Origin of the sequence: Actinobacillus minor NM305, assembly GCF_000175195.1 — a bacterium.
Lineage (GTDB): Bacteria > Pseudomonadota > Gammaproteobacteria > Enterobacterales > Pasteurellaceae > Haemophilus_A > Haemophilus_A minor.
Map to the genome: position 1 here is coordinate 1 of NZ_ACQL01000100.1, position 57671 is coordinate 57671.

Genomic DNA, 57671 nt, shown 5'->3' on the forward strand with positions numbered 1-57671 from the left:
CTCTTTTTTGATAAGAGAATTTAGGAAGATAAATCAATAGAGAATAAATTATGAGTATTCGAATTTTACCTGAAAACGAAATTAAACAAGCCGCACATTCCTTTGAAAATCCACCGCTTTTATTTGCAAACCCGAAAAATCTCTATTTTCGCCGAGCTAAACGCTTACGTGATTTAGCACAAAATAATCCCTTTGCTGATTATTTAGAGTTTGCCGCGAACTTGGTCGAAGTACAGCTTGATTTGCTTGAAAGCAAACCTATTGCAAATTACACGGAAAAATTAGCCGCTTGTATTGAACACTCTCAAGGCGAGAAGCCGTTAAATGCGAAAAATTTTAAACGCTCCGATGAATGGCGAGAACTTCTATTAGCATTACTGGCAAAATTTAGGCCCTACGCTAATGATAACGTCTTGCCTACTATAGAATGGCTAGAAAAAGCAGCAAATTCAGAGCTTGATAAGCTTGCAGACGATCTCTTAAACGAGCGCTACGAACTTGTTGGTGCAGATAAAGCGGTTTTCCTTTGGGCGGCATTATCTTTATATTGGACACAACTTGCCCAACAACTACCACGCAATACACGAACAGAAGTCGGCGAACGTCATACTTGCCCTGTTTGTGATTCTGCTCCGATCGCAAGTGTTATCCATTTCGGGAATACACAAGGATTACGCTATTTACATTGCTCACTCTGCGAAAGCGAATGGCATATGACCCGTTCACAATGTTCAAATTGCGATCAAAGCGGTAAGTTAGATTACTGGAGTTTAGAAAGTGTTGAAGCCCCTGTTAAAGCAGAAAGCTGTGGCGATTGTGGCAGTTATCTTAAAGTGATGTATCAAGAAAAAGATCCTCATGTTGAACCTATTGCTGATGATCTAGCAACACTTTTCCTTGATGCTGAAATGGAGCAAAAAGATTTTGCACGAAGTGGCATTAATCCATTCTTATTTCAAGTAGAATAAATGACAAAAGGTAGAAGTTTTTGCTTCTACCTTTCTTTTTCAGAAACTAATACAGCCCCGATTTCTCATACCAAATTTTATTGATAAACCACATCACTTTTCCAATGGGGGTTTCTACCGTGATCTCATCATCTTGCATTTTTCCAATCAATGCACGAGCAACGGGAGAATCAATCGAAATCCAATTCTTAGCAGGGTCAAATTCATCGCAGCCAACAATACGATATTGTGCCACTTCGCCTTCTTCATTTTCCAATTCAACCCACGCCCCAAAAAAGACCTTACCCTCTTGTTTAGGATGATAATCAACAATTTGCAACACTTCTAACCGTTTAGATAAAAAACGAACACGGCGATCAATCTCTCTTAAACGGCGTTTGCCATAGATATATTCCGCATTCTCACTACGGTCGCCTAAAGCTGCAGCGTCCGAAACGGCTTGAGTAACCTTAGGGCGTTCTTCTTTCCACAGAAATTTTAGTTCCTGATCTAACGCCTGCCAACCATCACGAGTAATATAGTTTGATTTTGCCATATTCTTGCCTATTTACTTAACAATAAGTTTGCAATGGTACGCATACCAATCCCTGTTGCGCCGGCTGCCCATAAATCGCTAGCCGATTTACGGAAGGTTGCCGAAGCATCAATATGCAACCAATTTTGTTGGTAATTCTCAACAAAATAAGAGAGAAATGCACAAGCTGTGCTTGCGCCAGCACCTACCGGAACCGAACCAATATTCGCAATATCCGCAAAACTTGAGCTAATTTGCGAGCGGTGAAACGCCTCAAACGGTAAACGCCAGAATGGTTCATTTTCTGCTTTAGCTGACTGGAAAAGTGACTCTACTAATTGCTCGTCCATTGATAACACACTATGGTAATCGTTACCAACCGCCACTTTGGCTGCTCCGGTTAGCGTAGCAACATCTAAAATAAATTGAGCGTTCTGTTTATCTGCTTCAATAAGCCCGTCTGCTAAAACAAGTCGCCCTTCTGCATCGGTATTAAGCACTTCCGCTGTTACCCCATTTCGATAGGTAATAATATCGCCTAATTTAAACGCATTATGGCTAACCATATTTTCCGCACAACATAAGAACAATTTGACTCGTTTTTTTAGCCCTCTTGCAATGGCAAAACCGAGGGAGCCGGTTAGTAATGCTGCGCCGCCCATATCCGTACGCATCGTACTCATTGAATCGCTTGGTTTAAGGCTATACCCCCCTGTATCAAAGGTAATCCCTTTACCAACGAGGCACGCTAATACCGGCTCATCATCTTTACCCGTTGGATTAAAATCCAAATGTAAAAATGCCGGTGGATTTTCTGAACCTTTACCAACAGTCCAAATCCCATGAAATCCTTTTTCTTTCAAGGCTTCCCCAGCAATTACTTCAACTGAAATAGCATTTTTCAAACCTTTTTTAACCGCTTGTTCTGTTAAAAAATGTTGTGCTTTTTTGACTAGTTCAAGCGGCGTCAGCTGATCTGAAGGCAAGTTGATTAAATGGCGAGTAAAAATACTACACTCTACTCGAGCCTCAAACTCTGCTTGCTCTTGAGCCAAATCGGGATATTGCACACTCCCAGCTTGTTTGACACTATTAAACCCTTGATGAAACGCCCAACAATTCTCTAAATCCCAACCGTCTCCAGCAAGACTTACATCTAAAATACCTTGATTTTTAATTTTACGAGCCGCTTTCTGAATCGTTTGTAATGAAGGCGCTTGAAGATGAATTGTCATACCTGATTCTGCTGCCGACAAAATCGCTTTTTCCCCCCATGCGCTCGGCGCCGGTTGTGTAGAGAGTTTAATTTGCATTGTCATAAATATTCCTTAACTATAAAAATCTGTAAGCGGTCTGATTCTAACAAGAATTTACGTTTTTTTCCTATTCATTTTTCTTTGATTTTAAGATAACCTCAATGCTCATTTTTCACACGGAGAGTTATTTAATGAATTACCTTTTAAAATTAACGAACTTCATCAGCAAAACCTTTGCAATTTGGGTTGTCGTTGCTGCTTTTATTGCTGCACAATTCCCTGAAACTTTTAAAATGTTTGTGCCTTGGATTCCGTATCTACTTGGTATTGTGATGCTTGGTATGGGCTTAACTCTTACATTTAAAGACTTTGCTGAAATTACCAAAAACCCGAAAGCTGTCATTATTGGGGTAATTGCCCAGTTTGTTGTTATGCCAAGCATCGCTTTTATGTTAGCAAAATTATTTAATTTGCCGCCCGATCTTGCGATTGGTGTTATTCTAGTCGGATCAGCTCCCGGTGGAACATCCTCAAATGTGATGACTTATTTGGCAAAAGGAAATACGGCTCTTTCAGTTGCTTGTACGACTGTTTCTACCTTACTCGCGCCGCTATTAACTCCGGCAGTATTCTATCTTTTCGCAAGCCAATGGTTAGAAATCGATGCAACAGGCATGCTCATTTCGGTACTACAAATGGTTTTATTACCTATTTTTATTGGTGTTGTGATTCGCTCTATCTTAAAACAAAAAATCGCTCAATTCAGCCAAACTATGCCGCTAATTTCGGTTATTGCAATTATGCTCATTGTGACTGCAGTTGTAGCCGTAAGCAAAGATCGTATTATTGAATCTGGTTTATTGATTTTTATGATCGTTGTTCTACATAATGGATTGGGTTACTTAATTGGTTATACTGTCAGCCGTTTATTTAAACTCCCTGTATATGATAGTAAAGCCATCGCTATCGAAGTTGGTATGCAAAATTCGGGATTAGGCGCAGCACTTGCGGCTCTTCACTTCAAAGCCAATCCGTTAATTGCCGTGCCAAGCGCAGTATTTAGCTTCTGGCATAATATTTCAGGACCAATCCTTGCAATGTTCTTTGCATCAATGAAGGATGAAAAAAATTCATCAGAGAACTAGTTTTGTACCTAGCACGCAAAATGCGTACTAGGTTATGTATAGTTGAGTGGCTTTGCCACTCTAATTCTCAGCCCTAAAAGGGCTGAATTATGCGTACCCCAATACGGATCTGCCGTGCTGGGATATAAAACAAACACCTCTTGATACTCTTATACCTTCGAAACATCCCCCTTAGTTTATAAGCGGTTAAATTTAAAAACAGGTTTGCAAATCCTTCAACAAATTTAACCGCTTGTTTCATCTTATAATCTCTATTTGCAATTTCAGAAAAGATGATTTACATTCTGTTCACAACTTCGTAGAAGATAAAGGAGACATCTATGAATCTACACGAATATCAAGCTAAGCAGATTTTTGCGCAATATCATCTTCCTGTCAGCCAAGGTATTGCTTGCCAATCTGCCGATGAAACCGTCAATGCACTAAAACGTTTAAATGGCGAGGTTTGGGCAGCAAAATGCCAAGTTCATGCTGGGGGGCGCGGTAAAGCCGGTGGCGTAAAATTAGTCCATAATGAGCAAGAAGCAAGAGCATTTGCAGACTATTGGCTAGGCAATCGCCTTGTAACCTTTCAAACCGATTCTCGTGGGCAGCCGGTTAATACCATATATATCGAAGAAACATGCCAAATCGCCCGTGAACTTTATCTAGGTGCAGTGATTGATCGCAGTTCCCAAAAAGTCATTTTTATGGCTTCCAGTGCTGGGGGAATGAACATTGAGGAAGTTGCTGAAAAAACGCCAGAGCTCATTCATAAAGTTGCCTTAGATCCCCTCGTGGGAGGACAGCCTTATCAAGGTCGAGAACTTGCCTTTAAATTAGGCTTGAAAAATGATGAAGTTAAACAATTTAGTCATATCTTTGTTCAATTATCTAAACTCTTTATCGAAAAAGATTTAGCTCTTCTCGAAGTGAACCCTCTCGTGGTTACTCAACAAGGACAACTCATTTGTTTAGATGCCAAAATGGTCATTGATAGCAATGCCCTTTATCGCCACCCTGAATTACAAGCACTTCAAGACCCAAGCCAAGAAGACCCAAGAGAAGCAGAGGCCGCCAAATGGCAACTGAATTACGTTGCACTGGAAGGCAATATTGGCTGTATGGTCAATGGTGCCGGGCTTGCGATGGGAACCATGGATATCGTTAAATTACATGGTGGACAACCTGCGAATTTCCTTGATGTTGGAGGTGGTGCAACCAAAGAACGAGTGGCAGAAGCCTTTAAACTGATTCTTTCTGATCACAATGTGAAAGCAGTATTAGTGAATATTTTTGGAGGCATTGTCCGTTGTGATTTAATCGCAGAAGGGATTATTGCGGCAGTAAATGAAGTGGGAGTTCAAGTGCCGGTTGTTGTTCGTTTAGAAGGAACCAATGCGGAGCTTGGTCGTGAAATTCTAGCCAAGAGCGGATTGAGTCTACTCGTTGCAAATACATTAAAAGAAGCAGCTGTTTTAGCTGTAAAAGCGGCTCAGGAAACGAATTAAGGAGAAAGAGATGGCAATTTTAATTGATAAAAATACCAAAGTGATTTGCCAAGGATTTACCGGTGCTCAAGGCACATTTCATAGTGAGCAAGCCTTAGCTTACGGTACGCAATTAGTTGGTGGTGTTTCGCCTAATAAAGGTGGAACAACTCATTTAGGTCTTCCTGTTTTTAATACGGTTCGAGAAGCCGTAGAAACCACACAAGCCACCGCAACCGTGATTTATGTTCCTGCCCCCGGCTGTAAAGATGCGATTCTAGAAGCAATTGATGCTGGTATTCAACTTATCGTTTGTATTACTGAGGGAATTCCTACCCTTGATATGCTTGAAATCAAGCAAAAGTTAAATCAAACAGGCGTACGAATGATCGGTCCAAACTGTCCTGGTGTCATTACGCCTGAAGAATGTAAAATCGGGATTATGCCGGCAAACATTCACAAAAAAGGCAAAATCGGCATTATCTCTCGTTCAGGAACTTTAACCTATGAAGCCGTAAAACAAACGACAGATGAAGGTTTTGGACAATCGACCTGTGTAGGTATTGGCGGCGATCCTATCCCTGGTTCCAACTTTATTGATATTTTAAGACTCTTTGAACAAGATCCCGAAACTGAAGCAATTGTGATGATTGGCGAAATCGGTGGTTCTGCCGAAGAAGAAGCTGCAGAGTTTATTCGTAAGCACGTAACAAAGCCTGTTGTGAGCTACATTGCTGGTGTTACTGCACCAAAAGGCAAACGAATGGGACACGCAGGTGCAATCATTAGCGGTGGAAAAGGCACTGCAGATGAGAAATTTGCAGCGTTAGAAGCTGCTGGAGTTACTACAGTGAGAAGTTTAGCCGATATTGGCTCTGCATTAAGAAAAGTAATGAAATCATAAAAAATCAGCCCCCTAGAGGTTATCTTTAGGGGGCTTACTACTTTATTGAAGAAGCTTAAGCATTTAACGCACGTAAAATATCATCCACACGTTCTTTCGCATCACCAAATAACATTTGAGTGTTTTCTTTGAAGAATAATGGGTTTTGTACGCCTGCGTAACCTACCGCCATTGAGCGTTTGAATACGATAACGTTTTGTGCTTTCCATACTTCAAGAACCGGCATACCTGCGATTGGGCTTGATGGATCGTCTAATGCCGCTGGGTTTACGGTATCGTTCGCACCGATAACCAATACTACATCAGTATCTTCGAAATCGTCATTGATTTCATCCATTTCTAATACCACATCGTAAGGTACTTTCGCTTCTGCAAGTAATACGTTCATATGTCCTGGTAAACGTCCTGCAACAGGGTGGATACCAAAGCGAACGTTAATGCCTTTCTCACGTAATTTTGCCGTAATTTCAGCTACCGGATATTGTGCTTGCGCTACCGCCATACCGTATCCCGGTGTGATGATCACAGAGCTTGCATTTTTAAGCATTTCCGCGACTTCTTCCGCTGTGGTTTCACGGTGTTCGCCGTATTCTTCATCGCCTTTGCTTGCTTGAACATCATTACCGAAGCCGCCTGCAATAACGCTGATGAATGAGCGGTTCATCGCTTTACACATAATGTAAGAAAGGATCGCACCTGAAGAACCTACAAGCGCACCGGTTACGATAAGCAAGTCGTTGCTTAACATAAAGCCTGCCGCTGCTGCTGCCCAACCTGAATAAGAGTTAAGCATAGAAACTACCACTGGCATATCCGCACCACCGATAGATGCCACTAAGTGCCAGCCGAATGCTAATGCAATAGCAGTCATTAACAAGACAGGGAAAATGTTGTGAGGGTTGTTTAAGAATGCCACCATTAACAAGGCTGAGACTACTAACGCTGCTAAGTTCCATTTGTGTTTGTGCGGTAAATTTAAAGCGCTTGATGACACTTTACGACCAAATAATTTGCCGCTTAATTTACCAAATGCCACTAATGAACCTGAGAAAGTTACCGCACCGATGAAGATACCTAAGAATACTTCAACATTGTGAATATTCGCTAAGGTTGCTTGCTCTGCGTGGAATGCTGCTAAAGCCACTTCATCTAAATTTGCCGGCGGAACGGCTTCAACGTGTAAGCCCCAGCTGTTGAAGCCCACTAAAACAGCCGCTAAACCTACGAAACTGTGAAGAATTGCCACTAATTCCGGCATTTCTGTCATTTCGACTTTTAAGGCTTTGCGTACACCAAGGTAGCCACCTACTGCCATCGCAATGAGGATCCAAAGTGTACCTTGTGATTGTGGTCCGAAAATGGTTGCGACTAAAGCAATACCCATCCCCACGATACCATACCAACAACCGGCTTTTGCCGTTTCGTGTTTAGACAGGCCAGCCAAGCTCATAATGAAAAGAATAGCAGCAATAATATATGCCGCTGTCACTAAACCAAAAGACATTGTTGCTCTCCTTAACCTTTTCTAAACATTGCCAACATACGTTGTGTCACTTTAAAGCCACCAAAGATGTTGATGCTCGCCACTAAAATTGCAATAAAGGCAAGAATATCAATAAATAGGTTGCCTGTTGGTTGGCGAATTTGTAATACCGCCCCGACAATGATAATACCTGAAATTGCATTCGTTACCGCCATTAAAGGGGTATGTAATGCGTGGCTCACGTTCCACACCACGTAATAACCCACCACACAAGCTAATACGAAGACGGTAAAGTGTGATAAGAATGCCGCTGGTGCGACTGAAGCGATCCAAAGGAACAACACGCTGGCAGCTGCCATTGCGCCATATTTTTTACGAGGATCTAGCGGTTTTTCTTCTTTCTTCTCAACAGGTGCTGCCGCTTGTTTTTGTTGCGGTTGCGCTGATACTTGAATTGGTGGTGCCGGCCAAGTAACTTCGCCATCACGAATAACCGTTACGCCACGAAGTACCACATCTTCAAAGTTAATATCGATCACACCATCTTTATTTGGTGCTAATAATTTCAATAAATTAACTAAGTTTGTACCGTATAATTGAGATGATTGTGTTGGTAAACGCGCTGGGAAGTCAGTATAACCAATGACTTTCACTTGGTTTTCAGTCACAACGACTTCGCCTGCTTTGGTATATTCGCAGTTACCACCGGTTGCCGCGGCTAAATCCACGATCACTGAACCCGGTTTCATTGAATCTACCATTTCTTTTGTGATTAAGCGCGGTGCCGATTTACCGGGGATTGCGGCTGTGGTAATAATAATATCCACTTCTTTTGCTTGTTCTGCGTAAAGTGCCATAGCACGGCGGTTAAATTCTTCCGACATCACTTTAGCATAACCATCGCCTGAGCCGCCTTCTTCTTCAAAGTCGATTTCTAAGAAATCAGCGCCCATGGATTTCACTTGCTCTTTTACTTCAGGGCGAGAGTCGAAAGCACGCACAATCGCACCTAAGCTATTTGCCGCACCAATCGCTGCTAAACCAGCTACGCCTGCACCAATCACAAGCACTTTCGCCGGTGGCACTTTACCTGCAGCGGTAATTTGACCGGTAAAGAAACTACCAAAAGCGTTCGCTGCTTCAATAACCGCACGATAACCTGAAATGTTTGCCATTGAAGACAAGGCGTCTAACGCTTGCGCACGAGAAATACGTGGTACGGCATCCATCGCTAACACATTGATTTTCTTCGCAGACAATTTTTCCATTAATTCCGAATTTTGCGCTGGCCAAATAAAGCTAACCAACGTCGCCCCTTCTTTAATTAATGCAATTTCTTGTTCAGTTGGCGCATTCACTTTGAAAATAATGTCTGCATTCCAAACTTCTTCTGTTGTGCCGACAACCGCACCTGATTTTACAAATGCATCGTCTTCAAAACTTGCTTTAAAGCCGGCATCGTGTTCAACAATGACCTCAAAGCCAAGTTTTTTGATCTGCTCAACGGTTTTTGGTGTTGCAGCAACACGTGTTTCCCCGCCTAGCAGTTCTCTTGGTACACCAATAAGCATAAAGACTCCTGTATTGGATAAGTGGATTGAATAGCTATAAAAATAGCCCAATAGTTTTGAAAAAAAACGTAAATACTCTACCACTAAATGAGAAGGATTTGTAAAAAAATTATTCCTATCAATTCAATTATTTTATGGCAAATAACAAATTCTCAGATGTAGTGATATCTGTTAGAATTTAGCATAATAAAAACGCAGTCAAATAGAACAAAAATGAATATCTTAGATCAAATTAAAATCGTTCTGATTGAAACCTCTCATTCTGGCAATATAGGCTCTACTGCTCGCGCAATGAAAACAATGGGACTTGCTCAACTTTGTCTTGTATCCCCAAAACAACCTATTGATGAACAAGCTGTTTCACTTGCCGCCGGTGCAAAAGATGTTTTGGATAATACGCAAACTTTTGCTTCTTTTGAAGAAGCGATTGCCGATTGCCAGCTGGTTATCGGCACTAGCGCAAGGCTTCGCCATTTGCAAAATACGCTGATTGAACCGAGAAAATGCGGCGAAATTGCCGTTCAACATACATTAAAAGGAAAAGTTGCTCTTGTTTTTGGACGAGAAAGAATTGGTTTAACCAATGAAGAACTATTGAAATGCCATTACCATTTAAATATCCCCACCAATCCTGAATACGGCTCACTCAATTTAGCAATGGCGGTTCAATTAGCATGTTATGAAATCCGTATGGCATGGCTAGCCCAACAAGATTTGCAAAAAAATAGCCAAATCGTACCGCTTACAGAGAGTTCTGACTACCCAAGCAACGAAGCTTTGGAATACTTTTTTGAGCATACCGAACGTTTATACAAAGAATTAGGCTTTATCCGCAATGATGCCGTAATGCTGAAATTAAGACGGCTTTACCAAAGAGCGAGATTAGAAACAAATGAGCTAAATTTACTGAGGGGAATGCTGACGGCAATAGAAAAATATCGAAGATAACCACTTTTTCATTTTGCTAAATTTACCGATATGATAAACCGCCATAGCCTCGAACTATTAGGCTTGATCAACAAATAAAGCCCTTGTCCGTCTGATAATGTAAAGTCTTTATCTTTTGGTTTGTTTTTTTCTACTTCGGTATTGGTTAATCGTTTTGTAGTACGAACCATAGAATAAATAGTTTATTTTTTAATCTTTTTAATGTAACTGTGTTTTGCGGTAATACTTTTAGATTTATCACTTATATAGGGTTGTTTTTAAATTTGGTGGTTTAAGTGAAGCAAGTTCACTTTTGCCCTCTAATTCTTGGAGTCCATAAAAAAGCCTAGCAAAACTCGGCTAGGCTTATTCCATACTATTTAGGGAATTACTTCCCTACTTTTTTGGAAATTACTTCCCTATTATTTTGGGAGCTTGCAATTAGGCAACTTTCTTCAAATGATACTGCGGTAAAGTGAACCCACTGATTTTTTATTTTTTCAGATTCAAGCGGTCGGATCTTGTGGATTTTTTGTAAAGAAAAAAGCTACCTCTCTAATTTGGGTAGCTTTTAAGGGGTATTTACTCATCTTGAATGCGCTCTTTAATCCACGTTTTAAAATGAGGGTTGTTTATTTGTAGTGTTTTGTCTATGTTTCGAGTGATCAACTCATTACGCTCTAGCTTTCTTAATTTCCCTTGAATGGTGCTAGAAGTTATATCCTCAATTCCCATAACCTCCGCCAACATTAAACGGGTTTCTTTGCTGTAAGGTGTGCTATTCCCGTTTGCAATAAGCCTTAATAGTTGTCGCTCTAATTCAGATAGGTGTTGCCATTGCTTCATAATTCCGCCTTGTTCGTCCATCTGTGATAGTCGATATTCCACCACCTCATCTAAAGTTAAGTCTGGGTTAATGATCATATCTTGGGTAATAGCTCGCATATATAACGGGGTAAAATGGAAGCGTTCAAAGGTTTGATAAAATGCCGTCTTATCAAGTTGTTTGCCGGTGCGTTGTTCGTAAATATCCGCCAAAAAATCAGTAAATGATTTATCTAAATGAGGGAAATTCAAGGCGTGCGCAAAGTGAAAGAAAGGTGCTTTGTTGTCATTAAACATCGCCTTTAATCCGTTTGTACTGCTCCCCGTAAAAATCACTTTAATTTTTGATTGATTAACATCAAGCCCTGTTCTTAATGAACGAATAAGCCCATCATTTCCTTTACTTCGTGCTAGCTCTTGGACTTCATCAAGTAACATCAATATAGGTTTCTCGCTTTTCTCTGCGATCTCATTTAATAGCCTACTAACGTTAATTTGAGCTTGCTCTTCTTGTTCGTTTAATTCTACGCCTACGCCCAAAATATCAAGGCTCTTAATGCTCTTAAGTGTGTCTATTAGCTTGCTTTTTCCTTGTGTAATTTTGTTTAAGAAATCAAGTAAGGCGTAAACAAAGGCTTGTTGCGTTTTGTTGTCGTCCGCCTGTTCCATAAAGCTAAAATAGAAAACATTAAAGCCCATTTCTTCCGCTTTAGGTTCAATGTCATTAAGTAAAAATTGGGTTTTCCCCATTCTTCGAGGGGCGAAAAGTGTTAATGCGTGCGTAATGCCATCTTTTAAGCTAGTCAAAAGACGTTGAGCAAGTTCACTTCTTGGGAAATATAAAGGGTCTGTTCTTTTCATTTTAGATAGAATTATATGATGAATGTATAATTATACATTCTATGTATAATTTTGTATAAATCAACATAAATCAACGTAATTCAACATCACAAAAAAGAAAAGCTACCTAAGTTTAAATAGATAGCTTCATGAAGTTTATTAGCTTTGCCACTTGTTCAGGGTTGCCATATGTTCTACCTAGCTTTAACGTGTTTTTAGGGATGCGTCCCCCCCAAAGAGACTTAAGGGTATAAAGTAAATTATGTACCCCAAAAATTGGCGGTTGTAAATGTATAAATACGAACGAATGCGAAAGAATAGAGAAATTAGAAAGTAGCTTAAAGCCTTGTGTAACAATGATTAAGCATATGAAAACGTAAGAAAAAATAAGAAATAAAAAAACCGCTAAAAAGCGGTCTATTTGAATAATGGTGCCAGTGGTCGGACTCGAACCGACACGCTTTATGGGCGGCGGATTTTGAATCCGCTGCGTCTACCGATTTCGCCACACTGGCTAGTGACATATTAGTAAAACTAATATAAAAATATGGAATGAATTATAAGGCTAATTATCGTCTCATGCAAGTAGGGAATGATATCCAATGGATTATTCGTCTTAAAAATCATCAACCTCATTTTTGAAGTTATGCACAAATTCTGTGGATAACTTCGTGAGTAACTTTCAAATAACCTGATCATCTCCTTGATTTATAAAGGTTATTTTCACAGAAAAACGCCTTGAATGAAAAAAATACAACCTATTTTAATTCCATCACTTCACTGATAATTTGCCCAGTCTCCAGTTGTGTAATTAACTTATCCCCAACAGCAACTTCTTTTGCATTGGTTAAAATATGTCCTTTTGAAGTTTGCGTAATGGAATATCCCCGTCCAAGAATTTTTAGAGGGCTTAAACCATCTAGGCGAGTACATAGCGCTTGGAAACTTTGATATTCTTTCAAATAACGTTTATCCATTGCATAACTGAGTTGTTGCGCTAAACGGGTAATATATTGCTGTTTTTTTTCTATTTGATAAGGTAATGACGTACTTTCAATCCGTTTTGTAAGGTTTTCCCAATCTTGCTTTTTTCGGGATAAATATTGCGACATTTGCTGATGTAAACGCACTTCTCTTTGGGCTAATTGTTCACATTGCATCGCTAATTTACGTTGAGGATGATGAGGCTGTAAACGTAAAAATACCTGTGTTAATTGGTTACGCCGAGCTGAAAGTAAGCTCTTAACCGATTTTTCCATTCGATAAGCCAGTTGTTCAAACCGGATTTTGAATACATGAAGGTACTTTGACGGATGTTGTGCATTTAAACGTAAATTCAATTGCTGAAAGCGAGTGAGTTTTTCATGCCAAATACGATCAAAAGCCAAATTAACCATATTGAAATGATGTTGAAGCTGTCGTATCAATTCTTGCTGATCCCGACTCACAAGTTCAGCCGCAGCAGAAGGAGTCGGGGCACGCAAATCTGCAACAAAATCGGCAATGGTAACATCCGTTTCATGCCCTACTGCACTAATAATGGGAATTTCTGAACGATAAATCGCATAAGCTACCGCTTCTTCATTAAAACACCACAAATCTTCTAATGAGCCGCCACCTCGACCGACAATTAAAACATCACATTCTTGACGGCGATTAGCTAAATCAATCGTTTGAACAATATCTTGTGTAGCCTCTTTACCTTGTACTAAAGTTGGATAAATGACTACCGCCAAACTTGGATCGCGGCGTTTTAAGATATTTAAAATATCTTGTAATGCCGCACCGCTTGATGACGTGATAATCCCCACTCGTTTCACAAAATCAGGTAACGCTTTTTTATGTTCTTGTGCAAATAACCCTTGAGCCGCAAGTTTCATTTTTAATTGCTCAAACTGCTGTTGTAGCAATCCTTCTCCAGCAGGCTGCATGCTTTCAATGATAAGTTGGTAATCGCCGCGTGGCTCATATAAACTCACACTGGCCCTAACAAGCACTTGCATACCATTCTGAGGATAAAAAGTTACTCGGCTATTTTTCATTTTGAACATAGCACAACGAACCTGTGCATTTTCGTCTTTTAACGTCAAATACCAATGCCCTGAAACCGGTTGGCTAAAATTAGAAATTTCGCCGGTTAGCCAAATTTGCCCTAATTCTGTTTCAAGTAAATGCCGAACAGAGTAATTTAGTTGTGTAACAGTGAGAATGTTGTTCATATCAAAATGCGATAAGGATAGATAAAGCGAGTTTAAAGATTAGAAAGCAAGACTGCAAGCGGTGAAATTTAAATCTTTTTACCTGTTTGCAGATAAAAGAAAACCCTCGATAATTTCGAGGGTTAAGAATCTGGTTGCGGGGGCCGGATTTGAACCAACGACCTTCGGGTTATGAGCCCGACGAGCTACCAAGCTGCTCCACCCCGCGTCTGATGTGATGTATAATACTCTTTCATGATTTAATTGCAAGTTTTATTTCAAGAAAATTATTTACATGCCGAATTTTAAAACAACATTGGCATAAAATTTCACAAAAAGAGGAAAATTAAAGCATAAAATTTTTTGTATCGTTTTGGTTTGTTTTTTGTTAATCTAGTATTTTATTTTCCTTATACTTTATTTAATAACAGGATTTCTATGAATTGGAAAGCATATAGCAAATGGGCAATTGTGTTAGGTTTCTCTGTGCTCGTTGTCGGATGTTCATCTAAAAAAGCTCCTCAACGTACCTCTGTTGCGGATATTTACGCTGAAAATGCAAAATTAGGAGCTATCTATAAAAACCGTCAGGTTATGCCGTCATACATGAATTTTGCTCGTGTACAAGCGGTTGAAAACAAACAAAATATTGTAAACGGACGTGATTTTATTTCTCAAATTAACCATGTTCGAGCTTACTCTAATCGCATATCTAATAGCTATGAAGGAATTTACAGCAAAGTGCAACGCTGGGTATCTTCTGGTGCAGATGTTGATGATCTCAGTAAATATGGCATCAACGCAAATCTTATGCGTGGGCAAGATGGCTATCAAAATGTGAATTTAACCGGTTATTATGCACCGGTATTACAGGCTCGCCGTACGCCACAAGGCGAATTCCAACATCCTTTATACCGTTTACCTGCGAATAAACGCTTTACTCGCGCGCAAATCTATGCTGGAGCATTAAAAGGACAAGGATTAGAGTTAGCATACTCAAATTCTATGGTAGATAACTTCTTTCTTGGTGTACAAGGGAGTGGATTTATTGATTTTGGCGAAGGACGCTTAAGCCATGTCGCTTATGCAGGACAAAATGGTTATAAATACTATGCTGTTGGACGCCTATTAGTTGAAGATGGTGAGATTCCAAAAGAAAAAATGTCCGCTCAAGCAATCAAAGATTGGACAAAACGTAATCCTAGCCGTACTCAAGAGTTATTAGAACGTAACCCATCTTATGTCTTCTTCAAATTTGATGAAACTCACGATGTAAAAGGCTCTGCGGGTGTGCCTCTTGTTGCATTAGCTTCTGTGGCTTCAGATAAAAGTCTTGTTCCATCAGGTAGCGTACTTTTAGTTGAAATGCCGTTAATCGATGATAACGGTAAATGGACAGGTAAACATGAAATGCGCCTCATGGTTGCTCTTGATGTAGGTGGTGCAGTTAAAGGACACCATTTTGATATTTATCAAGGCATTGAAAGTGTGAATAAAAAAGCCGCTCAAACAGCTGGCTTACTTAAACACTTTGGACGCGTTTGGGTGCTAAATTAATTTAAAAGATAAAGCGGTAAGATTTACAATATTTTTTGCATATCTTACCGCTTTAATTAAATACAACCACCACAAGACCCACAACGCCAATCTTCCTTATTTACAGCCTGATAAAAATACCTAAACAGATCTTCTTCTAACGGAATATTCTCTGCAATAAACACATCACTTAGCCAGTCAATATTTTCTACAATCCAATCATCTTCATCTAATCCTTCTAGATAAAGTTCATCTTCCGGATCGATATAATTATAAATCCCTTTTGTTCCCATATCTTTATCAGCCCGCTCTTTAGGCAATGTTAATACTTTCCCTTCATAAGAAATAATCCAATGCCCTAAACACATTACTTGTTGTTTACGAGTCCACTCTGCTTGAAACGGATTTGGCATAATAATCCTCACATCTCTGAATATCTAGATGTTATCAATTTTAGGTAGGGAAAAAGAGAAAGGATATACAAAGAAATTGGTAGATTTTAAGATATTTGAGGAAAATTTGATTTTATTCAAATGATGAAAATGTGCGAGTCAACGACCCGCACCTTAAATTTACGCATTTGCCAAAATAACAGCTCGCTTTGGTGCCGGTAAGCCTTCTATAGTTTTAGAATGGTCATTCGGATCTAAAAAATCCACCAAACTTTCATTTTCCAGCCAATCTGTTTTGCGTTGCTCTTCAAGGGTCGTTACCGCTTGATCCACACAACGCACATTTTTAAAGCCAACTTTTTCAAGCCAATTGATTAACGCAGGAACAGAAGGGATAAAATAGACATTTTTCATTTTGGCATAACGATCTGCCGGAACTAATACATCATTCACATCACCATCAATAACTAAGGTCTCAAGCACTAACTCGCCCCCTTTCACTAATTGCGCTTTAAGTTGTGAGAGATGATCGAGTGGCGATTTACGATGATATAAAACCCCCATTGAAAATACCGTATCAAAAGCTGCAAGCGGTTGCATTTGTTCAATACCTAGCGGAATTAAATTTGCACGGCGGTCGTTACCTAATAGTTTTCTCACGACTTCAAATTGGCATAAGAAAAGCTCGGTAGGGTCAATGCCAACAACCATACTAGCCCCTTCGCCAACCATACGCCACATATGGTAGCCACTTCCGCAACCGACATCTAATATCGTGCGATCTTTTAAAGGCGCAAGATGAGGTAGTACTCGATCCCATTTAAAATCAGACCGCCATTCGGTATCAATATGAATACCGTGTAGGTGGTAAGGACCTTTGCGCCAAGGCATGAGTTGTTTTAAATGATGAACAATTCTTTGCGTTTCTCCATTGGAAAGAGGTACTTCCGGCACGGCTTCTACCTTATCTTTTAAGTTAAGCGTTACCGCAACATCCGGCATATAATCCACGATTTTTGCCCATTTAGCATAATCGCCGTGAGTTGTTTTTTCCCACTGTTTTAATTGGAGAGGGAGCGTTTCAAGCCACACAGAAAGTTTTGTTGTTGCAATTTGTTGATAAAAAGGACGGAAATCAATCATTTTCTTCTTTAAAGTGATAAGGACGCTTATGGCGTCCTTAGAATTAACATTATTTAACTTGTTGTAATTTTTGGTATGCCGCTAACAATTTTTGATGAGCCGGCATATTTTCAAGGCTTTCATCAGAACCGCTTAAGCCGTGGAACGGATTACCGCCTTGTACCGCAGACCACGCAAAATCTACGGTTTCTTTACCATACATCTTGTTAAATACCATACGATATTGTTCTGCCTCGCGCGTCTCATCTAAGAACAACTCAATCGACTGAATTAAACAACGGTAGTAGTTGTTACGCTCTGCTGAGAAAACAGAAGCATTCATATCTGCTGTCCAGTTTGCCCAATCTAAGGCTTCTTCAAGGTTGCCTAACGCAAGGTGTAACATTGATTTTAACTCGCCGATACGCAAGGTTTGTAATGCTGAACCTTTTTCTGCCACCACGCCGATAAACTCACGCACACGGGTCATATCGTCAATGCTTTGTTCGTCCAACTCGTCCAATAACTCTTGGTAAGTTTCTTGATCGTGGTGGAAATATGGCAAGTCGAGCAAAATCTCACGCCATTCCATTCCCATATTGTTGTTCGCATAAATCAAGTCGTCTGACGGATAGATATTTGACATACCAGGGGCAAGAATACGGCAAGCGTAAACGCCTAAATGCTCGTAATCCATAATATAGACTTCTTGTTTATGCTTATTGAAAATTGCCATTAAGTTGGCAAATTCTTGTTCTGTCGTGCCTGAGAAATCCCAGTGAACGAAGTCGTAATCGGCTTCAGATTTGAAAAGATCCCACGAAATCAGACCGCTTGAGTCAATGAAGTGAGTTTCAAGGTTAGCGTGATCTGCCACATCCTCATTGTTAAATGAAGGCGGTGCGAAGACATCTAAATCTTTCAAACTACGACCTTGTAATAATTCGGTTACGGTACGTTCAAACGCTACTTGGAAATTCGGGTGCGCACCGAAAGAAGCAAAGCAAGTGCCGTTATTCGGATTGAGTAAAATCACACAAATCACAGGGAACTCACCACCGAGTGACGCATCGTAGCAGAGGATCGGGAAGCCTTCTTGTTCCAGTTTTTCGATAGAGGCTTTGATTGTCGGGTAGCCGTCAATTACACTTTGTGGGATTTCAGGCAGGCTGATCGCTTCTGTGATAATGCGGTTTTTCACAAAACGCTCAAACACTTCCGATAAACCTTGTACACGAGCTTCGTTTTTGGTGTTACCGGCAGACATACCGTTAGATACGAATAAGTTACCGATGATACTTTGCGGAATATAGACCGTTTGACCATCTGATTGACGGGTATAAGGCAGAGCCACGATACCACGATCAGCATTGCCTGATTGTAAGTCAATCAGTAAATCTGGGGTTAAATCGCCGTGAGGGTTGAAATAGCCACGCAAGAATGGATCTAAAATGCCTTCCGGTAGCGTTTCTTCATCTTCAATTTCAAACCATTTTTCACTTGGATAGTGAACAAATTTGCCTTCGGCAATCTCTTTACCTAAATAGAAATCCGCCCAGAAATAGTTGGTGGATAAACGTTCAAAATATTCCCCTAACGCAGAAGCTAACGCGGCTTTTTTGCTCGCCCCTTTACCATTTGAGAAACATTGTGGGCAGTCAGCATCACGAATATGCACCGACCATACATTCGGCACAGGATTGAGCCACGAGGCTTCTTCAATATTAAAGCCTAAGTTTTTCAATTTCGTTTGGAACTTTTCGATACTCTCTTCAAGGGCAGCATCTTTACCCGTAATAAAGGTTTTTTCAGTCATTAAAATAGCCTGTTCAAAATAAGGAAAATCATTGCGATATTCTAACAAATGTGTAACAAGAAAGCATTGGATTTCTCTCTTTGCCAATTTCTTACCAAAAACAACCGCTTGTTTGATCTTGATTTTTGTTTTCTGATGAATGAAGTGATACACTTCTTCTAATTTAATTTAGGGACAAACGATATGAGTGGTGCAGAATTATTAGTCAATGTAACACCGAGCGAAACACGGGTGGCGTTGGTAGAAAATGGGATTTTAAAAGAACTACATATTGAGCGAGAAGCCAAACGGGGTATTGTCGGCAACATTTATAAAGGGCGAGTGACCCGAGTGCTCCCCGGCATGCAATCCGCATTTGTTGATATTGGCTTAGAAAAAGCGGCGTTTTTACATGCTTCTGACATTGTTTCACATACAGAATGTGTTGATGAAAACGAGAAAAAGCAATTTGTCGTCAAAAATATCAGTGAATTAGTCCGTGAGGGGCAAGATATTATTGTTCAAGTCGTTAAAGATCCGCTTGGGACAAAAGGCGCACGACTTACGACCGACATTACCCTACCTTCTCGCTATTTGGTTTTTATGCCAGAAAATAGCCACGTGGGCGTTTCTCAGCGGATCGAAAGTGAAGAAGAACGTAACCGTTTAAAAGCCTTGGTTGAGCCTTATTGTGACGAATTAGGTGGCTTTATTGTACGAACAGCAGCAGAAGATGTGGCTCATGAAAGTTTAGAACAAGATACGATCTTCCTGAAACGATTATGGAGAAAAGTGTTAGACAGAAAAGCAAAATATCCAACAAGATCGATGCTCTATGGCGAACTGGCGTTGGCTCAACGTGTTTTGCGAGATTTTGTTGGCACCCATATTAGTTCAGTCAAAATTGACTCAAAAATTACTTTTGAACAAGTAAAAGAGTTCTTAAATGAATTTATGCCGGAACTCACAGACAGCGTAAGTTTATATAGCGGTACTCAAACCTTATTTGATGCTTATGGCGTAGAAGATGCAATTCAAAAAGCCTTAGATAAACGGGTTGATTTAAAATCGGGCGGCTACTTAATTATTGAACAGACCGAAGCCATGACAACGATTGACATCAACACAGGTGCCTTTGTCGGGCATCGTGATTTAGCCCATACGATTTTTAACACAAACATTGAGGCAACGAAAGCGATTGCTCATCAGCTCCAATTACGTAATTTAGGCGGCATTATTATCATTGACTTCATTGATATGCAGGAAGAAGAGCACCGCCTACGTGTTCTGGAATCGCTTGAACAAGCCTTAAAAGGCGACCGAGTGAAAACGAATGTTAATGGCTTTACCCAACTTGGCTTAGTTGAAATGACTCGCAAGCGTACACGAGAAAGCCTAGAGCGTATTTTGTGTTGCGATTGCCCTGCTTGTAAAGGGCGTGGAACGATTAAAACCGTTGAAACAGTGTGTTATGAAATTCTCCGTGAAATCGTGCGAGTTCATCATCTCTTTAATACAGAGAAAGTTCGAGTTTACGCATCAAAAGAGGTGGCAGAATACTTGATCCATGAAGAAACGCATGCCTCGCTTGCCGAGTTAGAAGCCTTTATCGGAAAAAAAGTGGAAATCAAATTAGAGCCTTACTATCATCAAGATCAGTTTGATGTAGTTGTAATGTAATGTTTTCTAATAGATAAAAAGTGGGCGAAAAATATTTCGCCCTACAACTACCTCAAAAAGCAGTTAAATTTAGATGGGCAGGGAGTATGTAAGTCCACGCATAACGAGCGTTATTTTTAAGCGTGGTCTTACGTCCACTCTACAATGTTGCAAATTTTATTGAAAATTTATCTTAAATCCGACCGCTTGTTTTCTACCAAAATCCTGCAAAATCGCTTATAATATCGCCCTTTTAGTCTTAGCAAATCCGAATTCTTTTAAAAATTTAAGGTAATACCATGTCTGAAGTTGAAAACCAAGAATTAGATCTTAACGGCGAAATGATTGCTCGCCGTGAAAAATTAGCCAAAATCCGTGAAATGGGAAATCCATTTCCAAATAAATTCCGCCGTGATGCTTATGCAAAAGATTTACACGCAAAATATGATGATGTTGATGGCGAAGCATTAAAAGAACAAGATATTCAAGTGAAAGTCGCTGGTCGTATTATGCTTAAACGTGTAATGGGAAAAGCCTCTTTCTTCACAATCCAAGACGTAAGCGGACAAATTCAGCTTTATGTTGCTCGTGATAATCTTGCTGAAGGTGTTTATAGCGATAAAGTGAGCCTTTGGGATTTAGGCGATATCGTTGGCGTATCAGGAACCTTATTCAAAACCAAAACAGGCGAATTAACGGTGCGTTGTTCTGAAGTAGAATTATTAACGAAATCACTTCGTCCACTGCCAAATAAAGTACAAGGTATTACAGACCAAGAAATCCGTTATCGTCAGCGTTATTTAGATTTAATCTCTAACGAAGAATCTCGCCGTACCTTTATGATCCGTTCACAAGTGGTATCAGGTATTCGTCAATTCTTCTTAGAAAGAGGTTTTATTGAAGTTGAAACGCCAATGTTACAAGTGATTCCAGGCGGTGCTGCAGCTCGTCCATTTGTTACACACCACAATGCACTAGACGTAGATATGTATTTACGTATCGCACCGGAACTTTACTTAAAACGTTTAGTGGTAGGTGGTTTTGAGCGTGTATTCGAATTAAACCGTAACTTCCGTAATGAAGGGGTTTCTGTTCGTCATAACCCTGAATTTACCATGATTGAATACTACCAAGCCTATGCGGATTATCACGATTTAATGGATAACACCGAAGAATTATTACGTAAATTAGCATTAGATATTCTTGGCACTACTGATGTTCCTTACGGCGAATATGTGTTTGATTTTGGCAAACCATTTGAGCGTATCACTATGCATGAAGCGATTGTAAAATACGGCAATGGTATTTCAATGGAAGATTTACACGATTTCGATAAAGCCGTTGCGATTGCAAAAGGTTTACACATTGAAATCCAAAAATCGTGGGGCTTAGGCTCTATCGTTAATGCGATTTTTGAAGAAGTAGCAGAACATCAACTTATTCAGCCTACATTCTTAATGGCACACCCTGCGGAAATTTCACCGCTTGCACGCCGCAATGATGAAAATCCAGAAGTAACAGACCGTTTTGAATTATTTATCGGTGGACGTGAAATCGGTAATGGCTTCTCAGAATTAAACGATGCGGAAGACCAAGCCGAGCGCTTTGATGCACAAGTAGCCGCTAAAGATGCCGGTGATGATGAAGCAATGTTTAAAGATGAAGACTTCGTTGTTGCGCTTGAACACGGTTTACCACCAACTGCAGGCGAAGGTTTAGGTATTGACCGCTTAGCCATGATTTTTGCTAATGCACCGTCAATCCGTGATGTCATTCTCTTCCCTGCAATGCGTCAAAAAGCGTAATAAAGCAGATCAAATAAGGGCGAACATTTTGTTCGCCCTTCGCTTTACTCTCCATTCAACATGAATTCTAACTGTTCTTGAGCCTCTAGCCATTCCATTTCAATCTGCTCAACTTTTTGCTTCGCTTCAACTTGCTTTGCTAATGTTTCCGTTAATTTTGCCTTATTTTCCGCCTCATAGATTTCACTTGAAGCTAATAAAGTTTCAAGCTCTGCCAATTGGGTTGAGGCTTTATCTAAATCCTTTTCCAACTGGGTAATTTTTTTGCGTAACGGTGCTGTTTGCTGGCGAAGCTCCGCTTCTAAGCGTTTTTGCTCTTTACGGTTTGAAGCACTCTCTTTATTTTCAGCCACACTAGCGGTCGAATTTTCGGAGGATTTTGCCAATTCAAGGCTATTTTGTTCATTCAGCCATTTTTGATAATCGTCTAAATCGCCTTTAAATTCTTCCACTTTTTTATCGTGTACCAAATAGAATTCATTGACCGTGCTACGCAATAAATGCCTATCGTGCGAAACCACCACCAACGAACCTTCATAATAAGTTAAAGCGTCCGTTAAGGCTTGACGCATTTCCAAATCCAAATGGTTAGTCGGTTCGTCTAACAATAATAAATTAGGGCGTTGCCATACAATTAACGCCAGTACTAAACGCGCCTTCTCTCCCCCCGAAAATGAGCCAACCTCTTGTTTAACTTTATCCCCTTTAAAGTCAAATCCACCTAAGTAATTCCGTAATTCTTGCTCTGTTTTCTCTGGGGCTAATTTTGTTAAATGCCATAGCGGGCTTTCATCAAAGCGTAACGTATCCACTTGATGTTGAGCAAAATAGCCGAGCTGTACACCTTTGGCTAACTGAACGTGCCCACTTTGTGCTGCTAATTCACCGGCAAGCAATTTAATTAGCGTTGATTTACCGGCACCATTTCTCCCTAACAAACCAATTCGTGAACCAGGGACTAAATTTAATTTAACCGACTCTAAAACGGTTTTCCCACCATAACCTGTTGCCACTTTTTCCATCATCAACAACGGACTAGGTAAGGCAAAAGGTGGTTTGAACTCAAATTCAAACGGCGAATCAGCATAAGCTGGTGCAATCAATTCCATTTTTTCGAGGGCTTTAATACGACTTTGCGCTTGTTTCGCTTTGGTTGCTTTTGCTTTAAAGCGGTCAATAAAGCTCTGCAAATGCGCTACTTTGCGTTGTTGTTGCTGATAAGCTGCATTTTGTTGCGAAATTTTGGTGGCTCGCTGAATTTCAAATGAAGTGTAGTTACCAGTATATTCGTGCAATTGCTGATTTTCAATATGAATCACTCGGTTAATAATCGGATCTAAAAAATCTCTGTCGTGCGAAATAAGTAGCAAAGTGCCACGATAATTAGTTAGCCAACGTTCTAACCAAATCACCGCATCTAAATCCAAGTGGTTTGTCGGTTCGTCCAATAGCAATAAATCCGAACGGCAAATTAAGGCTTGCGCCAGATTTAAGCGCATACGCCAACCACCAGAAAACGATTTTACCGGCAAATTGAGCTGTTCGGTTGAAAAGCCTAAGCCATTTAATAACGTTGCGGCTCGAGACTGAATCGTCCAAGCATCAATCGTATCTAATTGAGCGTGAGTGGTGGCAATTAAATTACCATTATTTTCTGCATTAGCTTTCTCGAGTTGTGCCATCAATGAGGTATATTCTCGATCGCCTTGAATAACATAATCTATCGCCGAAATCTCTAACGCTGGCGTTTCTTGATTTACCCATGAAATTGCCCAGTTTTTAGGAAGCGAAACTTCGCCACCTTCGGGCTGTAATTCGCCTTTCAATAAAGCAAAAAGGGAAGATTTACCACAACCATTCTTGCCGACAAGACCAACTTTTTGCCCTGTATGAATCGTTGCAGAAGTCTGTTCGAGTAAAGTATTCGTGCCACGTTTCAGGATTAAATCTGTAAAAAAAATCATAATAATTTGTCTATTTATGCTAAAATTTGTCGGCTTTATTTTATCATAATTATTAGGAGAGCAGATGTTTGATTCTTTGGCGGTACAATTTGTTGTACTTTGGGCTGTTATTGATCCGATAGGCTCTATCCCTGTTTATTTAGCAAAAACCACTGGGCTATCGTTAGACGATCGTAAGAAAATTGCTCGAAATGCGATTTTAATTTCTGCCGGTATTCTGTTTTTCTTTTTAATCGGCGGTCAATTATTGCTTGAAGCAATGCAAATTCCTCTCTCGGCATTCCAAATTGCAGGGGGATTGGTGCTTTTGATTTTTGCTTTAACTATGATTTTTGGTGAAGGTAAACCGCAGCACGAAATCAAAATACAAACAAACATTAACGAACTTGCTGTTTACCCACTTGCCGTGCCTTCAATTGCTTCCCCAGGGGCAATGATGGCGATTGTGCTTTTAACCGATAATCATCGTTTTAGCCTTTTTGATCAATCAATTACCGCGTTGATTATGTTAAGCGTATTATTGATTACCTATATTCTTTTATTACTTGCTAACCGAATTCAACATTTTATTGGGAATTCAGGTGCGGCAATCATTAGCCGAGTCATGGGGCTTATTTTAGCTTCGGTGGCTATCAATAACTTATTAGTTGGTATTCGTGATTTTTTCACGCAAGTCAGCTAAACTGATCATACATTTATCTTTATTAAAGGAAGAAAAATATGAAATTCTCTAAAAAAATGCTTTTTGCAATGGCAACATTAAGTGCTGCGGTATTAACCGGTTGTCAAAGTGGACAATCAAATTTTCTCACTTTCACAACACCATCGCCAACTGCGGTATTTAATACCAACAATCAAACTGCGGCAGTCAGTGTGAATACTCAAGACCTTCGTACTTCAAGAGAAATTGCAGCTTATACGAAAAATGGCGAAATTATCCGCTTAAGCTCAAGCCCTGAAGTAGCGCAAATGTTCCAACAAGCTGTACAACAAGATCTTAATGCCAAAGGCTTCCAAATTGTACAAGGTGCAGCAAATGCGCATGTGACTGTGAATATCAAACGCTTTTTTGCGACCGTAGAACAAGGAAACCTTCGCCATAAAGCAAATGCGGAAGTGAATGTTGAAGTTAGCGTACAAGGTTCAAAAGGGAACTTTAATAAGAGCTTTAATGCTACTCGTAGCTATGAAGGCGTGTTAGGGGCAGATAACGACTCTATTAAAGACGTATTAAGCCAAGCTTATCAAGATGTTGTAAAAGCTATCTACAACGATAACGAAGTTGCAAACGCAATTCATCAATATAAATAACCCTTTCACAAGCGGTTTAATTTGGTAAATATGATGCTAAATTAGACCGCTTATCAGCTTTTCTAAATAAAATCATGCGAATTCCAAGAATTTATCATCCCGAACCACTCATCGGAAAAACAACCTGTATATTGAGTGAAGATGCAACCAATCATGTAGGACGCGTCCTACGTATGACTGCTGGCGAACAAATTATTTTATTTGACGGCTCAAATCACGTTTTCCACGCAACACTACAAGCGGTCGAAAAAAAGCAAATCATTGCAGAAATTACCTCTAGTGAATTAGATGATCGAGAATCGCCTTTATCTATTCATTTAGGGCAGGTTATTTCAAGAGGTGATCGCATGGAATTTACGATTCAAAAATCTGTAGAATTGGGTGTTAAAGTTATTACACCGCTTTGGTCAGAGCGTTGTGGCGTAAAATTAAATGATGAACGCCAAGATAAAAAATTGCAACAATGGCAAAAAATTGCGATTGCCGCCTGTGAACAATGTGGACGAAATGAGATTCCTGAAATCCGCCCAATTATGAAATTGACGGATTGGTGTAAAGAGCAAGATGACATGCTTAAACTCAATTTACACCCAAGAGCTAAATATACCATTCGCCAACTGCCAAATATGCCGGTTGCCGGCGTACGATTATTGATTGGTTCAGAAGGTGGATTATCTCCGGAAGAAATTGCCATGACAGAAAAAGAAGGCTTTACTGAAGTTTTATTAGGGAAACGTGTACTACGTACAGAAACCGCCTCGCTCGCAGCGATTACCGCATTACAAGTCTGCTTCGGCGATATTTAATTTTCCTCTTTAATCAAAATAAAAGGATCATATGTTAGACAATTTACAAGGTAAATTCTTAATCGCTACACCTGAAATGGATGATGAATTTTTTGAACGTACCGTAGTTTATATTTGTGAACATAACAGTAACGGCGCAATGGGATTGATCATTAACGTCCCAACAGATTTATCTGTTTTAGAATTACTGACCCGTATGGATTTCCAAATGGCAAACCAACGGGATTATAAAAAAGACCAAATGGTATTAAGCGGTGGACCGGTTAGCCAAGATCGAGGCTTTATTATCCATACTAAAACGGAGCGAGATTTTCTACACTCTTATCATGTTACCGACCGTATTATGCTCACAACATCCGGCGATGTATTGGATAGTTTAGGCACGCCCGATGCACCTGAGAAATTTGTTGTTTGCTTAGGTTGTGCAACATGGAGTAGCGATCAACTCGAAAATGAAATTGCTCGTAATTTTTGGATCTATTCGGAAGCTAACGATAAAACGCTTTTTGAAACAGGGTATTTAGATCGTTGGGTTGAAGCCAATGAATTTTTTGGCATTTCTTCAGGTGTGCTTTCCAGCCCGGGGAGAGCTTGATATTTAGGTGTGATAAACAAAGGTATAGTAGACAGATTTGTTGCTGATTCAGCAAAAACTATGCCAAGTGGAAAATTTGTTGCTAATGTTTATGTTCTTTAAATATTAGCAACTTTTTTATTAAAAAAATCTTGTATAAATAACATATTTGTTGTTTTTTCTATCATTTAATTCAAGATGTTTTTCATAGCCTCAAATATAATCCATATAACGCTTTAAACGTGCATAAATATTTCTTACATTTCGGTATTTATTTACGTTAATTTTTGTGAAAATAACATAATACCACATTTATCACACACCATATTGCTCACGATAAGCTCGCATTGAAGCTAGATAAGGAGCATATTTATCTGATTTTTCAATAAATTGAACTAAATCATCAAAATCAACAATGGAAAATACTTTACAGCCATAATCACGTTCCACTTCTTGAATTGCAGAAAGTTCGCCTTTACCTTTCTCTTTACGGTTTAACGCAATCATCACACCGGCAAGGGTTGCATTATTGGCATTAATGATCTCCATTGACTCACGGATTGCCGTGCCTGCAGTAATAACATCATCTACCAATAGAATTTTTCCTTTTAATGGGCTACCAATTAGATTTCCACCTTCGCCATGATCTTTCGCTTCTTTACGATTAAAACAGCAAGGTTTATCCACATTAAACTGGTTTGCTAGAGCAACGGCGACAGTTGTTGCAATCGGGATCCCTTTATAGGCTGGTCCAAATAATACGTCATAATCAATTTGGCCGGCTTGAATAGCCTGAGCGTAGTATTCGCCTAATTTTGCTAAATCACGCCCGGTATTAAACAATCCAGCATTAAAGAAATAAGGGCTTTGCCTGCCGGATTTTAAGGTAAATTCACCAAATTTTAAAACGTTACGGCTTAGGGCAAATTCAATAAAATCGTGTTTGTATTGTTCCATTTTTTTCTTCCCAAAATTGCAAAATATTGATTAAAAATAACCGCTCATAAAAAATGTTTATTCAGGTGTAATCCATTCAACCATCCAACTACCCGTGCCTTCTGGCACAAGCACATCGGTTAAATATGGCAGAATTTTTTTCATTTGAGATTCTAATTGCCAAGGTGGATTGATCACAATCATACCGCTTGCCGTCATGCCTCGTTGATCTGAATCTGGACGAACCGCTAACTCTATTTGTAAAATTTTACGGATTCCTGTTTCTTGCAAGCCACGAACAATTCTTTTGGTATGTTGGCGTAACACTACAGGATACCAAATTGCATAGGTTCCTGTGGCAAAGCGTTTGTAACCTTCTTCAATCGCTTTTACCACTAGCTCATAATCTTCTTTCAGCTCATAAGGAGGATCAATCAGCACAAAACCACGGCGTTCTTTCGGAGGTAATGCAGATTTCAACTGTTGGAAACCATTTTCTCGCTTCGTTACTACATTTTTGGCTTTCGCAAATTCTTGTCGTAGTAGCGGAAAATCATTTGGGTGCAATTCCGTAAGAATCGCGCGATCCTGCTCTCTAAGTTGTTGCACCGCTAATAATGGGGAGCCTGCATAATATTTTAATTTTTCGCCACGGTTAATTTTCTTTAACTCGTTAATATAAAAAGCCACTTCTTCAGGGAGATCATTTCGTTCCCATAAACGAGCAACCCCTTCTAAATACTCCCCTGTTTTTTCTGATTCAGCACTCAACAAGCTATAACGCCCTACACCAGAGTGCGTATCTAAATAGAGAAAGCCTTTCTCTTTCTGTTTTAATGACTGCAAAATAAGGAGTTGCACAATGTGTTTTAAGACATCAGCGTGATTTCCAGCGTGAAAGCTGTGGCGGTAACTTAACATACAAATTCTCTTTTAACTGTTATCGCTGTATAAGCGGTAAAATTTTGCTAAAATTCTACCATAAATCCCTTACGCAACGAGAAGAAAATGCAAATAAAAGATGGTGTTCTTATTGAACATAGGCAAGTCGCCTCCCCTCATTTTAATGAGCGACCTAATCCTAAAGATATTTCACTCTTAGTCATTCACTATATTAGCTTACCGCCTGAACAATTTGGCGAAAATTTTATCGATCTCTTTTTCCAAGGGAAATTAGATCCCAATGCACACCCTTATTTTCAAGAAATTAAAGATCTCAGAGTTTCTGCGCATTGCTTAATCAATCGTCAAGGCGAAATTACGCAATATGTTAATTTCAACCAAATGGCATGGCACGCGGGCTTATCTTGCTTTGAAGGACGTGAAAAATGTAATGAGTTTTCAATCGGAATTGAATTAGAAGGCTCAAATAATCAGCCTTTTACAGAAGCGCAATATCAGGCTTTGGCAAAATTAACTCGTGCTATTCAAGCGGAATATCCATTGATTACGGATCATCAAATTACTGGACATCAGCATATTTCCCCTGGTAGAAAACAAGATCCCGGTCGTTATTTTGCATGGGATTATTATCATTCATTATTAAAAAAAGAGGAATTAAATCGATGACAAAAACGGTTCTTGCTTTTGATTTTGGCACTTACAGTATTGGTTGTGCCGTTGGGCAAAGTATTACCGGCACAGCACAAGGATTACCGGCATTTAAAGCACAAGATGGCATTCCGGACTGGACACAAATTGAGAAAGTCATTCAAGAATGGCAACCCGATGTATTGGTTGTCGGATTACCTCTCAATATGGATGGAACGGAGCAACCTCTTACGCAACGTGCTAAAAAGTTCGCTAACCGTTTGAACGGGCGATTTAATTTACCCGTTGAGTTGCAAGATGAACGCTTAACCACCGTAGAAGCTAAAGCGGAAATTTTTTCCCGAGGTGGCTATAAAGCATTAAAAAAAGGTAAAGTCGATGCCATTTCAGCTTGCTTAATTTTAGAGAGTTGGTTTGAAAACCAGTCTGACTATTAGCCAATAAATGAAAAAGCCGTTTTACACGAAAGTATAAAACGGCTTTTTTCTATTGATTACAACTAATTATCTGTATGCTCAATCAATGCAACCACAGACTCTTGACTTGCATCTTTCAAATTAACTTCTTTTAAGTTAATTTGACGAATACGTTCTGCTAATGCAAGGTCACCCGTACGCTCTGCCACATAAAGTGCCATGATACGGTCATTTGCAATACACTCTTCGTGGTCAAGCAAGAGAATAAACTGCGCTTTAGATTGTTCAAATCGTCCTTCGCGCGCATAAATATAGCCTAATGCTCTTGCATAATCGTCCGTATATTTTGTTTCCGCTTTTGAAGCACGTTTTGCTAACACCTTAATAAGTTTTGCATCTTCATCCACTTGTAAGCGAGTTAATTGCTCAAATAACGGAACAAGTTGCTCATCTTCGTATTTTTTCAATGTTTCTAATGCCAACTCTTGTGCTGATTCATGATCATCGCTATCAATCAAGCGTTTAATTAAGCCAACTCGTGCATAAACAGATTTACGGCGGCGACTTGGCTGTTCTTCCCACCAACGTAATAAGCCATCTTGTCCTGTTTCATTCATCACTTCATCAAGTAATCCATCATCAACAAAATGCTCTAAGGTTTCATACTCTTCAGTTGATAAGAAACTACGCTGCCCAATCGCTTCTAAAATACCATCTAAAGCAATATATGCTTTTGAATCTTGATAAATACGGATTGCTAAACGCAATACTTCCGTATTATTAGGAGCTAATTCAAGCAAGCTATCAATTGCACTACGAGCTGCCGGTAATTTGCCTTGTTGAACTAAAATCTTCGCTCGAGCTAATTCCACTGCAACATTATTCATGCCACCTAATTTGCTTGCTTCAATTAAATATTTATTCGCTTCAAAATCATCGCCTCGTTGTTGCGCTGCTTCTGCGGCTTTAATCAGATTTAATACAGGCTCGTCTGCATGTTTAGCATTTTTACTGAATAATTTTTCAGCTTTGGAATAATCCCCTTCGCTCATACGCATTAAAGCTTCTAACGTCTCTTTTTGAGCTTTTTTCTGCTTGCGATTAAAGAACCAATCATAAGAACCTTTGCTTAAACGGAAAAAACGAGTAATCGCCCATTCAACAGCATATAAAACCGCCATTGCAGATACAAAAAATACCACGAGCATAACTAAACTCATTTCGATGACTTTTGTATCTGTTTCGATACGGACATAACCTTGATGCCCTGCCAAATAAGGCCCTGCAATAAGCGCAGCAAGCACTAATAACATTAAGAAAAGAACACGAAACATAGTTGCCTCCTATTGTTGTGCCGCAGCAGGTACTTCTGCCGGTTTATCCGTTGGTGTTGCAACTTCTTCTGCTTTAGGGCCTTCAACAGCCGGTTCAACTAGCGCCTTTTCTTCTTTGATCTCAATTTTTTCTACTTTTTGAGGTTCTTTCTTCAAAATATCATTAAGAACAGCGACACTTTGTAATTTTTCAGGTACATCAATGTAAATTGTTTGTTCACTTAATTCATCAAGTGATTTTAAGAAGTTTTTCACATTCTCATTTTGTGTATCAAAGTAGCTACGAATCCAAGTACTTACCGCATCTAGAGATTTTTTATACAGCTCATTTTGCTGACGAGGAATAGCTAAAATCGCAATTTGTAAACGTAAACGGATATTTTCTCTTAAATAAACTTCTTGATTCGGTGCAATAAAGACTTTTTCTTCCGCTTTATTTTTATCACTCACACGAATAAATTTATCTAAGAACGAGTTTGCTGTTTTTTCAATGTTTTGTTGCCAATCATCAATTGAATCACTGACATTCTCTGAACCTTGATTTTCTTGTACATCATTATCAACCATTGGCAAATCATCTAAGCTATTTGCTAATGTTGTTAGGCGCTGCATTAATGCATTTTGATCTACTTGATTAACATTATTCAAACTTACCAAGTCAGCTTTAATCGCATTTCTTACCAAGGTAATTTGTGGATTAGCAATTTTACTTAATACACTATCCGCTTCTAATAATAAGCTTTTTGCCGTTTCAACATCTGTATCTACAACTAATTTTCTTACCGCGTTATTTAATAAGAAGTTTGCATCTGATAAGACCCAAGCACTAGAATCAACTTGTGGTGCATTATTTCCCAAGCGTTGAATTTGAGATTGAAGCCCTACAATTTGGTTCGAATAGGAAGATTGCTCTTGTTCTAATTGGGCAATACGAGCTTGCGCTTTCTCGTAAGCTGTCGCTAACTCATTAATTTGTGCTTTTTCTTTATCAAAAGAAGCCTGCTCTAATGGTGCTTGTTGTGAAGCCTTTTGGGCTAATTGTTGTAGCTGATTTTCTACCTCAACTAATTTTTGTGAACCGAAGTAGTAACCGGTACCACCAATACCTAATGCAACTAATAGGGCCAATAAAGCAATCCCTGTCCCACCTTTTTTAACAATTACTTGTTCAGGTTGTTTTGAAACGGGTTCAGAAGCGGTCGTATTTTCTTCTTGTTTTGCAAGTTCTTCTGCAAAATTTTCTGAAGTTTCAACCGCTTGTTCTACTGTTTCATCAATAACTTTTTTCTTTGACATAATTACCTCTTAAGGTGCTACACACCTTTTTTGTTGGATATCCCACTGGTATAAAAATACCTATTGTCATTTTGTTAAAATATCTAAAATCGACTGGTTATCGGCCTTAGGCGATACCATAATTTTATCACTTCCCCAGCCACTCTGTTTAGCTATTGTTGCAATACGATGCCCTATAACAATGAGCTTACAGCTGAGAAGCCAGTCTTTATCTTCATCAACCGTATTTTCAATCAACGAAGCCAGTATTTCACTACTTGTTACAATTATCGTATCAATGCCTACTCGTTTTGCTAAACTGAGTTTTTCTGATAAATTTTCAGCACTCGGCACACGGCGATAACACTCTACGTTTTGCACGCTTGCACCACGTTTTACCGCTTCTTTTGCAAAAAATTCTCGACCTGTTTCAGCACGTAGAATAACAATATTTTTCCCCTGAATATTTTGCATTTCAGGTAATTCTAGCAACCCTTCACTATTTTCAAAACAGATCGGATATTTTACCGCTTGTTCGCTTTTACCAGCGAAATGGGTTGCCGTTCTCTGCCCCACAGAAAAATAATGCAAATCTGAACGAAATTTAAAACCTGTTTGTGTCATCGTTTGATGTGCAAAATCTACCGCATTTTTAGACACAGCAAAGACATAATCCCCTTCATTAAGTTGGCTAAATAATGAAGGTAAAAGCGGCAATTCTCGCCCACTTTCAATTGTAAAAAGCGGTTGATGAATGGCAAAAATTTGTTGCTGTTGCAATAAATTAACTAACTCTTGTCCTCGTTCATCAGGACGTGTGACTAATATATTCATTTTTAATCAGCATACACTTCAGCTAAAATTTTATCTGCACCTTGTGCTAATAATTTGGTTGCGACCTCAATGCCAAGCTGTTCGGCTTTATCGACTGGCGCAACACCTGAGGCTCGAATAATCGTTGAACCATCTAATGAACCGACTAAAGCATTGAGGGTCAATTCATCATTTTCCAATGTTGCAAAACCACCTATTGGCACTTGGCAACCACCTTGCAAATGTGCATTCATCGCACGTTCAGCAATCACACGATATGCAGTTGGTTGGTGATTTAATTTGGCTAAGTAACTCAATACACGTTGATCATCTAAACGTGTTTCAATACCAACAGCCCCTTGTCCTGCTGCCGGTAATGATTGTTCAACAGAAATAAAACTGCGAATACGCTCCGGCATACCTAAACGAATTAACCCTGCTGAAGCTAAAATAATCGCATCGTATTCGCCATTATCCAATTTACTTAAACGTGTTCCCACATTACCACGTAAAGATTTAATTTCTAAATGCGGATAAGCTGCCATTAGCTGGCATTGACGGCGTAGACTTGATGTTCCAACAACCGCACCTTTGGGTAATTCATCTAAATTTTGATATTGATTAGACACAAAAGCATCACGCGGATCTTCTCGTTCACAAATGACAGCTAATCCCAAACCTTCTGGAAAAGTCATCGGCACATCTTTCATTGAATGAACGGCGATATCGGCTCGATTTTCAAGTAATGCCAATTCTAATTCTTTAACAAAAAGCCCTTTACCACCAATTTTGGCGAGTGGTGTATCTAAAATAATGTCGCCTTTCGTTACCATAGTAACAAGTTCAATTTGCAATTCAGGAAAATGTTTTTCTAATTCTGCTTTAACAAAATTGGCTTGCCATAATGCCAAAGGGCTTTGGCGTGTTGCAATACGTAATGTATCTTTCATTTTTATTCTTTATGTTTGTTATTTAGTCTTAAAAGTGATCTTTTTGTTCACGTAAATTTTTAAATTCAGCGAATGTTGTCGCTCTAAGAAAAGGGTTTATTTGCTTTTCTTTATACAGTGTAGTCGGTAATGTCGGTTTATGTTGAGCTCGTAAAATATCAACTTGCTCTTGATATTCTAATAAAGCACAACTAGGAGGCATTACCGCAAGTGCAAATTTTAGATTGCTTTGAGTATATTCGTGAGCAGGGAAAATTTCAACAAAATCAGGCAATGCTTTAAAGCGCTGCATTGCATTAAATTGCGCTTGATAATCCCCAGTAAAAACGCGTCCACAACCACCTGAAAATAAAGCATCGCCACAAAAAAGATATTCGTTTCCCCACAAATAACTTATATGTTGTGCAGTATGCCCCGCACTTTCAATAATACGAATATCATAGCCAAAAAGTTCAAAATGATCTTCTGGGTAAACAATCTTATTCTCCCAAGCTTTACACTCTTCTGAGCCATACACCGTAATATGCGGATAATGTATTTTGAGCTCATTTACCCCATCGGTATGATCGTGATGATTGTGTGTAAGTAGAATAGCGGTTAAATTTAACTGCTTTTTTGCAAGAAAAGCCAATACCGGCTCTGCTTCTGCCGGATCAACAATAACAGCTTGATCCTCTTTTTGAATAACCCAAATATAGTTATCATTTAAAGCAAGTATTGGCTTGATGTTTAACATAAATATCTCGATAAATTTTCAATATGAAAGTTATTTATTCAGGAATAGCGCGGCCGCACCACGTACGCCACTTGAATCACCGTGAATTGCTTTTTTGATGACCGGTACTTCTGCGCTTCGCATTAAATATTTTGGTAATACTGTTGGCAATACCTCATAAATGTGTTCGAAGTTCGATAACCCACCACCAAATACAATCATATCCGGATCAAGCACCGTAATTAATGGCGATATACTGATTGCCATTAACTCAATGTATTTCTCAACAAATTCCACGGTTTTTGGATCTTTCGCATAAAAGCGTTCAATGATTGTCTTAGCATTTAATTTCTCGCCAACTAAATCATTGTAGAGCATCTCAAAACCGCGACCGGAAATATAGCTGTCTAAACATGCTGTATTGCCACAACCACATTTATAAATTGGCGCTTTATCCCACCCCAATAATTTAAGAGCATGATAATTTAACTGAATATGTCCCACTTCGCCTGCCATACCGATTTGACCTGAATGAGCTTTACCATTCATTACGATACCGCCACCAAAGCCAGTACCAATAATTAAGCCTAAAACAGTATTGTATTGTTGATTACTCTCATCCCACGCTTCAGATAACGCCATACAGTTTGCATCATTTTCCGCCCGAACCTCTCGCTCTAAGCGTTCTGATAAATCTTTTAAAATAGGGTTATCGTGTGCAACGGCGATATTCGCAATCTCTGCTAAACCTGTTTTATGGTTTACAAACCCTGGAATACCTAAACCTACCGTGCCTTTTTCGCCCAATTTTTTATCGGCATTACGCACCAGTGTTTCAACAGCTCTTAACCACTCTTCATAACTGCTTTGTGGTGTAGGAACACGCTCGCTATGCAACTTTTCTAATTTTTCGTTAAATGCTGCCAATTCAATTTTGGTGCCGCCAATATCTAAACCGTAGTAAATCATATTTAGCCTCATTTTTTAAAGATTTTGAAATTTTCTAAAACCGGTACGCACCAAATAAAGGCAATAAGATGGAATGCCCATGCAATTAAGGTGCTAACAAAGAGATCTATAGGATAATGCATCCCAAGACGTAAACGACTGATCAACATCAAAGCAGCCCAAAAAAGTGCAAAAATTTGTGCAAAAATAGCCGCTTGCTGACGTATGCCGAATAATAAACCACCAAAAACTAACAACCAAGATACGGCAAAAATCGTATGTCCAGAAGGGAAAGAATAACCTAATTCACCAGCTTGATGTTCTACCACAAATTGATTATCAGCTTGGACAAATTTCATCACTTCCGTTGCTTGCTCTGTTTTTGGTAACGCATAGAATTGTTCTGTATTTGACTGGAACATTTGGGTAACAAATGGACGAGGCTCTTTAAAGACTGCCTTTGCGCCTTCTTTAATAATTTGTGTGCCGATAACAGAGCTTGCACAAATAAAACCTACCAGTAGCCAAGAATAGCGATGACGGGCTAACCACATTAACCAAAGCATAAAAATCACACAGGTAATCAGGGCATAAGGGGTAGACCCTGTTTCTGTTAGAACAAAAAGCCCCCAGTCTAATGAAGAATGTCCCAAATTCGTATTCAATGCCCATTGCCAGTCAATTGCCCAAGCAACAAGTGGGATCGCTAACATGAAAAGGGTAAGAATTGAAAGTTTCTTTAACACAAAAAATTCCTTATACAGATAAGGGCGTAATCATACGCCCCTTAAATTAAATTGCCTTAGTTGCTTTTGGTAAACTAATTTTTTTCTCTTCACTTTGACGGTAAAGCACTAAAATATGTCCAATCGTTTGAACTTCAATCGCTTTTGTTTCACGCACGATAGCATCAATGATCAACTGTTTCGTTTCACGATCTGCACCCGAAATTTTTACTTTGATGAGTTCGTGATGATCCAACGCATTTTCAATTTCTGCTAACACGCCTTCTGTTAAGCCATTACCGCCTAACATTACAACTGGGCTTAAATGATGAGCCAATCCTTTTAAAAATTGTTTTTGTTTATTTGTTAATGTCATTTTCATTTTTTCCAATATAAAAAATTGATGTAGAAAATAGCACAAAAGGGGCAAATTTGAAAGTAAATCCAATAAAAATAGCCTCTACAATGAGAGGCTATTTTACGAATATCACAAATTATTCTGCTAATTTTGGCTTAACGATTGCATAAGCGATACCTGTTACCGCTGAACCAATCGCAATTGCTGCTAAGTACATCAACGGTTGTGAAACAAATGGGATCACGAATAAACCGCCGTGAGGGGCTTGTAATGTGATACCTAAACCAAGAGAAATCGCCCCTGCTGTTGCACCACCTAAGATAGAAGTGGCAATCACACGCACAGGGTCAGCCGCTACAAATGGTAACGCACCTTCAGAGATAAAGCATAAGCCAAGTACGAAAGAGGCTTTGCCTGCATCACGTTGGTTTACGGTAAATTTGTTGCGTGCAATCCAAGTCGCAATCGCCATACCGATAGGTGGCACCATACCTGCCGCCATTGCTGCTGCCATCGGGGTGTTTACGTCTGAAGCTAACATACCCACTGAGAAAGTGTAAGCCGCTTTGTTTACTGGACCGCCCATATCGGTACACATCATCGTACCTAGCACGATACCTAATACGATTGCGTTTACTTCGCCCATTGATTTTAACCAGCTAGATAAGGCTTCCATAATGCCGGCAACAGGTGGGTTGATCACATAAACCATTGCAAGACCGACAATCGCAGAGCCTAAGAGCGGTAGGATTAAGATCGGTTTTAACGACGTTAAACTTGCCGGTAACTTGATGCTGTCATTTAAGAATTTCACCACATAACCTGCAAGGAAACCGGCAATAATACCGCCTAAAATCCCTGCACCTGCTGTTGTTGCTAACATACCGCCGACAAAACCTGCAGTTAAACCCGGACGGTCAGCAATTGAGTAGGCAACATAACCGGCAAAGACGGCAATCATTAAGTGGAATGCTGCACCGCCACCAATATCCATTAACGCTTTCGGTAAACCGCCTGCGATATTCGGATCTTTAAAGGCTTCAATACCGAACATAAAGGAAATAGCGATTAACAAACCACCAGCCACCACGAACGGTAACATATGCGACACACCCGTCATCAAGTGTTTATAAATCCCTTTCTTCTCGCCTGTGGCTTCTTCGCCTTTCGTAGCTGCCGCAGAACCGCCTTGATAAACAGTCGCTTGTTGGAAGGCTTTTTCAAACTCTTGTGCGGTTTTCTTTAGAGCTAAACCTGTTGAAGTGCGGTACATCGGCTTGCCTTGGAATTTGCTTAAATCCACGTCAATATCCGCCGCCACAAAGACTAAATCTGCTGCAGCTACTTCTTCCGCAGAGATCGGATTGCCAGCTCCTACTTGCCCACGGGTTTCGACTTTCACATTCCAGCCTTGTGCTTTCGCATAGTTTTCAATGGCTTCCGCAGACATAAAGGTATGTGCAACCCCTGTCGGACAAGCGGTCACTGCCACGATATTTTTTACACCAGAGTTTGACACCGCCGCTTGCGTTGCATTGGCAAAAGTTTGAGCAGAATTGACCGCTTGCGTGAGTGTTGCTTCTGGTTGAGCAAAGGCTTGCTCAAGGCTAACCACCGCCCCTTGTTTACCGACAACATTCGCAGGCACTTGCTCATCAAATAACACGACAAAATCCGCTTGTTCTGCATTGACTACAGAATGCCCTTGCTGTTTTGCCACCGCCGTTAGCACTTCATTTACAAGAAATGCTCTTGCTTTACCGAGTTGTGCCGGGAAAATAAATGAAATATTCATATTTTATTCCTATCAATGTTTAAGAAATCTGTTTTCCCAAATGTAGGGACACACTGCGTGTGTCCGTTATTTATATTTTTGGCGGACACACGCAGTGTGTCCCTACATTGGTGTAATTAAAGTTCAGTCAATTTAACCTGTGCCAAAATCCCTTCCAACGCCGTTTTATCACTCACGCCCACGTTACTTTGGGAAACCGCTAAAGCAGATGTCGCACTGGCAAAGGCAAGGGTTTTCGCTTTATCCCAACCTTGTGAGAAACCATAGATAAGCCCTGCAACCATTGAGTCGCCAGCCCCTACGGTACTTACCACATTTTCACAACGTGGTGGTTGAGCTTGAAGTACGCCTTCGTTATTGATCCAAACTGAGCCTTTTTCGCCCATTGAGATAATGACGTTTTCAATACCTCTAGCACGCAAATCTTGAGCAGCAACAATGACTTCTTCGAGGCTATTTAAGGCTCGACCTGCCCAAACTTCTAATTCACGGCGATTAGGCTTGACTAGCCAAGGGTGGGCCTTTAATCCAGCGGTTAATGCCGCATTTGAGCTATCCAATACCACTTTTAAACCTTGCTGATGTAGCGTTTCTAACCACAAGGCAAATTTCTCAGGGCTTACGCCACGAGGTAAAGAACCACAAACGGCAACAAGATCAAATTGGCTTTCCCAATGTTGAGTTTGAGCGGTAAATTTCTCCCACTCTTCTTCACTGATCTCAAAGCCTAAAAAGTTGAGATCCGTTACATCAGCTTCCGTTTCCGTAATTTTGACATTGATACGAGTTTTACCTGCGACACGATAGAATTGATCGTCCACCCCATTTTTTGCGAAAGATTGCACAAAATCCCCTTGATTTTCTTCACCAAGAAAACCGGTTACGGATAATTTCGTGCCTAAATCTGCCAAGACTTTTGCCACATTGATCCCTTTTCCGGCAGGATATAAACCTAAGGTTTCAACGGTATTGACTTCGCCGATTTCAATACGGGCAAGGCGACCGACCAAATCAAATGCAGGATTTAACGTTACTGTTGCAATACGCATATTTTCCCCTTATTTCTCACCTAAACCGGCTTCAATTGCGGCACCGATACCATCTAAGGCTTGTTGTGCATCATCGCCTGTTGCCACAAAGCGTAAACGCGTGCCTTTTGTTACGCCAAGTGCCACGATTTTCATCAAACTTTTGGCACTCACAAGCGGTGAGTTTTTATCAAGATTTTGCACTTCGATTTTTGACGTATATTTTTTCACTTCATTAACAAGCACCGCACTTGGGCGAGCGTGTAAACCGTGTTCGTTGTGAATAACAAAAGTCGCTTCTACTGCGCTTTCTGTTACATTATCAGCTACCGCTGGCGCAATTGTTTCAACCGCAACGGTTTGTGCTGATGTTGCAGTACCTTCAATGCTATCTTCAACGGCAGGAATAAAAGTGACATTTTCGCCAAGGCCTTCCGCCATTGCTTTGCCTAAGGTTTCAATAGCTTGTTGAGCATCATCGCCTTCAGCAATAAAGCGTAAACGCGTCCCTTTCGTTGCACCTAATGCCACAATTTTCATTGTACTTTTTGCATTTGCCGGTGCTGTTGCACGGTCAAGGTTTTCTACGGTAATTTTCGAGCTAAATGCTTTTAACGTTTGAACCAATACCGCACTTGGGCGAGCGTGTAAACCGTGTTCATTGCGCACCGTAAAGTTTCCAACCACTTGTCCATTATTTACCGTTGAAGTGGCTGAAACAACTGCGGTTGAATTTTCGGCGGTATTGACCGTTTCGCCATTAAACAATGCAAGCATCTGCGCGCTATTGGCAGAAGCAAACTGACTGCGAACCTCAGATTTTAATAATGCGGCTAAAATGGGATTAAGTGCATTATCTACCGTAGCCACGCTGACTAATGTTTGCCCTTTAGTATTACGTGCAACCGCAACACCATTAGCTAAGTTACCTTTTGCACTATCAATCACAAAAACATTATCGCCTAGATGAAGTGGAGCGGCTGAAACTACCTCACTAATAAAAGCTTGTGTGACGTAATTTTGCTCTTGTAATTTGCCCGCATTAATCGCCGAAAGGGTAATCAAACTTGAGCTTTCCACATTTAATGAGATTAAAGCCTCTGAAAGAGCCGGTAATGTTTTTTTACCGCTTAAAATATCGGCAAACTCTTGCACATCTTGGGTTTTTGCTAATTTTTCTGCCGCTTCTTCATCACTTAACACCGTGGTTAATTGACGAAGTAAGGCTAAATGTTCATCAGATTTTGCCGCAATACCGATAGCTACGTAAGCAACATTTCCTTCGCCCCATTCAACCCCTTGAGGGAATTGAATAATTTGCACACCGGTGTTTTGAACTAAATCTCGGGTATCTAATGTGCCGTGCGGAATCGCAATCCCATTGCCTAAAAAAGTCGAGGTTTGGGTTTCACGTGCCAACATACCGGCTTCATAGCCTTCTGCTACGTTCCCATTTGCAACTAAACCTGCTGCGACTAATTTAATCGCCTCTTCTTTGTTCGCTGCTTGCCCGTTTAAACGGATATTTTTTGCTGATAAATCAAGCATTTTAGCTCCTTATGGAAGGTAATTTTCAATTTAAAAAACGTTCTGATTGTACCCTATTTTTGCTAAACCGTTATAGCAAAAAAACGTAAAGAAATAAAAAAAGATTCGGAAAGATATTTCATCTCTCCGAATCTTTCTGTTAGTCATATTTCAAACAAACATTACACAATTTCATTTGGCGTGAAAAAGTAAGCGATTTCTCGTTTAGCAGAATCTTCAGAATCAGAACCGTGTACTGAATTTTCACGACCGCTAATAGCATACAGTTGGCGAATAGTGCCTTCTTTACGATCTTCTACCTTTGTTGCTCCCATTAATTCACGATAATGCGCAATAGCATTTTCACCTTCAAGCACCACCGCAACAATCGGCGCAGAAATCATAAAATCAACTAAAGGCTCAAAAAAATCTTTGCCCTGATGTTCTGCATAAAAACCTTCAGCTTGCTCTTTTGTTAATTGAAGTTTTTTCAATGCCTTAATCGTTAATCCGGCTTCTTCAATATGAGCGAGAATTTTGCCAATCAAATGACGTTTTGTTGCATCAGGTTTTATTAAGCATAATGTTTGCTGAATCATAACGCTTTCCTCACATTATTTCACTTGCATACCAGCTCGGATACCTTCATCGCCTGAAAGTAAGAATAAATCCGAACCGCCGGTACCTGCTGAAAGGATCATGCCTTCAGAAAGACCAAATTTCATCTTACGTGGCGCAAGGTTCGCAACCATAATCACAAAGCGACCGTTAAGTTCTTCCGGATTGTTATAAGCTGCTTTAATGCCTGAAAAAACTTGACGTTGATGATCGCCTAAGTCGAGTTGGAATTTCAATAATTTATTTGATTCCGGCACAGCTTCACAACTAATGACTTTTGCGACACGTAAATCTAATTTCGCAAAGTCATCGATGGTAATTTCAGGTAAAATCGGCTCAATTTCGCCATTATTTGCAATGTTTTCCACTTTTTTCACCGCTTGTTTTGTTTTCTCTTCTACTTTGCTTGCTTCTGCAAACAATGCTTTTGTTTCTTCAATCACCGCATCAATCTGTTTTTGCTCTAAACGAGTAAACAGTGACTTAAATGGTGCAACGCTATGCCCTAATAATGGTTGAGCAATGTTATCCCAACGTAGCTCACTTTGTAAAAAGGCTTCTGCTCGTTCTGCTAATTGCGGTAATACCGGTTTTAAATAGCTCATTAAGATACGGAATAATTCAATTCCCATTGAGCAAACGGCTTGAAGTTCAGCTTCTTTACCTTCTTCTTTGGCAATAACCCAAGGTGCTTTGTCATCAATGTATTTATTGGCTTTATCGCATAAATCCATAATGACGCGGATAGCTTTATTAAATTCACGAGCTTCGTAATGTGCTGCAATCTGCTCTGATTGCGCAACAAATTCTGCAAATAGTGCTTGATCATCTAACGAAGTGGCTAATTTACCTTCAAAACGTTTTGCAATAAAACCAGCATTACGTGAAGCTAAATTCACGAGTTTATTCACAATATCGCTATTCACACGTTGAATAAAATCGGTGAGGCTTAAATCCAAATCTTCAATGCGCTCATTTAATTTCGCCGCATAGTAATAACGCAAACATTCCGGATCAATATGTTTTAAATAGGTGCTGGCTTGAATAAATGTCCCACGTGATTTTGACATTTTTACCCCATCAACCGTCACATAGCCGTGAGCAAAAATATTCGTTGGTTTACGTTGCTCACAACCATCTAACATCGCCGGCCAGAATAAACTATGGAAGTAAACAATATCCTTACCAATAAAATGATATAACTCGGCTGTTGAGTCTTTTTGCCAGAAAGATTGGTAATCTAACCCTGTACGATCACAAAGATTTTTAAATGATGCCATATAGCCGATTGGCGCATCTAACCATACATAGAAGAATTTATTTTCTGCATCTGGAATTGGAAAGCCAAAATAAGGCGCATCACGGCTAATATCCCATTGCTGTAAACCGCTCTCAAACCACTCTTGCATTTTATTAGCTATTTCAGATTGTAATGAGCCTGAACGAGTCCACGCTTTTAACATCTCTTCAAAAGCCGGTAAATCAAAAAAGAAATGCTCTGATTCTTTAACAATTGGCGTTGCACCGGAAACCACTGAACGAGGGTTAATTAAATCCATCGGGCTGTAAGTTGATGCACAAACTTCGCAGTTATCGCCGTACTGATCTTCTGCTTTACATTTTGGGCAAGTCCCTTTTACAAAACGATCCGGTAAAAACATCTGTTTTTCAGGATCGAATAATTGAGAAATAACACGACTTTTAATAAACCCATTCTCTTTTAATTTTTTGTACATCGCCGTAGTTAATTCACGGTTTTCGTCACTATGTGTTGAGTGATAGTTATCGAAGCTAATGTTAAATCCTTTAAAATCTGCCACGTGATCCGTTTTAGCTTTTTCAATCAGTTGCTCCGGTGTAATACCTTGCTTAGCAGCATTGAGCATAATTGGCGTGCCGTGCGCATCATCTGCACAGACAAAATGAACTTCGTGACCACGCATACGCTGAAAACGAACCCAAATATCCGCTTGAATATGCTCAAGCATATGCCCTAAATGAATTGCGCCGTTTGCGTAAGGTAACGCACAGGTAACCAACATTTTTCTTGTATTCGACATTATTCTTCTCTCTAAAACGTTATTAAAGTAAAACTTGACAGAAATTTGACCGCTTATTGTAGCTCAACCACAGGATTTTTTCTAGTTACCCTCTATTTATCTATTTTTTGCCTTAAAAGTTAAATTCTTGTAAATAACTTGTATCATTATTTTTATCGCATATACGCTACACAAAATATATTTGATGTAAATCAAACTTAACTCTAAAGAAGTACAAAAAATAGAGAAAAAGGACTTAATTTGATCAATAATTTCAGCAGTTAAAAAATTTCAAAATTTTAATTTTTAGAGGAACTAAACTATGGCTAAAGCAACTCAAACTGCTCAACCTTATGATGCTCAAGTTGAAGTGAATAATCTTGTCGAAAAAGGCTTAAAAGCACTCGATGAGTTCCGTCATTTAAACCAAGAACAAGTCGATTACATTGTGGCAAAAGCCTCTGTCGCAGCACTTGATAAACATGGCATTTTAGCAATGCATGCTTATGAAGAGACTGGACGTGGTGTCTTTGAAGACAAAGCAACCAAAAACTTGTTTGCTTGCGAATATGTTGTAAATAATATGCGACATTTAAAAACTGCTGGTGTAATTAGTGAAGATGATGTAACCGGTATTACAGAAATCGCAGATCCTGTTGGTGTTGTCTGTGGTATTACCCCAACAACAAACCCTACTTCTACGACCATTTTCAAAGCGTTAATCGCACTTAAAACCCGTAACCCAATCGTTTTTGCTTTCCACCCTTCTGCGCAACAATCTTCTGCCCATGCAGCTCAAGTCGTTTACGATGCAGCCGTGGCGGCCGGTGCGCCGGAAAATTGTATCCAATGGATTAAAACACCGTCAATGGAAGGCACATCTCTTCTTATGAAGCACCCTGGTATTGCAACCATTCTTGCTACGGGTGGTAATGCCATGGTGGAAGCTGCATACTCTTGTGGTAAACCGGCTTTAGGCGTAGGTGCCGGTAACGTACCAGCTTATGTTGAAAAAACAGCCAAATTAAAACAAGCTGTATATGACATTGTGATGTCAAAATCTTTCGATAACGGTATGATTTGTGCTTCAGAACAAGCGGCGATTGTTGATAAAGAAATTTATGCTGACTTTATTAAAGAAATGCAATCTTATGGCGTTTATTTAGTCAACAAAAAAGAGAAAGCATTACTTGAAAAATTCATCTTTGGTGTGGACAAAGCAAACGACCAAAACTGCTCCGGTGCAAAACTCAATGCAGCTGTTGTAGGTAAACCTGCTGCATGGATTGCAGAACAAGCTGGCTTTAGCGTACCTGCCAAAACAAATATTCTTTTAGCGGAATGTGCTTTTGTTGGCGAAGGTGAGCCGCTTACCCGTGAAAAACTTTCTCCGGTATTAGCTTTATTAAAATCAAATTCAACTGAACACGGTTTAGAACTTTCTGAAGCGATGGTTAATTTCCACGGTTTAGGACACTCTGCAGCAATTCATACTCAAAATGCTGAATTAGCGAAAACATTTGGCGAAAGAGTAAAAGCAATTCGTGTTATTTGGAACTCGCCATCAACCTTTGGTGGTATCGGCGATGTTTATAACTCCTTCCTCCCTTCATTAACATTAGGCTGTGGCTCTTACGGTAAAAACTCAGTGAGTAACAACGTAAGCGCAGTAAACTTGTTAAATATCAAACGTGTGGGCAGACGGAGAAATAATATGCAATGGTTTAAAGTTCCATCAAAAATCTACTTTGAACGTGATTCCATTCAATACCTCAAATCAATGCTTGATGTTGAGAAAGTGATGATCGTAACAGACCGTTCAATGGTTGATCTTGGTTTCGTTGATCGTATTACTGAACAGTTACGCCAACGCCGTAATAAAGTGATGATTCAACTATTTACCGATGTAGAACCAAACCCAAGTTTACAAACTGTCCAACGTGGTACGGAGTTAATGCGTAGCTTCCAACCAGATACCATTATTGCATTAGGTGGTGGTTCTCCAATGGATGCGGCTAAAATCATGTGGTTATTCTACGAGCAACCTGAAGTAGACTTCCGTGATTTAGTACAAAAATTTATGGATATTCGCAAACGTGCATTTAAATTCCCACAATTAGGTCGTAAAGCGAAATTCGTAGGAATTCCAACAACATCAGGTACAGGTTCAGAAGTTACGCCATTTGCCGTTATTACTGATGGTGATATTAAATATCCATTAGCAGACTACTCATTAACCCCGACAGTTGCAATTGTCGATCCGGCATTAGTGATGTCTGTACCATCTCACGTAGCAGCTGACACAGGATTAGACGTATTAACACACGCAACAGAGGCTTATACTTCAATTCTTGCTAATGATTTTACCGATGGTTTAGCACTACAAGCGATTAAATTAGTCTTTGAAAATCTTGAAAAATCAGTGAAAGAGTTTGATGAAGTAGCGCGTGAAAAAATGCACAACGCATCAACAATGGCGGGTATGGCATTTGCTAACGCATTCTTGGGGATCTGTCACTCAATGGCGCACAAAATTGGGGGCAAATTCCATACCATTCACGGGCGTACCAATGCAATCTTGTTACCGCACGTTATTCGTTACAATGGTACTCGCCCAACTAAAGTGGCAACTTGGCCGAAATATACCAATTATGTTGCGGATCAACGCTTCCAAGATATTGCAAGAATGTTAGGTTTACCGGCTTCAACTCCAGAAGAAGGTGTGGAATCTTATGCAAAAGCCGTTCACGACTTAGCTGTACGTTGTGGCGTGAAAATGTCCCTTCAAGAGCAAGGTGTTGATGAACAAGCCTTCTTAGCTGCTCGCCGTGAATTAGCATTAAATGCCTTTGAAGACCAATGTACACCGGCGAACCCTCGTCTTGCAATGGTTGAAGACATGGAAGAAATTATGACTAAAGCATTTTATGGGAAATAATTGACCATTAAAACCAAAGGGGGAATCGACATTGATTCCCCCTCTAATTTGTAATTTCCTAGTTGAAATTAACCGCTTATACTATCTCAACAATTTATCAATCACTCGGCTTACCGCAAAAAAGCCAAAAGTTGCGGTTACCATCGTTACCGCACCAAACCCATTGGCGCAATTCATGCTTGCAGAAATCTCACACCCATCTCCCATTTTTGGAAAAATCAGTGGCTGTGTTGAAAAAACACAATCAATACCAAATTTTCTCTTCGGGTTTTGGCTAAAGTTATACTCTTTACGTAATAGCGAGCGAACTTTTGAAGCAAGAGGATCTTGAATTGTTTTGCTTAAATCGGTAATTTGAATTTGTGTTGGATCTGTCTGTCCACCAGCACCGCCAGTGGTAATCAACTTAATTTTATGGCGTTTACAATAAGCAATGAGAGCCGCTTTCGTTCTTACCGAGTCAATAGCATCAATCACATAGTCATAGCCCCGATTCAAATACTCCGGAATATTCTCCGGCGTAATAAAATCATCAATAATTTCAATTTGGCATTCTGGGTTGATCTTCTCTATACGTTCCTTCATTGCTTCTGTTTTTAGCTGTGCGACCGTTCCACTCATCGCATGAATTTGGCGATTGATATTGGTCACACAAATATCATCCATATCAATCATCGTAATTTTCCCGATCCCTGACCGAGCAAGTGCTTCTACTGCCCATGAACCCACGCCCCCAATACCAATAACGCAAATATGAGAACGGCGTAATATTGCCAACCCTTCAGGCGTATAAAGGCGACCTATGCCCCCAAAACGTTGTTCATAATTATCTATTCTAGCCATTTTATTCCTTCTTATATTACTTTTTATCGTCTATTTTAGTGAAAAACGCATTATAATGTTTTATCTGCTTTTTGCTCAAGATTTCATATGCTTAAACTCAATGCAACTCAACAACTTGGACATTTACAACTTCAGCTGGATTTAAACATTCCAACTCAAGGCGTTACCGCTATTTTTGGTCGTTCCGGTGCGGGAAAATCAAGTCTTATCAATTTAGTTGCCGGACTTTCTACTCCACAAAAAGGCTTAATTTCATTAAATCAGCGTACTTTATTCGATGCTAAAACAAATCTACCGCCTGAAAAACGAAATATTGGTTATGTCTTCCAAGAACCACGTTTATTTCCACACTATTCGGTAGAAAAAAACCTGAAATATGGTTGCAAGCGGTTTGATCCCCACTATTTTTCGCAAATTGTTGAGCTCTTAGGCATTGGTGCATTACTCGACCGTTTTCCCATCAGTTTATCCGGTGGTGAAAAACAACGCGTGGCGATTGGTCGAGCTTTATTGAGTAATCCCGAATTATTGTTAATGGATGAGCCTCTTTCAGCCTTAGATCTCCCTCGTAAACAAGAATTACTAAATTACTTAGATCAACTTTCTAATAAACTCAACATTCCAATTTTATATGTAACGCATAGCTTAGATGAGATCATTCGCTTAGCAGATCATGTCATTCTTATTGAACAAGGGAAAGTTATCGTTTTTGATCAAGTAAAGAATGTTTGGAAACACCCCGCATTTGCGCAATGGCTCCCTGAACAATATCGACTCAGCTTATTAGAATTACCAATAAAATCGATCCAAACCACTTACCATATGCTTGAATTGGATCTAAATGGGCAATCCTTATGGGTTAATCAACTTGCACGCCATCAATTTGATCGGAAAATTCGCCTTACGATCAACAGTACCGATGTCTCTATTACATTAGCCCCCCCACAATACAGCTCTATTCGCAACATATTAAAAGGCAAGATTTCTGCTTGGGAAGATAACACCCAGCAAGTACAAGTTGCTGTTGATGTTGAAGGGCAAATCATTTGGGCAACAATTAGTACTTGGGCTTTTGATGAGCTTGCAATTAGAACAGGATTAGAAGTCTATCTTCAAATTAAAAGCGTTTCTTTATAACCTTGTAAAATTCACGTAAAATAAGACCGCTTAATCGTAAGAGGAATGTATGTCAGAAAAAATTATCGTGGAAGTTGCTTATGCTTACCCAAATCGTTTTTTTCTAAAAAAGATCGAATTAGATGAAAGCACTTCGATACAAAATGTTATCTTAAAATCAGGGATTTTAGAAAAATATACGGAGATTGACTTAAGAGAGAATAAAATTGGTATTTTTAGCCGCCCTGCCAAATTAACGGATATGGTTGAACATGGTGATCGCATTGAAATTTACCGCCCTCTTCTTGCCGATCCTAAAGAAATCCGCCGTAAAAGAGCAGCCGAACAAGCTGCAAAAGAAAAGTGATAAAATAAACCCCATACATTATGTGCATGGGGTTTATTTTTAGCGTTTATATTTACCAGCCATTGCTTGATAAACTAAATTCTCATTCGTCAAAATTGTGTATTTTTGATTTAGAATCGAAAGTTGTGAATTTAGCTCAGTATTCATCGCACTTATCCATTCACGGAATTCTGAAACCCCTTGATTGTAGCGATTTTTATAGTATGCACTAATTTTCTTATCTTTTTCGTATGTTTGTTGTAAAAGACCTAAACTACTACGAGATTGCTTATACGCATAATAGTAGTTGTCAATTTCGTTTAACGCACTTGTAATAGTTTGTTCGTAATTCATACGAGCAGTCATATAATCCGTTTCTGAAATTTTCACAGTGTTTTGTACACGATTCCAGTCAAGGAACGGTAAATCAAATGAGAATACGCCACTACCTACCGGATTATCGCCAATGTTCGCCGCTTTCGTTGCACTACTTGAAAGTGATGCGCCTAAAGTTAAAGTAGGAAACCAACTTTTCTCTGTTGCAGTTAATGTTTTAAATGCACTTTGTAAACGCTGTAGTCTTGCTGTCACATCAGGACGGTTTGCGATTGCAGAAACCGGAACATTCGTATCTACACCTTGCAATTTAACACTTAAAATGCTTGGGTAACGTGTTGCAATCGGTTGATTTGGTTTCAAATTAAGCAAATTACGCATTGTTTTTTCAGCTGTGTTTAAATTTGCGCGAAGAGCAACCACACTATTACGCGCATTTAAAGTTGATTGTTGCGCTTGTTCAACTGCTAAGCTATCAATCGCACCAGCCGCCAATTTATTACGTAAAATTCGGCTGATTTCTTCGTAGTTCTTAATGGTTTTCTCTGTTACAGCAATCGCATCACGGTAGTAAGCAATCTGATAATAGGTTGCAACCACAGAGTTGATTAATGATAAACGTGTTGATTTTAAATCTTCAATGGTTGCTTTATGCTCCCATTCTGCAGCACTTGCCGTATCCGCTAAACGTTTCCATAAATCAATGGTATAACTTAAGTTAAAACTTGCTGTGTTACTGATCGTTGAAACACCTGTTGAAACATTATTAGACGTAGAACCTACGCCCTTTGAAGCCGATGTAGAACCTGAACCACTAAAAGTAGGCACTAAATTAGCACCCACAAGATTTGCATTGTAAAGCGCTTTATTGACAGCAATCGCACTTTTTGCAAGATCTAAGTTATTTTGGATCGCTTGATCAACTAATGCATTTAATTGTGCATCGTTGTAACCTCTCCACCATTGTTCATTGATGGAAAATTGTTTTGTCACATCTTCATATTGTTGATAAGTTTCTTTAGCTTGTTCTATTGTGCCATCTTGGCTCATATTGGTTGAAGAACATGCTGAAACAGCAAGTCCTAACACAACACTAAAGGCAATTTTTGAAAGTTTCATCTGTTTTTCTTTCCTAAAATTTACTGATTTAATAATTTCGTGATTAACTCTTTATGACGGAGTGTTTGAGCATCCAATTTTAAACGTTCGGCTGTTAAAATGGATTTTAGTTCACTTAAAGCGGTTTGGAAATCATCATTAACAATCACATAATCAAATTCATTGTAATGGCTCATTTCAGACTCCGCTTCTGCCATTCGTTTAGCAATTGTTTCGGCAGAATCCTGACCTCGCCCAATTAAGCGTCTTTCCAACTCTTCTCGAGAAGGGGGTAAAATAAAGATTGTTTTCACATTAGGCACTTTTTCACGGATTTGTCTTGCACCTTGCCAATCAATATCCAAGAAAACATCAATGCCCTGCTCTAATGAGCGTTCGATCATCGGTAAGGAAGTCCCATAGTAATTACCAAAAACTTCCGCCCATTCTAAAAAATGACCTTTTTCAATCAATGCTTCAAATTCAGCATGATTCGTAAAGTAGTAATGAACGCCCTCTTCTTCGGCTGGGCGAGGGTTTCTTGTTGTATGTGAAATAGAAAGTTGAACTTCACTACGAGGCAAATCTGCTAATAATGCATTGATTAACGAAGATTTTCCAGCACCACTTGGTGCGGAAAGAATATAAAGATTACCTAAACTCACGATAAACCATCCTTTTTTACATCATAAAATGGAAAAATGGGTAACGAAATTACTTCATTACCCATTCTCTGAATTATCTTTTCGCAATAGGTGGAACAAATACGATACCTAAATCCCATGGTTGTTCAATCCATGTTTCTTGAGGAATATCAATTACGTAATCATCCACTAATGGCGCACCAGCCGGTTTTGCAAATACGGTAACAAATTTCGCATTTGGATACATTCTACGAATCTCACGTGCCGTATTACCTGTATCGACAAGGTCATCTACCACGATAAAACCTTCGCCACCATTAGCCACATCAGCCGCGTGTAATACATTTAATTCACCTTGAGAATCGTGATCATAACTTGCGATACACACTGTTTCAACGTGACGAATACCTAATTCACGCGCTAATACCGCTGCAGGGAATAAACCACCGCGGCTTACCGCAATAATGCCTTTCCATTGTGATGCAGGTAATAAACATTCTGCTAATTTGCGGGCGTGCATATGGAACATATCCCACGTTACCACATATTTTTCATTTGTGTATTTTTCGCTCATAATTTAATCCTAAGAATATAAAAAAATCGGCGAACTAAATCCACCGAATAAAAAAATTGCACTATTCTAACCTAAAAATTACTTTCGTGCTATTATTTCACTCAATTCTTATTACAAGCGGTAATCTTCCGTTCAAATTTTGCAAAAAAGGACAAAAAAGAAACCGCTTTCCATTATTTCGAGGTTGATATGTCAGACATTTCTACGCTAACTCCTACATCATTATGGCAATGGTTTGATAAAATTTGTGCCATTCCTCATCCATCCTATCACGAAGAGGCACTAGCCAACTTCATTACAGATTGGGCTAAAAGCAAGTCTTTTTTTGTAGAACGTGATGAAGCCGGTAATATTTTAATTCGTAAGCCGGCTACTCAAGGCATGGAACATCGCCAAACTATTGCCTTACAAGCTCACTTAGATATGGTTCCACAAGCGAATGCCGGTACTCAACATGATTTTACTCAAGACCCTATTCAACCTTATATTGATGGCGACTGGGTTAAAGCAAAAGGCACAACATTAGGAGCCGATAATGGGATTGGCTTAGCCTCTTGTCTTGCAGTTTTAGATGCTGAAGATTTGGCTCACCCTGAAATTGAAGTCCTTTTAACCATGAGTGAAGAAGTGGGAATGGAAGGAGCCATCGGCTTACGCCCAAATTGGCTCACAGCACCTATTATGATCAATACAGATACCGAAGATAATGGCGAAATTTATATTGGCTGTGCCGGGGGAGAAAATGTAAATGTAGAACTCCCTCTAGAGTATGTTTCAAATCCATTTAATCAAGCATTCAAAGTGACGTTAAAAGGATTACAGGGCGGCCATTCTGGCTGTGATATTCACACTAACCGAGTCAATGCAATTAAATTGCTTGCCCGTATTTTAGCGGAGACTTTACAAAATAACCCATTCCAACTTGCGGAAATAGCCGGTGGATCGGTACGCAATGCCATTCCTCGTGAAGCTTACGCGGTCATTGTTGCAAAAGATCTTGAAAAATTAACCGCTTACTTTGAACAATTAGGGAAGCAGTTAAAAGCAGAACTTAAATTCGCTGAACCCAATTTAACATTATTAGTGGAGACAACAGAAAATCCGACACAAATTTTTGATATTGCTTCAACTGAAAAAAGTCTTCATTTCTTAAATGTGTTACCTAACGGCATTATTCGTAACAGTGATACGATTAAAAATGTGGTCGAAACCTCATTAAGTATTGGCGTGTTAGAAACCAAAAATACTCAATTAGTCAGCACGATTTTATCTCGCTCTCTCATTGAAGGCGGTAAAGCAGAAGTACGAGCAAAAATTAATTCACTGGCTAAATTGGTTGGTGCAAAAGCAGAATTTTCAGGCAACTACCCAGGCTGGGAACCCGATGCTCATTCAGCGATTACTCAAATTACAAAAGAAGTTTATGACCAGATTTTAGGTTATGAAGCCCAAATAAAAGTGATTCATGCAGGACTCGAGTGCGGTTTAATCAAGAAAGTTTATCCACATATGGACTTAGTCTCGATTGGTCCAACCATTCGTAACGCTCATTCTCCGGATGAAAAAGTACACATTCCAGCCGTACAAATTTATTGGGAACTTTTAACACAATTATTGTCAAAAGCTCCGCTTAAGTAATTGTAATACTTTGTAATTTTTCTCGCGTCCAAGGGGCGAATTTAATAGAATTTGCCCGATTTATTTTTAACCAACCTTAATAGGATTTTAGAATGAAAAAGATTTTAGGCATTTTATTGATTGCAGTTATTGCACTTGGCGGTTATTCATTAACCAAATATAACGATTTAATGCGTGCAGAAGAAGATATTAACTCTGTTTGGGGTAATGTCGAGTCGGCTTATCAACGCCGCGCGGATTTAATTCCTAACTTAGTGAACACTGTAAAAGGTCAAGCGAATTTTGAAAAAGAAACGTTAACGGCAGTGATTGATGCACGAGCGAAAGCAACGGCGATTACTCTCGATCCGAAAACCGCTACCGAAGAAGATATGGCAAAGTTCCAAGAAGCACAACAAGGTGTAAATTCTTCGCTCTCTCGTTTATTAGTTTCTGTGGAAAAATATCCTGAATTAAAAGCGCACGAAGCGTTCTTAAACTTACAAGCACAATTAGAAGGAACTGAAAATCGTATCAATACTGAACGTAATAACTTTAATGCAGCAGTAAAAGAATACAATAAACAAGTGCGTGAAATGCCGACTAAAATTGCCGCAATGATTATGGGCTTTAAAGCGAAACCGCAATTTAAAGCTGAAGCTGGAGCAGAAAAAGCACCAACCGTAAATTTTAACTAATTAAAGCTGGGGAGAGTTTGCTCTCTCCGCTTTTTCATCGAGATTTGCGTATGAAAATTTTTCCTTTTTTTTCAAAAAAATTGCCTGTCGATACCACTCAAATCGAACAGGCAATTTCACATTTAGAACAGCGAACATCTGCGGAACTACGAGTGGTCGTTGAACGAAAAAATAAATCAGGTTTAAATGCCGTTAAACGAGCGGAACAACTGTTTGATGAATTAAACATGCGTGAAACGGTTGAACGAAATGGCGTATTGATCTATCTCTCTTTTGTTCCACACCATTTAGCGATTATTGGCGATAAAGGTATTCATGAGAAAGTCGGTCAAATTTTTTGGCAGTCCGTCTATGATGCAATAAAAATAGCCTGCCAGCATAATGAATACACGAAAGGTATTTGCGAAGGCATTAAACAAGTTGAAGCACAATTGGCTATCCATTTTCCTCGTAAAACCGATGATATTGATGAGCTCCCAAATGAGGTTGTGATCAAATGATAAGTAAAATCACACAGTTATTTAACCGCTTGTTTATCGTGTTATTCGCATTTATGAGTATCAATGCACTTGCTGCGGATAAATACCCTGCCGCGCCAAATCCATTTTATTATGTAACTGATTACACTAAAACATTAACACAGCAAGAATGGCGAACGCTAGAAGATGCTTTAATTGCAAATCGAGCCAAAACCAGCTCACAAATCATTGTTGCCATTATTCCTTCTACGGAAGGCGAAGCCATTGCCAGCTATGCAACCAACCTATTTAATAAATGGGGCATAGGTCGAACCAAAAATAATGAAAATAATGGCGTTCTCTTATTGATTGCGAAAAATGATCGAAAACTGTTTATCGCAACGGGAAGAGGTATTGAAGGCGCATTACCTGATGCCATTGCTTCAAGCATTATTCGTAACAACATTACGCCTTATTTTAAACAGGATCGCTATGCTGAAGGGATTGCAAGCGGACTTTCCGCGATTATGGCAGCAATAAACGGAGAGTATGCAGCCTACGATAGCTACGGCGAGAATGAAACCGAAGCCTTTGAAGATATTGATGGGTTACTCTTCTTCCTAGTGATGGGTATTGTCATCTTCTTAATTTTCCGCCCTCGAGGGAGTGATCGCTATATCAGTCCAAGTGCGGCGGAACAACTAGGTCGTGTTATTATCAATTCTCGCCGAAATGGTGGTTTTGGTGGCGGATTCGGCGGTAGCCGAGGCAGTGGCGATAGTTTCGGAGGAGGCTCTTCCGGTGGCGGTGGTGCCGGTGGTAGCTGGTAACATTCTATGTATTAACCCTTACCCCTTGTGGGAGAGGGAAAGATTTGGTTTCGTTTAGAAGCAAAATCAGGGAGAGAGGCAACATTGCATCTCAATATAATGCCTCTCCCCATTCTCATATTTTTCACAATTCCTTGCGTTTTATCATTTTTTTCAGAAATTAAATAAATTCTGTATTGCTATTTTCACTCGAATTAGGTATATCTCTACACAGTTTAAATTTAATCTTTTTATAGGAAAATGCCATGAATCAGCAACACTCTGCTCTTCGTCAAAATATTCATATGCTTGGCGATTTTTTAGGAGAAACCATTAAAGAAACTCAAGGAAATGAGATCTTAGAACTGATTGAGAGTATCCGAATTCTCTCGAAAAAATCACGTGCAGGCGATGCACAAGCTCGTGAACAGCTATTAAATAAATTAGCTAACATTTCCACTGAAAATGTATTACCGGTTGCACGTGCATTTAGCCAATTCTTAAATCTAACCAACATTGCAGAACAATATCAGACAATTTCCCGCCATGATTATGATGAAACATTGGGAAATCGCTCATTAGGCGCATTATTTGCTCGCTTAAAAGCACAAAACACGCCGGTTGAAACGGTTATCCAAACCATTAACAAACTTCTGATTGAGTTAGTTTTAACCGCTCACCCAACTGAGGTAACTCGCCGTTCATTAGTGCATAAACACGTTGAAATCAATAAATGTTTAGAAAAATTAGAACATGATGATTTAACGCCACCGGAAACTTACCGTATTCAACGCCGTTTAATGCAACTTATTGCATTAGCTTGGCACACAAATGAAATTCGTGTAGCTCGTCCAACACCGATTGATGAAGCAAAATGGGGAATCGCAATTATTGAAAATAGCCTTTGGAAAGCGGTTCCAGATTTTTGCCGTGAAATTAACTTCCAATTAGAAAAACATTTTGGCGTGCAATATAACGTAGAACTAGCTCCTGTTCGTCTTTCTTCTTGGATGGGTGGTGACCGAGATGGTAACCCTTTTGTAACGGCTGAAGTTACCCGTAAAGTGCTATGGATGAACCGTTGGAAAGCAGCAGATCTTTTCCTTAAAGACATTAGCGATTTAGCTGAAGAACTCTCTATTACCCAATGTACACCGGAATACCGTGCGAAATATGGCGATCATGTTGAACCTTATCGTACGGTAGTTAAAGGGTTAAGAAGCAAACTCCAAAAAACATTGGCTTATTTTGGCGAGTTACTCGAAGGCAAACAAATTACCATTGAACAAAGTGAAATTATCAGCAACGATAATGAACTTTGGGAACCGCTCTTTGATAGCTATAAATCACTTCACGCTTGTGGTATGCGTATTATCGCTAATGGTGGTTTATTAGATTGTTTACGCCGTATTCGTTGCTTTGGATTAAGTCTATCTCGTTTAGATATTCGCCAAGAAAGTACTCGCCACGAAATGGCGATTGCGGAAATTACTCGCTATATCGGTTTAGGGGATTACTCTCACTGGACTGAAGATGATAAACAAGCGTTCTTAGTTCGTGAATTAAGCTCACGCCGTCCACTTATCCCGACAAACTGGACGCCAAGCGCAGAAACACAAGAGATTTTAGATACCTGTAAAGTGATTGCAGAACAACCTGAAGGGGTTATCTCGGCTTATGTCATCTCTATGGCTCGTGAAGCCTCTGATGTATTAGCAGTACATTTACTACTCAAAGAAGCTGGCTGTAAATATACTATTCCGGTTGCTCCTCTCTTTGAAACGCTTGATGACTTAGATCACAGTGAAAAAGTGATGACCGATTTATTTAATATCGGTTGGTATCGTGGTGTAATTAACAACTATCAAATGGTAATGATCGGCTACTCAGACTCTGCGAAAGATGCCGGTATGCTTGCTGCCTCTTGGGCGCAATACCGCTCACAAGAAGCATTAGTAAACTTAGCCGAAAAATATAATATTGAACTCGTGTTATTCCACGGTCGTGGTGGTACTGTTGGGCGTGGTGGCGCACCGGCTCACGCAGCATTACTTTCTCAACCGCCTCGCTCGCTCAAATCGGGCTTACGTGTAACGGAACAA

The 57671-nt window shown here is 39.6% G+C and carries 52 protein-coding genes and 2 tRNA genes (1 of these 54 running past the window's edge); 22 read left to right on the top strand and 32 right to left on the bottom strand.

What is annotated here, in order from left to right:
- The first annotated feature begins 50 nt into the window (after nucleotides 1–50).
- The gene (fdhE, locus tag AM305_RS06905; protein ID WP_005824406.1) at nucleotides 51–968 is read left to right on the top strand and encodes a formate dehydrogenase accessory protein FdhE; all 918 of its coding nucleotides are present in this window, start codon (nucleotides 51–53) and stop codon (nucleotides 966–968) included.
- A gap of 46 nt (nucleotides 969–1014) precedes the next feature.
- On the opposite strand, the gene greB is transcribed toward fdhE, so the two are convergent.
- Together greB and pepB are read right to left on the bottom strand one after the other, a co-directional pair.
- Nucleotides 1015–1503: a transcription elongation factor GreB gene (greB, locus tag AM305_RS06910; protein WP_005824408.1), complete on the bottom strand. Its 489-nt coding sequence runs from the start codon at nucleotides 1501–1503 to the stop codon at nucleotides 1015–1017.
- Between the two features lie 8 nt (nucleotides 1504–1511).
- Complete coding sequence (pepB, locus tag AM305_RS06915) at nucleotides 1512–2795, bottom strand: aminopeptidase PepB (protein ID WP_005824410.1); 1284 nt, start codon at nucleotides 2793–2795, stop codon at nucleotides 1512–1514.
- Nucleotides 2796–2929: 134 nt separating this feature from the next.
- On the opposite strand from pepB, the gene AM305_RS06920 reads away from it, so the two are divergent.
- The 3 genes from AM305_RS06920 (at nucleotide 2930) to sucD (ending at nucleotide 6256) form a co-directional block, all read left to right on the top strand.
- On the top strand, nucleotides 2930–3883 hold the full coding sequence (locus AM305_RS06920) for a bile acid:sodium symporter family protein (protein WP_005824412.1): 954 nt from the start codon (nucleotides 2930–2932) through the stop codon (nucleotides 3881–3883).
- 320 nt (nucleotides 3884–4203) lie between these two features.
- On the top strand, nucleotides 4204–5373 hold the full coding sequence (sucC, locus tag AM305_RS06925) for an ADP-forming succinate--CoA ligase subunit beta (protein ID WP_005824414.1): 1170 nt from the start codon (nucleotides 4204–4206) through the stop codon (nucleotides 5371–5373).
- A 10-nt stretch (nucleotides 5374–5383) separates the two neighbouring features.
- Entirely contained in the window at nucleotides 5384–6256 is an 873-nt protein-coding gene (sucD, locus tag AM305_RS06930; protein WP_005824417.1) for a succinate--CoA ligase subunit alpha, read from the top strand.
- A gap of 55 nt (nucleotides 6257–6311) precedes the next feature.
- Here sucD and pntB read toward each other — a convergent pair whose 3' ends face one another.
- Together pntB and pntA are read right to left on the bottom strand one after the other, a co-directional pair.
- Entirely contained in the window at nucleotides 6312–7760 is a 1449-nt protein-coding gene (gene pntB / locus AM305_RS06935) for a Re/Si-specific NAD(P)(+) transhydrogenase subunit beta (protein ID WP_005824419.1), read from the bottom strand.
- Between the two features lie 11 nt (nucleotides 7761–7771).
- Nucleotides 7772–9310, bottom strand: a complete 1539-nt coding sequence (gene pntA, locus AM305_RS06940; RefSeq protein WP_005824421.1) for a Re/Si-specific NAD(P)(+) transhydrogenase subunit alpha — start codon at nucleotides 9308–9310, stop codon at nucleotides 7772–7774.
- 213 nt (nucleotides 9311–9523) lie between these two features.
- On the opposite strand from pntA, the gene trmJ reads away from it, so the two are divergent.
- Nucleotides 9524–10258, top strand: coding sequence for a tRNA (cytosine(32)/uridine(32)-2'-O)-methyltransferase TrmJ (gene trmJ, locus AM305_RS06945; RefSeq protein WP_005824423.1), 735 nt, complete (start codon nucleotides 9524–9526; stop codon nucleotides 10256–10258).
- An 8-nt stretch (nucleotides 10259–10266) separates the two neighbouring features.
- Here trmJ and AM305_RS12910 read toward each other — a convergent pair whose 3' ends face one another.
- The 5 genes from AM305_RS12910 to AM305_RS06965 form a co-directional block, all read right to left on the bottom strand.
- Complete coding sequence (locus AM305_RS12910) at nucleotides 10267–10428, bottom strand: integrase arm-type DNA-binding domain-containing protein (RefSeq protein WP_420196305.1); 162 nt, start codon at nucleotides 10426–10428, stop codon at nucleotides 10267–10269.
- 391 nt (nucleotides 10429–10819) lie between these two features.
- Complete coding sequence (locus AM305_RS06950; protein ID WP_005824425.1) at nucleotides 10820–11923, bottom strand: ATP-binding protein; 1104 nt, start codon at nucleotides 11921–11923, stop codon at nucleotides 10820–10822.
- A gap of 408 nt (nucleotides 11924–12331) precedes the next feature.
- A tRNA-Leu gene (locus tag AM305_RS06955) sits at nucleotides 12332–12417 on the bottom strand.
- Between the two features lie 243 nt (nucleotides 12418–12660).
- Nucleotides 12661–14121, bottom strand: coding sequence for an exodeoxyribonuclease VII large subunit (xseA, locus tag AM305_RS06960; protein ID WP_005824427.1), 1461 nt, complete (start codon nucleotides 14119–14121; stop codon nucleotides 12661–12663).
- A 131-nt stretch (nucleotides 14122–14252) separates the two neighbouring features.
- A tRNA-Met gene (locus AM305_RS06965) sits at nucleotides 14253–14329 on the bottom strand.
- A gap of 209 nt (nucleotides 14330–14538) precedes the next feature.
- Here AM305_RS06965 and mltA point away from each other — a divergent pair.
- Complete coding sequence (mltA, locus tag AM305_RS06970; RefSeq protein ID WP_005824429.1) at nucleotides 14539–15657, top strand: murein transglycosylase A; 1119 nt, start codon at nucleotides 14539–14541, stop codon at nucleotides 15655–15657.
- 56 nt (nucleotides 15658–15713) lie between these two features.
- On the opposite strand, the gene AM305_RS06975 is transcribed toward mltA, so the two are convergent.
- The 3 genes from AM305_RS06975 to ycaO all read right to left on the bottom strand — a co-directional run bounded on the left by AM305_RS06975 (nucleotide 15714) and on the right by ycaO (nucleotide 18966).
- Complete coding sequence (locus AM305_RS06975; RefSeq protein ID WP_005824431.1) at nucleotides 15714–16049, bottom strand: hypothetical protein; 336 nt, start codon at nucleotides 16047–16049, stop codon at nucleotides 15714–15716.
- A 159-nt stretch (nucleotides 16050–16208) separates the two neighbouring features.
- Nucleotides 16209–17171 carry a tRNA 5-methoxyuridine(34)/uridine 5-oxyacetic acid(34) synthase CmoB gene (cmoB, locus tag AM305_RS06980; RefSeq protein ID WP_005824433.1) on the bottom strand — a complete coding sequence of 321 codons (963 nt, stop codon included), beginning with the start codon at nucleotides 17169–17171 and terminating at the stop codon, nucleotides 16209–16211.
- Nucleotides 17172–17220: 49 nt separating this feature from the next.
- The gene (gene ycaO, locus AM305_RS06985; protein WP_035294199.1) at nucleotides 17221–18966 is read right to left on the bottom strand and encodes a 30S ribosomal protein S12 methylthiotransferase accessory factor YcaO; all 1746 of its coding nucleotides are present in this window, start codon (nucleotides 18964–18966) and stop codon (nucleotides 17221–17223) included.
- Nucleotides 18967–19149: 183 nt separating this feature from the next.
- Between ycaO and rng the strand changes: the two genes are divergently transcribed.
- Together rng and lysS are read left to right on the top strand one after the other, a co-directional pair.
- A complete protein-coding gene (gene rng, locus AM305_RS06990) occupies nucleotides 19150–20625 on the top strand; it encodes a ribonuclease G (protein ID WP_005824437.1) in 1476 nt (491 codons plus the stop codon).
- Nucleotides 20626–20903: 278 nt separating this feature from the next.
- Nucleotides 20904–22409 (top strand): lysine--tRNA ligase, encoded by a 1506-nt coding sequence (gene lysS, locus AM305_RS06995; protein ID WP_005824439.1) that lies wholly within the window; start codon nucleotides 20904–20906, stop codon nucleotides 22407–22409.
- 44 nt (nucleotides 22410–22453) lie between these two features.
- Here lysS and AM305_RS07000 read toward each other — a convergent pair whose 3' ends face one another.
- A complete protein-coding gene (locus tag AM305_RS07000) occupies nucleotides 22454–24373 on the bottom strand; it encodes an ABC transporter ATP-binding protein (RefSeq protein ID WP_005824441.1) in 1920 nt (639 codons plus the stop codon).
- 64 nt (nucleotides 24374–24437) lie between these two features.
- On the opposite strand from AM305_RS07000, the gene AM305_RS07005 reads away from it, so the two are divergent.
- The 4 genes from AM305_RS07005 (at nucleotide 24438) to AM305_RS07020 (ending at nucleotide 27085) form a co-directional block, all read left to right on the top strand.
- Nucleotides 24438–25055: a MarC family protein gene (locus AM305_RS07005; protein ID WP_005824442.1), complete on the top strand. Its 618-nt coding sequence runs from the start codon at nucleotides 24438–24440 to the stop codon at nucleotides 25053–25055.
- Nucleotides 25056–25093: 38 nt separating this feature from the next.
- Nucleotides 25094–25684 (top strand): YajG family lipoprotein, encoded by a 591-nt coding sequence (locus tag AM305_RS07010; RefSeq protein WP_005824444.1) that lies wholly within the window; start codon nucleotides 25094–25096, stop codon nucleotides 25682–25684.
- 74 nt (nucleotides 25685–25758) lie between these two features.
- The gene (gene rsmE, locus AM305_RS07015) at nucleotides 25759–26490 is read left to right on the top strand and encodes a 16S rRNA (uracil(1498)-N(3))-methyltransferase (protein ID WP_005824446.1); all 732 of its coding nucleotides are present in this window, start codon (nucleotides 25759–25761) and stop codon (nucleotides 26488–26490) included.
- A gap of 31 nt (nucleotides 26491–26521) precedes the next feature.
- Nucleotides 26522–27085, top strand: a complete 564-nt coding sequence (locus AM305_RS07020) for a YqgE/AlgH family protein (protein WP_005824448.1) — start codon at nucleotides 26522–26524, stop codon at nucleotides 27083–27085.
- Between the two features lie 294 nt (nucleotides 27086–27379).
- Here AM305_RS07020 and pyrE read toward each other — a convergent pair whose 3' ends face one another.
- Nucleotides 27380–28021 (bottom strand): orotate phosphoribosyltransferase, encoded by a 642-nt coding sequence (pyrE, locus tag AM305_RS07025; RefSeq protein WP_005824449.1) that lies wholly within the window; start codon nucleotides 28019–28021, stop codon nucleotides 27380–27382.
- 57 nt (nucleotides 28022–28078) lie between these two features.
- On the bottom strand, nucleotides 28079–28921 hold the full coding sequence (locus AM305_RS07030) for a 23S rRNA (adenine(2030)-N(6))-methyltransferase RlmJ (protein WP_005824450.1): 843 nt from the start codon (nucleotides 28919–28921) through the stop codon (nucleotides 28079–28081).
- Between the two features lie 87 nt (nucleotides 28922–29008).
- On the opposite strand from AM305_RS07030, the gene ampD reads away from it, so the two are divergent.
- Together ampD and ruvX are read left to right on the top strand one after the other, a co-directional pair.
- Entirely contained in the window at nucleotides 29009–29569 is a 561-nt protein-coding gene (gene ampD, locus AM305_RS07035) for a 1,6-anhydro-N-acetylmuramyl-L-alanine amidase AmpD (RefSeq protein WP_005824452.1), read from the top strand.
- Nucleotides 29566–29988 carry a Holliday junction resolvase RuvX gene (gene ruvX, locus AM305_RS07040; RefSeq protein ID WP_005824454.1) on the top strand — a complete coding sequence of 141 codons (423 nt, stop codon included), beginning with the start codon at nucleotides 29566–29568 and terminating at the stop codon, nucleotides 29986–29988. The genes ampD and ruvX overlap by 4 nt, the downstream gene beginning before the upstream one ends.
- Nucleotides 29989–30050: 62 nt before the next feature.
- On the opposite strand, the gene AM305_RS07045 is transcribed toward ruvX, so the two are convergent.
- The 13 genes from AM305_RS07045 to metG form a co-directional block, all read right to left on the bottom strand.
- Complete coding sequence (locus tag AM305_RS07045; RefSeq protein WP_005824455.1) at nucleotides 30051–31301, bottom strand: heme biosynthesis protein HemY; 1251 nt, start codon at nucleotides 31299–31301, stop codon at nucleotides 30051–30053.
- A 9-nt stretch (nucleotides 31302–31310) separates the two neighbouring features.
- Nucleotides 31311–32597, bottom strand: a complete 1287-nt coding sequence (locus tag AM305_RS07050) for a uroporphyrinogen-III C-methyltransferase (protein ID WP_005824457.1) — start codon at nucleotides 32595–32597, stop codon at nucleotides 31311–31313.
- A gap of 66 nt (nucleotides 32598–32663) precedes the next feature.
- Complete coding sequence (locus AM305_RS07055) at nucleotides 32664–33410, bottom strand: uroporphyrinogen-III synthase (RefSeq protein WP_005824459.1); 747 nt, start codon at nucleotides 33408–33410, stop codon at nucleotides 32664–32666.
- Nucleotides 33411–33412: 2 nt separating this feature from the next.
- Nucleotides 33413–34339, bottom strand: coding sequence for a hydroxymethylbilane synthase (gene hemC / locus AM305_RS07060; RefSeq protein ID WP_005824460.1), 927 nt, complete (start codon nucleotides 34337–34339; stop codon nucleotides 33413–33415).
- 28 nt (nucleotides 34340–34367) lie between these two features.
- Nucleotides 34368–35075 carry a hydroxyacylglutathione hydrolase gene (gene gloB, locus AM305_RS07065; protein WP_005824462.1) on the bottom strand — a complete coding sequence of 236 codons (708 nt, stop codon included), beginning with the start codon at nucleotides 35073–35075 and terminating at the stop codon, nucleotides 34368–34370.
- 30 nt (nucleotides 35076–35105) lie between these two features.
- The gene (gene nagK, locus AM305_RS07070) at nucleotides 35106–36023 is read right to left on the bottom strand and encodes an N-acetylglucosamine kinase (protein ID WP_005824464.1); all 918 of its coding nucleotides are present in this window, start codon (nucleotides 36021–36023) and stop codon (nucleotides 35106–35108) included.
- Nucleotides 36024–36031: 8 nt separating this feature from the next.
- Nucleotides 36032–36715 carry a phosphatase PAP2 family protein gene (locus AM305_RS07075; RefSeq protein ID WP_193594279.1) on the bottom strand — a complete coding sequence of 228 codons (684 nt, stop codon included), beginning with the start codon at nucleotides 36713–36715 and terminating at the stop codon, nucleotides 36032–36034.
- Between the two features lie 79 nt (nucleotides 36716–36794).
- Nucleotides 36795–37109: a ribosome assembly RNA-binding protein YhbY gene (gene yhbY / locus AM305_RS07080; protein ID WP_081451205.1), complete on the bottom strand. Its 315-nt coding sequence runs from the start codon at nucleotides 37107–37109 to the stop codon at nucleotides 36795–36797.
- Between the two features lie 112 nt (nucleotides 37110–37221).
- On the bottom strand, nucleotides 37222–38880 hold the full coding sequence (locus tag AM305_RS07085; RefSeq protein WP_005824467.1) for a fructose-specific PTS transporter subunit EIIC: 1659 nt from the start codon (nucleotides 38878–38880) through the stop codon (nucleotides 37222–37224).
- Between the two features lie 116 nt (nucleotides 38881–38996).
- A complete protein-coding gene (gene fruK / locus AM305_RS07090) occupies nucleotides 38997–39929 on the bottom strand; it encodes a 1-phosphofructokinase (RefSeq protein WP_005824468.1) in 933 nt (310 codons plus the stop codon).
- Nucleotides 39930–39938: 9 nt separating this feature from the next.
- Nucleotides 39939–41456 (bottom strand): fused PTS fructose transporter subunit IIA/HPr protein, encoded by a 1518-nt coding sequence (gene fruB, locus AM305_RS07095; RefSeq protein WP_005824470.1) that lies wholly within the window; start codon nucleotides 41454–41456, stop codon nucleotides 39939–39941.
- 161 nt (nucleotides 41457–41617) lie between these two features.
- On the bottom strand, nucleotides 41618–42034 hold the full coding sequence (gene ndk, locus AM305_RS07100) for a nucleoside-diphosphate kinase (RefSeq protein WP_005824471.1): 417 nt from the start codon (nucleotides 42032–42034) through the stop codon (nucleotides 41618–41620).
- Between the two features lie 15 nt (nucleotides 42035–42049).
- Nucleotides 42050–44113, bottom strand: a complete 2064-nt coding sequence (gene metG / locus AM305_RS07105) for a methionine--tRNA ligase (protein WP_005824473.1) — start codon at nucleotides 44111–44113, stop codon at nucleotides 42050–42052.
- A 301-nt stretch (nucleotides 44114–44414) separates the two neighbouring features.
- On the opposite strand from metG, the gene adhE reads away from it, so the two are divergent.
- A complete protein-coding gene (gene adhE / locus AM305_RS07110) occupies nucleotides 44415–47030 on the top strand; it encodes a bifunctional acetaldehyde-CoA/alcohol dehydrogenase (protein WP_005824476.1) in 2616 nt (871 codons plus the stop codon).
- A gap of 81 nt (nucleotides 47031–47111) precedes the next feature.
- Here adhE and tcdA read toward each other — a convergent pair whose 3' ends face one another.
- Complete coding sequence (gene tcdA / locus AM305_RS07115) at nucleotides 47112–47873, bottom strand: tRNA cyclic N6-threonylcarbamoyladenosine(37) synthase TcdA (RefSeq protein WP_005824478.1); 762 nt, start codon at nucleotides 47871–47873, stop codon at nucleotides 47112–47114.
- A gap of 87 nt (nucleotides 47874–47960) precedes the next feature.
- Between tcdA and modC the strand changes: the two genes are divergently transcribed.
- Nucleotides 47961–49010 (top strand): molybdenum ABC transporter ATP-binding protein ModC, encoded by a 1050-nt coding sequence (modC, locus tag AM305_RS07120; RefSeq protein WP_005824479.1) that lies wholly within the window; start codon nucleotides 47961–47963, stop codon nucleotides 49008–49010.
- A gap of 49 nt (nucleotides 49011–49059) precedes the next feature.
- The gene (locus AM305_RS07125) at nucleotides 49060–49356 is read left to right on the top strand and encodes an RnfH family protein (RefSeq protein WP_005824481.1); all 297 of its coding nucleotides are present in this window, start codon (nucleotides 49060–49062) and stop codon (nucleotides 49354–49356) included.
- A gap of 39 nt (nucleotides 49357–49395) precedes the next feature.
- On the opposite strand, the gene tdeA is transcribed toward AM305_RS07125, so the two are convergent.
- From tdeA to gpt, 3 genes are all read right to left on the bottom strand, one after another.
- Nucleotides 49396–50790: a toxin/drug exporter TdeA gene (tdeA, locus tag AM305_RS07130; protein ID WP_005824482.1), complete on the bottom strand. Its 1395-nt coding sequence runs from the start codon at nucleotides 50788–50790 to the stop codon at nucleotides 49396–49398.
- 20 nt (nucleotides 50791–50810) lie between these two features.
- Nucleotides 50811–51434, bottom strand: coding sequence for a guanylate kinase (gene gmk / locus AM305_RS07135; protein ID WP_005824484.1), 624 nt, complete (start codon nucleotides 51432–51434; stop codon nucleotides 50811–50813).
- Between the two features lie 73 nt (nucleotides 51435–51507).
- A complete protein-coding gene (gpt, locus tag AM305_RS07140) occupies nucleotides 51508–51987 on the bottom strand; it encodes a xanthine phosphoribosyltransferase (protein ID WP_005824487.1) in 480 nt (159 codons plus the stop codon).
- A 189-nt stretch (nucleotides 51988–52176) separates the two neighbouring features.
- On the opposite strand from gpt, the gene AM305_RS07145 reads away from it, so the two are divergent.
- The 5 genes from AM305_RS07145 to ppc all read left to right on the top strand — a co-directional run.
- On the top strand, nucleotides 52177–53625 hold the full coding sequence (locus AM305_RS07145; RefSeq protein ID WP_005824488.1) for an aminoacyl-histidine dipeptidase: 1449 nt from the start codon (nucleotides 52177–52179) through the stop codon (nucleotides 53623–53625).
- Between the two features lie 92 nt (nucleotides 53626–53717).
- Nucleotides 53718–54302 (top strand): LemA family protein, encoded by a 585-nt coding sequence (locus tag AM305_RS07150; RefSeq protein ID WP_005824490.1) that lies wholly within the window; start codon nucleotides 53718–53720, stop codon nucleotides 54300–54302.
- 50 nt (nucleotides 54303–54352) lie between these two features.
- Nucleotides 54353–54802, top strand: a complete 450-nt coding sequence (locus AM305_RS07155) for a TPM domain-containing protein (RefSeq protein WP_005824491.1) — start codon at nucleotides 54353–54355, stop codon at nucleotides 54800–54802.
- A 53-nt stretch (nucleotides 54803–54855) separates the two neighbouring features.
- Entirely contained in the window at nucleotides 54856–55590 is a 735-nt protein-coding gene (locus AM305_RS07160) for a TPM domain-containing protein (RefSeq protein ID WP_420196306.1), read from the top strand.
- Nucleotides 55591–55835: 245 nt separating this feature from the next.
- A protein-coding gene (ppc, locus tag AM305_RS07165) for a phosphoenolpyruvate carboxylase (RefSeq protein WP_005824493.1) crosses the window boundary here: on the top strand, nucleotides 55836–57671 show its 5' portion. The gene runs 804 nt beyond the window's last position; 1836 of the gene's 2640 nt are visible here — the first part of the coding sequence; the start codon lies at nucleotides 55836–55838; its stop codon lies beyond the right edge, outside the window.

Bases quoted from the DNA above. Each gene is read 5' to 3' on its own strand.
- fdhE (WP_005824406.1), top strand. From the start codon at position 51: ATGAGTATTCGAATTTTACCTGAAAACGAAATTAAACAAGCCGCACAT.
- greB (WP_005824408.1), bottom strand. From the start codon at position 1,503: ATGGCAAAATCAAACTATATTACTCGTGATGGTTGGCAGGCGTTAGAT.
- pepB (WP_005824410.1), bottom strand. From the start codon at position 2,795: ATGCAAATTAAACTCTCTACACAACCGGCGCCGAGCGCATGGGGGGAA.
- AM305_RS06920 (WP_005824412.1), top strand. From the start codon at position 2,930: ATGAATTACCTTTTAAAATTAACGAACTTCATCAGCAAAACCTTTGCA.
- sucC (WP_005824414.1), top strand. From the start codon at position 4,204: ATGAATCTACACGAATATCAAGCTAAGCAGATTTTTGCGCAATATCAT.
- sucD (WP_005824417.1), top strand. From the start codon at position 5,384: ATGGCAATTTTAATTGATAAAAATACCAAAGTGATTTGCCAAGGATTT.
- pntB (WP_005824419.1), bottom strand. From the start codon at position 7,760: ATGTCTTTTGGTTTAGTGACAGCGGCATATATTATTGCTGCTATTCTT.
- pntA (WP_005824421.1), bottom strand. From the start codon at position 9,310: ATGCTTATTGGTGTACCAAGAGAACTGCTAGGCGGGGAAACACGTGTT.
- trmJ (WP_005824423.1), top strand. From the start codon at position 9,524: ATGAATATCTTAGATCAAATTAAAATCGTTCTGATTGAAACCTCTCAT.
- AM305_RS12910 (WP_420196305.1), bottom strand. From the start codon at position 10,428: ATGGTTCGTACTACAAAACGATTAACCAATACCGAAGTAGAAAAAAAC.
- AM305_RS06950 (WP_005824425.1), bottom strand. From the start codon at position 11,923: ATGAAAAGAACAGACCCTTTATATTTCCCAAGAAGTGAACTTGCTCAA.
- xseA (WP_005824427.1), bottom strand. From the start codon at position 14,121: ATGAACAACATTCTCACTGTTACACAACTAAATTACTCTGTTCGGCAT.
- mltA (WP_005824429.1), top strand. From the start codon at position 14,539: ATGAATTGGAAAGCATATAGCAAATGGGCAATTGTGTTAGGTTTCTCT.
- AM305_RS06975 (WP_005824431.1), bottom strand. From the start codon at position 16,049: ATGCCAAATCCGTTTCAAGCAGAGTGGACTCGTAAACAACAAGTAATG.
- cmoB (WP_005824433.1), bottom strand. From the start codon at position 17,171: ATGATTGATTTCCGTCCTTTTTATCAACAAATTGCAACAACAAAACTT.
- ycaO (WP_035294199.1), bottom strand. From the start codon at position 18,966: ATGACTGAAAAAACCTTTATTACGGGTAAAGATGCTGCCCTTGAAGAG.
- rng (WP_005824437.1), top strand. From the start codon at position 19,150: ATGAGTGGTGCAGAATTATTAGTCAATGTAACACCGAGCGAAACACGG.
- lysS (WP_005824439.1), top strand. From the start codon at position 20,904: ATGTCTGAAGTTGAAAACCAAGAATTAGATCTTAACGGCGAAATGATT.
- AM305_RS07000 (WP_005824441.1), bottom strand. From the start codon at position 24,373: ATGATTTTTTTTACAGATTTAATCCTGAAACGTGGCACGAATACTTTA.
- AM305_RS07005 (WP_005824442.1), top strand. From the start codon at position 24,438: ATGTTTGATTCTTTGGCGGTACAATTTGTTGTACTTTGGGCTGTTATT.
- AM305_RS07010 (WP_005824444.1), top strand. From the start codon at position 25,094: ATGAAATTCTCTAAAAAAATGCTTTTTGCAATGGCAACATTAAGTGCT.
- rsmE (WP_005824446.1), top strand. From the start codon at position 25,759: ATGCGAATTCCAAGAATTTATCATCCCGAACCACTCATCGGAAAAACA.
- AM305_RS07020 (WP_005824448.1), top strand. From the start codon at position 26,522: ATGTTAGACAATTTACAAGGTAAATTCTTAATCGCTACACCTGAAATG.
- pyrE (WP_005824449.1), bottom strand. From the start codon at position 28,021: ATGGAACAATACAAACACGATTTTATTGAATTTGCCCTAAGCCGTAAC.
- AM305_RS07030 (WP_005824450.1), bottom strand. From the start codon at position 28,921: ATGTTAAGTTACCGCCACAGCTTTCACGCTGGAAATCACGCTGATGTC.
- ampD (WP_005824452.1), top strand. From the start codon at position 29,009: ATGCAAATAAAAGATGGTGTTCTTATTGAACATAGGCAAGTCGCCTCC.
- ruvX (WP_005824454.1), top strand. From the start codon at position 29,566: ATGACAAAAACGGTTCTTGCTTTTGATTTTGGCACTTACAGTATTGGT.
- AM305_RS07045 (WP_005824455.1), bottom strand. From the start codon at position 31,301: ATGTTTCGTGTTCTTTTCTTAATGTTATTAGTGCTTGCTGCGCTTATT.
- AM305_RS07050 (WP_005824457.1), bottom strand. From the start codon at position 32,597: ATGTCAAAGAAAAAAGTTATTGATGAAACAGTAGAACAAGCGGTTGAA.
- AM305_RS07055 (WP_005824459.1), bottom strand. From the start codon at position 33,410: ATGAATATATTAGTCACACGTCCTGATGAACGAGGACAAGAGTTAGTT.
- hemC (WP_005824460.1), bottom strand. From the start codon at position 34,339: ATGAAAGATACATTACGTATTGCAACACGCCAAAGCCCTTTGGCATTA.
- gloB (WP_005824462.1), bottom strand. From the start codon at position 35,075: ATGTTAAACATCAAGCCAATACTTGCTTTAAATGATAACTATATTTGG.
- nagK (WP_005824464.1), bottom strand. From the start codon at position 36,023: ATGATTTACTACGGTTTAGATATTGGCGGCACCAAAATTGAATTGGCA.
- AM305_RS07075 (WP_193594279.1), bottom strand. From the start codon at position 36,715: ATGTTAGCGATCCCACTTGTTGCTTGGGCAATTGACTGGCAATGGGCA.
- yhbY (WP_081451205.1), bottom strand. From the start codon at position 37,109: ATGAAAATGACATTAACAAATAAACAAAAACAATTTTTAAAAGGATTG.
- AM305_RS07085 (WP_005824467.1), bottom strand. From the start codon at position 38,880: ATGAATATTTCATTTATTTTCCCGGCACAACTCGGTAAAGCAAGAGCA.
- fruK (WP_005824468.1), bottom strand. From the start codon at position 39,929: ATGCGTATTGCAACAGTAACGTTAAATCCTGCATTTGATTTGGTCGGT.
- fruB (WP_005824470.1), bottom strand. From the start codon at position 41,456: ATGCTTGATTTATCAGCAAAAAATATCCGTTTAAACGGGCAAGCAGCG.
- ndk (WP_005824471.1), bottom strand. From the start codon at position 42,034: ATGATTCAGCAAACATTATGCTTAATAAAACCTGATGCAACAAAACGT.
- metG (WP_005824473.1), bottom strand. From the start codon at position 44,113: ATGTCGAATACAAGAAAAATGTTGGTTACCTGTGCGTTACCTTACGCA.
- adhE (WP_005824476.1), top strand. From the start codon at position 44,415: ATGGCTAAAGCAACTCAAACTGCTCAACCTTATGATGCTCAAGTTGAA.
- tcdA (WP_005824478.1), bottom strand. From the start codon at position 47,873: ATGGCTAGAATAGATAATTATGAACAACGTTTTGGGGGCATAGGTCGC.
- modC (WP_005824479.1), top strand. From the start codon at position 47,961: ATGCTTAAACTCAATGCAACTCAACAACTTGGACATTTACAACTTCAG.
- AM305_RS07125 (WP_005824481.1), top strand. From the start codon at position 49,060: ATGTCAGAAAAAATTATCGTGGAAGTTGCTTATGCTTACCCAAATCGT.
- tdeA (WP_005824482.1), bottom strand. From the start codon at position 50,790: ATGAAACTTTCAAAAATTGCCTTTAGTGTTGTGTTAGGACTTGCTGTT.
- gpt (WP_005824487.1), bottom strand. From the start codon at position 51,987: ATGAGCGAAAAATACACAAATGAAAAATATGTGGTAACGTGGGATATG.
- AM305_RS07145 (WP_005824488.1), top strand. From the start codon at position 52,177: ATGTCAGACATTTCTACGCTAACTCCTACATCATTATGGCAATGGTTT.
- AM305_RS07150 (WP_005824490.1), top strand. From the start codon at position 53,718: ATGAAAAAGATTTTAGGCATTTTATTGATTGCAGTTATTGCACTTGGC.
- AM305_RS07155 (WP_005824491.1), top strand. From the start codon at position 54,353: ATGAAAATTTTTCCTTTTTTTTCAAAAAAATTGCCTGTCGATACCACT.
- AM305_RS07160 (WP_420196306.1), top strand. From the start codon at position 54,856: ATGAGTATCAATGCACTTGCTGCGGATAAATACCCTGCCGCGCCAAAT.